Annotated in this window: 55 protein-coding genes and 4 pseudogenes (2 of these 59 only partly in view); 39 read left to right on the plus strand and 20 right to left on the minus strand. The window is 40.2% G+C overall.

The window, feature by feature from the left end; translation table 11 throughout:
• A protein-coding gene (locus tag ACWIUJ_RS03620) for a 30S ribosomal protein S1 (RefSeq protein ID WP_454169015.1) crosses the window boundary here: on the minus strand, positions 1-378 show its beginning. Its footprint begins 1,287 nt before the window's first position; 378 of the gene's 1,665 nt are visible here — the first part of the coding sequence; it begins with the start codon at positions 376-378; the stop codon falls past the left edge of the window.
• Positions 379-495: 117 nt separating this feature from the next.
• Complete coding sequence (locus tag ACWIUJ_RS03625) at positions 496-954, minus strand: c-type cytochrome (protein ID WP_454169016.1); 459 nt, start codon at positions 952-954, stop codon at positions 496-498.
• Between the two features lie 99 nt (positions 955-1,053).
• On the opposite strand from ACWIUJ_RS03625, the gene folD reads away from it, so the two are divergent.
• The 9 genes and pseudogenes from folD (at position 1,054) to ACWIUJ_RS03670 (ending at position 9,219) form a co-directional block, all read left to right on the plus strand.
• The gene (folD, locus tag ACWIUJ_RS03630) at positions 1,054-1,956 is read left to right on the plus strand and encodes a bifunctional methylenetetrahydrofolate dehydrogenase/methenyltetrahydrofolate cyclohydrolase FolD (protein ID WP_454169018.1); all 903 of its coding nucleotides are present in this window, start codon (positions 1,054-1,056) and stop codon (positions 1,954-1,956) included.
• 3 nt (positions 1,957-1,959) lie between these two features.
• Positions 1,960-3,045, plus strand: a complete 1,086-nt coding sequence (lepB, locus tag ACWIUJ_RS03635) for a signal peptidase I (protein WP_454169020.1) — start codon at positions 1,960-1,962, stop codon at positions 3,043-3,045.
• A gap of 34 nt (positions 3,046-3,079) precedes the next feature.
• The gene (gene rpiB, locus ACWIUJ_RS03640) at positions 3,080-3,517 is read left to right on the plus strand and encodes a ribose 5-phosphate isomerase B (protein WP_454151630.1); all 438 of its coding nucleotides are present in this window, start codon (positions 3,080-3,082) and stop codon (positions 3,515-3,517) included.
• Positions 3,518-3,530: 13 nt separating this feature from the next.
• Positions 3,531-3,863, plus strand: a complete 333-nt coding sequence (locus tag ACWIUJ_RS03645; RefSeq protein ID WP_454152034.1) for a hypothetical protein — start codon at positions 3,531-3,533, stop codon at positions 3,861-3,863.
• 39 nt (positions 3,864-3,902) lie between these two features.
• The gene (gene apt / locus ACWIUJ_RS03650) at positions 3,903-4,433 is read left to right on the plus strand and encodes an adenine phosphoribosyltransferase (RefSeq protein ID WP_454169021.1); all 531 of its coding nucleotides are present in this window, start codon (positions 3,903-3,905) and stop codon (positions 4,431-4,433) included.
• 27 nt (positions 4,434-4,460) lie between these two features.
• A complete protein-coding gene (locus tag ACWIUJ_RS03655) occupies positions 4,461-5,210 on the plus strand; it encodes a DedA family protein (protein ID WP_454151626.1) in 750 nt (249 codons plus the stop codon).
• Positions 5,211-5,214: 4 nt separating this feature from the next.
• Positions 5,215-6,621: pseudogene (locus ACWIUJ_RS03660) on the plus strand (leucyl aminopeptidase); the annotation flags it as partial.
• Positions 6,622-6,717: 96 nt separating this feature from the next.
• On the plus strand, positions 6,718-7,818 hold the full coding sequence (ychF, locus tag ACWIUJ_RS03665) for a redox-regulated ATPase YchF (RefSeq protein WP_454169023.1): 1,101 nt from the start codon (positions 6,718-6,720) through the stop codon (positions 7,816-7,818).
• Between the two features lie 51 nt (positions 7,819-7,869).
• Entirely contained in the window at positions 7,870-9,219 is a 1,350-nt protein-coding gene (locus tag ACWIUJ_RS03670) for a tetratricopeptide repeat protein (RefSeq protein WP_454169025.1), read from the plus strand.
• A gap of 62 nt (positions 9,220-9,281) precedes the next feature.
• Here the strand turns inward: ACWIUJ_RS03670 and ACWIUJ_RS03675 are convergent, their stop codons facing one another.
• The 3 genes from ACWIUJ_RS03675 to ACWIUJ_RS03685 are packed head-to-tail and all read right to left on the minus strand — an operon-like array spanning position 9,282 to position 11,115.
• The gene (locus ACWIUJ_RS03675; RefSeq protein ID WP_454169027.1) at positions 9,282-10,205 is read right to left on the minus strand and encodes a hypothetical protein; all 924 of its coding nucleotides are present in this window, start codon (positions 10,203-10,205) and stop codon (positions 9,282-9,284) included.
• A 56-nt stretch (positions 10,206-10,261) separates the two neighbouring features.
• Entirely contained in the window at positions 10,262-10,579 is a 318-nt protein-coding gene (locus ACWIUJ_RS03680; protein WP_454151616.1) for an SMR family transporter, read from the minus strand.
• Complete coding sequence (locus ACWIUJ_RS03685; protein WP_454169029.1) at positions 10,576-11,115, minus strand: DMT family transporter; 540 nt, start codon at positions 11,113-11,115, stop codon at positions 10,576-10,578. Before ACWIUJ_RS03685 ends, ACWIUJ_RS03680 begins: the two co-directional genes overlap by 4 nt.
• Before the next feature lie 93 nt (positions 11,116-11,208).
• Between ACWIUJ_RS03685 and proB the strand changes: the two genes are divergently transcribed.
• The 10 genes from proB to rplT all read left to right on the plus strand — a co-directional run bounded on the left by proB (position 11,209) and on the right by rplT (position 17,852).
• Positions 11,209-11,979, plus strand: coding sequence for a glutamate 5-kinase (gene proB, locus ACWIUJ_RS03690; protein WP_454169031.1), 771 nt, complete (start codon positions 11,209-11,211; stop codon positions 11,977-11,979).
• Between the two features lie 10 nt (positions 11,980-11,989).
• Positions 11,990-12,913, plus strand: a complete 924-nt coding sequence (locus ACWIUJ_RS03695) for a methionyl-tRNA formyltransferase (protein ID WP_454169032.1) — start codon at positions 11,990-11,992, stop codon at positions 12,911-12,913.
• 87 nt (positions 12,914-13,000) lie between these two features.
• Positions 13,001-13,390, plus strand: coding sequence for a preprotein translocase subunit SecG (gene secG / locus ACWIUJ_RS03700; RefSeq protein ID WP_454169034.1), 390 nt, complete (start codon positions 13,001-13,003; stop codon positions 13,388-13,390).
• Positions 13,391-13,406: 16 nt separating this feature from the next.
• Entirely contained in the window at positions 13,407-13,967 is a 561-nt protein-coding gene (gene frr / locus ACWIUJ_RS03705; RefSeq protein ID WP_454151606.1) for a ribosome recycling factor, read from the plus strand.
• Position 13,968: 1 nt separating this feature from the next.
• Positions 13,969-15,798, plus strand: a complete 1,830-nt coding sequence (thrS, locus tag ACWIUJ_RS03710) for a threonine--tRNA ligase (protein ID WP_454169036.1) — start codon at positions 13,969-13,971, stop codon at positions 15,796-15,798.
• A complete protein-coding gene (gene infC / locus ACWIUJ_RS03715) occupies positions 15,791-16,309 on the plus strand; it encodes a translation initiation factor IF-3 (RefSeq protein WP_454169038.1) in 519 nt (172 codons plus the stop codon). Before thrS ends, infC begins: the two co-directional genes overlap by 8 nt.
• Positions 16,310-16,376: 67 nt before the next feature.
• Positions 16,377-16,538 (plus strand): hypothetical protein, encoded by a 162-nt coding sequence (locus ACWIUJ_RS03720; RefSeq protein WP_454169040.1) that lies wholly within the window; start codon positions 16,377-16,379, stop codon positions 16,536-16,538.
• Complete coding sequence (locus ACWIUJ_RS03725; RefSeq protein ID WP_454169042.1) at positions 16,538-16,924, plus strand: hypothetical protein; 387 nt, start codon at positions 16,538-16,540, stop codon at positions 16,922-16,924. The genes ACWIUJ_RS03720 and ACWIUJ_RS03725 overlap by 1 nt, the downstream gene beginning before the upstream one ends.
• Positions 16,925-16,947: 23 nt before the next feature.
• A complete protein-coding gene (gene rpmI / locus ACWIUJ_RS03730) occupies positions 16,948-17,142 on the plus strand; it encodes a 50S ribosomal protein L35 (protein WP_023926866.1) in 195 nt (64 codons plus the stop codon).
• A 356-nt stretch (positions 17,143-17,498) separates the two neighbouring features.
• Entirely contained in the window at positions 17,499-17,852 is a 354-nt protein-coding gene (gene rplT, locus ACWIUJ_RS03735) for a 50S ribosomal protein L20 (protein WP_454151599.1), read from the plus strand.
• A 306-nt stretch (positions 17,853-18,158) separates the two neighbouring features.
• On the opposite strand, the gene ACWIUJ_RS03740 is transcribed toward rplT, so the two are convergent.
• On the minus strand, positions 18,159-19,028 hold the full coding sequence (locus tag ACWIUJ_RS03740; RefSeq protein WP_454169044.1) for a class I SAM-dependent methyltransferase: 870 nt from the start codon (positions 19,026-19,028) through the stop codon (positions 18,159-18,161).
• Between the two features lie 183 nt (positions 19,029-19,211).
• Here ACWIUJ_RS03740 and ACWIUJ_RS03745 point away from each other — a divergent pair, with 183 nt between their 5' ends.
• Entirely contained in the window at positions 19,212-19,391 is a 180-nt protein-coding gene (locus tag ACWIUJ_RS03745) for a hypothetical protein (RefSeq protein WP_454169046.1), read from the plus strand.
• Here ACWIUJ_RS03745 and ACWIUJ_RS03750 read toward each other — a convergent pair.
• The 9 genes and pseudogenes from ACWIUJ_RS03750 to ACWIUJ_RS03790 all read right to left on the minus strand — a co-directional run bounded on the left by ACWIUJ_RS03750 (position 19,363) and on the right by ACWIUJ_RS03790 (position 29,133).
• Positions 19,363-20,409: a hypothetical protein gene (locus tag ACWIUJ_RS03750; protein WP_454169047.1), complete on the minus strand. Its 1,047-nt coding sequence runs from the start codon at positions 20,407-20,409 to the stop codon at positions 19,363-19,365. The two genes, ACWIUJ_RS03745 and ACWIUJ_RS03750, sit on opposite strands and share 29 nt — an antisense overlap.
• A 19-nt stretch (positions 20,410-20,428) precedes the next feature.
• A complete protein-coding gene (locus ACWIUJ_RS03755) occupies positions 20,429-20,812 on the minus strand; it encodes a hypothetical protein (RefSeq protein ID WP_454169049.1) in 384 nt (127 codons plus the stop codon).
• Positions 20,809-21,807, minus strand: a complete 999-nt coding sequence (locus ACWIUJ_RS03760) for a virulence RhuM family protein (protein ID WP_454169051.1) — start codon at positions 21,805-21,807, stop codon at positions 20,809-20,811. The genes ACWIUJ_RS03755 and ACWIUJ_RS03760 overlap by 4 nt, the downstream gene beginning before the upstream one ends.
• 34 nt (positions 21,808-21,841) lie before the next feature.
• Positions 21,842-23,422: a hypothetical protein gene (locus ACWIUJ_RS03765; protein WP_454169053.1), complete on the minus strand. Its 1,581-nt coding sequence runs from the start codon at positions 23,420-23,422 to the stop codon at positions 21,842-21,844.
• 11 nt (positions 23,423-23,433) lie between these two features.
• The gene (locus ACWIUJ_RS03770) at positions 23,434-24,759 is read right to left on the minus strand and encodes a restriction endonuclease subunit S (RefSeq protein WP_454169055.1); all 1,326 of its coding nucleotides are present in this window, start codon (positions 24,757-24,759) and stop codon (positions 23,434-23,436) included.
• A gap of 3 nt (positions 24,760-24,762) precedes the next feature.
• Entirely contained in the window at positions 24,763-25,467 is a 705-nt protein-coding gene (locus tag ACWIUJ_RS03775; protein ID WP_454169057.1) for a hypothetical protein, read from the minus strand.
• Positions 25,464-27,770: an N-6 DNA methylase gene (locus ACWIUJ_RS03780; RefSeq protein ID WP_454169059.1), complete on the minus strand. Its 2,307-nt coding sequence runs from the start codon at positions 27,768-27,770 to the stop codon at positions 25,464-25,466. Before ACWIUJ_RS03780 ends, ACWIUJ_RS03775 begins: the two co-directional genes overlap by 4 nt.
• Positions 27,771-27,862: 92 nt before the next feature.
• A pseudogene (locus ACWIUJ_RS03785) lies at positions 27,863-28,753 on the minus strand (hypothetical protein); the annotation flags it as partial.
• Between the two features lie 149 nt (positions 28,754-28,902).
• Entirely contained in the window at positions 28,903-29,133 is a 231-nt protein-coding gene (locus tag ACWIUJ_RS03790; RefSeq protein WP_454169061.1) for a hypothetical protein, read from the minus strand.
• 1 nt (position 29,134) lies between these two features.
• Between ACWIUJ_RS03790 and ACWIUJ_RS03795 the strand changes: the two genes are divergently transcribed.
• From ACWIUJ_RS03795 to ACWIUJ_RS03805, 3 genes are all read left to right on the plus strand, one after another.
• A complete protein-coding gene (locus ACWIUJ_RS03795; protein WP_454169062.1) occupies positions 29,135-29,365 on the plus strand; it encodes a hypothetical protein in 231 nt (76 codons plus the stop codon).
• Between the two features lie 194 nt (positions 29,366-29,559).
• Positions 29,560-30,756, plus strand: coding sequence for an acetate kinase (locus ACWIUJ_RS03800; protein ID WP_454169064.1), 1,197 nt, complete (start codon positions 29,560-29,562; stop codon positions 30,754-30,756).
• Between the two features lie 222 nt (positions 30,757-30,978).
• Positions 30,979-31,557, plus strand: coding sequence for an isochorismatase family protein (locus ACWIUJ_RS03805; RefSeq protein WP_454169065.1), 579 nt, complete (start codon positions 30,979-30,981; stop codon positions 31,555-31,557).
• A 3-nt stretch (positions 31,558-31,560) separates the two neighbouring features.
• Here ACWIUJ_RS03805 and ACWIUJ_RS03810 read toward each other — a convergent pair whose 3' ends face one another.
• Positions 31,561-32,748, minus strand: coding sequence for an ABC transporter substrate-binding protein (locus tag ACWIUJ_RS03810; RefSeq protein WP_454169067.1), 1,188 nt, complete (start codon positions 32,746-32,748; stop codon positions 31,561-31,563).
• A 452-nt stretch (positions 32,749-33,200) separates the two neighbouring features.
• On the minus strand, positions 33,201-34,832 hold the full coding sequence (locus tag ACWIUJ_RS03815; protein ID WP_454169069.1) for a hypothetical protein: 1,632 nt from the start codon (positions 34,830-34,832) through the stop codon (positions 33,201-33,203).
• A gap of 171 nt (positions 34,833-35,003) precedes the next feature.
• Here ACWIUJ_RS03815 and ACWIUJ_RS03820 point away from each other — a divergent pair, with 171 nt between their 5' ends.
• From ACWIUJ_RS03820 to ACWIUJ_RS03850, 7 genes and pseudogenes are all read left to right on the plus strand, one after another.
• Entirely contained in the window at positions 35,004-35,375 is a 372-nt protein-coding gene (locus ACWIUJ_RS03820) for a hypothetical protein (protein WP_454169071.1), read from the plus strand.
• Entirely contained in the window at positions 35,294-37,267 is a 1,974-nt protein-coding gene (locus ACWIUJ_RS03825) for a TonB-dependent receptor plug domain-containing protein (RefSeq protein ID WP_454169072.1), read from the plus strand. Before ACWIUJ_RS03820 ends, ACWIUJ_RS03825 begins: the two co-directional genes overlap by 82 nt.
• 35 nt (positions 37,268-37,302) lie before the next feature.
• Positions 37,303-38,313 (plus strand): annotated as a pseudogene (locus ACWIUJ_RS03830) (FecCD family ABC transporter permease).
• Positions 38,310-39,245, plus strand: a complete 936-nt coding sequence (locus ACWIUJ_RS03835) for an ABC transporter ATP-binding protein (protein WP_454169074.1) — start codon at positions 38,310-38,312, stop codon at positions 39,243-39,245. Before ACWIUJ_RS03830 ends, ACWIUJ_RS03835 begins: the two are co-directional and overlap by 4 nt.
• Before the next feature lie 419 nt (positions 39,246-39,664).
• Complete coding sequence (locus tag ACWIUJ_RS03840; protein WP_454169076.1) at positions 39,665-39,796, plus strand: hypothetical protein; 132 nt, start codon at positions 39,665-39,667, stop codon at positions 39,794-39,796.
• Between the two features lie 8 nt (positions 39,797-39,804).
• Positions 39,805-41,907, plus strand: coding sequence for a TonB-dependent receptor (locus ACWIUJ_RS03845; RefSeq protein ID WP_454169714.1), 2,103 nt, complete (start codon positions 39,805-39,807; stop codon positions 41,905-41,907).
• Positions 41,908-42,029: 122 nt separating this feature from the next.
• On the plus strand, positions 42,030-42,938 hold the full coding sequence (locus tag ACWIUJ_RS03850; protein ID WP_454169078.1) for a DMT family transporter: 909 nt from the start codon (positions 42,030-42,032) through the stop codon (positions 42,936-42,938).
• A 23-nt stretch (positions 42,939-42,961) separates the two neighbouring features.
• Here the strand turns inward: ACWIUJ_RS03850 and ACWIUJ_RS03855 are convergent, their stop codons facing one another.
• Positions 42,962-44,707: a TonB-dependent receptor gene (locus ACWIUJ_RS03855; protein WP_454169080.1), complete on the minus strand. Its 1,746-nt coding sequence runs from the start codon at positions 44,705-44,707 to the stop codon at positions 42,962-42,964.
• Positions 44,701-45,174 (minus strand): TonB-dependent receptor plug domain-containing protein, encoded by a 474-nt coding sequence (locus tag ACWIUJ_RS03860; RefSeq protein WP_454169082.1) that lies wholly within the window; start codon positions 45,172-45,174, stop codon positions 44,701-44,703. Before ACWIUJ_RS03860 ends, ACWIUJ_RS03855 begins: the two co-directional genes overlap by 7 nt.
• Positions 45,175-45,471: 297 nt before the next feature.
• On the opposite strand from ACWIUJ_RS03860, the gene ACWIUJ_RS03865 reads away from it, so the two are divergent.
• The 6 genes and pseudogenes from ACWIUJ_RS03865 to ACWIUJ_RS03890 all read left to right on the plus strand — a co-directional run bounded on the left by ACWIUJ_RS03865 (position 45,472) and on the right by ACWIUJ_RS03890 (position 50,604).
• Positions 45,472-46,311: an ankyrin repeat domain-containing protein gene (locus ACWIUJ_RS03865; protein ID WP_454151574.1), complete on the plus strand. Its 840-nt coding sequence runs from the start codon at positions 45,472-45,474 to the stop codon at positions 46,309-46,311.
• A gap of 33 nt (positions 46,312-46,344) precedes the next feature.
• A complete protein-coding gene (locus ACWIUJ_RS03870; protein WP_454151572.1) occupies positions 46,345-47,433 on the plus strand; it encodes a D-alanine--D-alanine ligase in 1,089 nt (362 codons plus the stop codon).
• A gap of 99 nt (positions 47,434-47,532) precedes the next feature.
• A pseudogene (locus tag ACWIUJ_RS03875) lies at positions 47,533-48,261 on the plus strand (alpha/beta fold hydrolase); the annotation flags it as partial.
• Positions 48,262-48,384: 123 nt separating this feature from the next.
• Entirely contained in the window at positions 48,385-48,636 is a 252-nt protein-coding gene (locus ACWIUJ_RS03880) for an acylphosphatase (RefSeq protein WP_454169716.1), read from the plus strand.
• Between the two features lie 3 nt (positions 48,637-48,639).
• Positions 48,640-50,112, plus strand: coding sequence for a Mur ligase family protein (locus ACWIUJ_RS03885; protein WP_454169084.1), 1,473 nt, complete (start codon positions 48,640-48,642; stop codon positions 50,110-50,112).
• Between the two features lie 9 nt (positions 50,113-50,121).
• Positions 50,122-50,604 carry an HIT family protein gene (locus ACWIUJ_RS03890; protein WP_454151568.1) on the plus strand — a complete coding sequence of 161 codons (483 nt, stop codon included), beginning with the start codon at positions 50,122-50,124 and terminating at the stop codon, positions 50,602-50,604.
• Positions 50,605-50,746: 142 nt separating this feature from the next.
• Here ACWIUJ_RS03890 and rpsO read toward each other — a convergent pair whose 3' ends face one another.
• A complete protein-coding gene (gene rpsO, locus ACWIUJ_RS03895; RefSeq protein ID WP_454151566.1) occupies positions 50,747-51,019 on the minus strand; it encodes a 30S ribosomal protein S15 in 273 nt (90 codons plus the stop codon).
• Positions 51,020-51,278: 259 nt separating this feature from the next.
• Here rpsO and ACWIUJ_RS03900 point away from each other — a divergent pair, with 259 nt between their 5' ends.
• The 3 genes from ACWIUJ_RS03900 to guaA all read left to right on the plus strand — a co-directional run.
• Positions 51,279-54,098 (plus strand): TonB-dependent receptor plug domain-containing protein, encoded by a 2,820-nt coding sequence (locus tag ACWIUJ_RS03900; protein ID WP_454169086.1) that lies wholly within the window; start codon positions 51,279-51,281, stop codon positions 54,096-54,098.
• Positions 54,099-54,125: 27 nt separating this feature from the next.
• The gene (locus tag ACWIUJ_RS03905) at positions 54,126-55,136 is read left to right on the plus strand and encodes an outer membrane beta-barrel protein (RefSeq protein ID WP_454169088.1); all 1,011 of its coding nucleotides are present in this window, start codon (positions 54,126-54,128) and stop codon (positions 55,134-55,136) included.
• 167 nt (positions 55,137-55,303) lie between these two features.
• Positions 55,304-57,671, plus strand: the 5' portion of a protein-coding gene (gene guaA, locus ACWIUJ_RS03910; RefSeq protein ID WP_454169718.1) for a glutamine-hydrolyzing GMP synthase. Its footprint extends 134 nt past the window's final position; the window shows 2,368 of its 2,502 coding nt (coding positions 1-2,368); it begins with the start codon at positions 55,304-55,306; its stop codon lies off the right edge, out of view.

Consider the following 57,671-nt stretch of genomic DNA (forward strand, 5'->3'; position numbering starts at 1 on the left):
TTTGTTTTTTTGGATAACTTTTGCTTCAATAACCTTATTAAGAATCTCGTTGCCAAGCTCTTTGATTTTCTGTGCGGTGCGCTTTGTCCGCATTACTTTTTGATGAGATACCCTGCCTCTTTCTACATAGACTTCTATCTCATCGCCTTCTTTAAACAAGAGGCTACCATTTTTATCTTTGATTTCACTAACAGGAAGCTTACTCTCAACCTTACTATAAGGAAGAGCAATCATCGCAAACTCATCGTTTATTTGGATTATTTTTCCTACTTGTATCTCGCCACTTGTAGCGTTTTCGTGTTCTTTAAGAAGTGCTCCAAAATCTAAGCCATCTTCCAAGCCATTATTGCTTTCGTCATTATCTAGATTTACTCTCATACATTATGCCTTATATCAAAAATACCGAGAAATAATTGTAGCGTAATTTTCTTAATTTTGCACTAAGTAAGTAATGATTCTAAACAAATACTAAGTTGCAATCTAAATAAGAAAATATCATTCACTTTGTTTGTTGCTTTGCTCTTTTACATAGTGATAAATTGCCTCAATTTCTTTTTGTGTAAGATAATATCTTGGCATAACGCTTGATTGTTTGGGATTTTGCAATACTTCAATAAAATCTTCATATAAAAGTGTTTTAATACTTGGCGCACTAAGAATCTTATCAACACCCTTGTGTGTGTAGTTGGCTATTACACTACCCTGCCCTTGCGCTCCGTGGCACTTATTGCATCCGATACCACGCGGATTCTCATAGAGGTTTTTTCCATACTCAAAATAGCTGATAAGCCCCTCAAAGTCCTCATTTTGGTTGCTTCTTGTGCTTGAGAGCACATCAAGGTCTTCATCTTTTGCTGAAATTAAATCCAATCCATCATCGTTTTCTTGGGCATTTGCAGTATTAAAAAACGCCACTGCCACACTAACTAAAAAAAAAGTTAGAAATTTTTTCATACTAAAAGCCACCAAATTTTGTATTTTACAAATCTTATTATACTATAATCACAAAACAAAACCCTAAAAATACAAAACACTTTACATTTAAGGAAATATATGTCGCAATCTTCATCTCTAATCTCATCATACGCCCTACTAGAGGGCAAGCCTCTCGCACAAAAAATCGAACAAGACATTATCAACACCCTAAGTGCTAGCAATATAAAACCCGGGCTTGCGGTCATCTTAGTGGGCGATGATGCACCAAGCAAGGCGTATGTCAATATGAAACAAAAGGCGTGCGAGCGCGTTGGATTTTATTCGCTAAAATTTGAACTCACCAAAAATGCCACACAAAAAGAACTTTTGGCACTTATTCACAAACTTAACGCTGATGAAAAAATCAATGGAATCTTAGTCCAACTTCCACTTCCCAAACACATAGATAGTGCGACAATTTTAGAATCTATCGCTCCTCATAAAGATGTTGATGGATTTAATCCCTACAATATTGGGCGTTTAAGTGCAGGGTTAGAATCTTTTGCGCCAGCTACACCATTAGGCGTGATGAATTTGCTCGCACATTATGGCATTGAAGTGAGTGGTAAAAATGTCGCTATCATAGGGGCAAGCAATATCGTTGGCAAGCCACTAGCGACACTTATGCTTAATGCTGGAGCAACGATAAGCATTTGTCATATCCTTACTAAAGATATAAGTCTTTATACCAAAAACGCTGATATTGTTTGTGTCGGCGTAGGAAAGGTCAATCTCATCAAAGCAGAAATGATAAAACAAGGCGCAGTTGTGATAGATATTGGCATTAACCGCTTAGATTCTGGCAAACTTGTAGGAGATGTAGATTTTGATAATGTGGCAAAAAAATGTAGTTTTATCTCTCCTGTGCCGGGTGGAGTTGGACCAATGACGATTGCTTCATTGTTGCAAAACACACTTAAAGCCACTCAAATGGCGCAAGATTCTATAAACTCACACAAAACTTCATCATTAAAGGATTAGCAAATGAAACTTTTAAAATCTCTATGGGAATTTTGCTCGACTTGGACGGGAGCGATAATTTTAGCACTCTTGTTAATATTCTTTTTCGCTCAAGCCTTTACAATCCCTACTCGCTCAATGGTTGGGACATTTTTAGAGGGAGATTTCCTCTTTGTCAAAAAGTTCAGTTATGGGATACCGCTTCCTAGAGCCCCGTATTTTGATGTCGTGCTTATGCCAGACTTTCGTGGCAATGGACATATCATCGAGGGAGAGCGACCCAAAAAAGGCGAAGTGGTAGTGTTTATCCCTCCTATTGAGCAAACACATTATGTTAAGCGTGTGTATGGCGTGGGTGGCGATGAAGTGATTTTTACCAAAGAAGGCTATTTTTTACGCCCAAATGGTGGCGATGAGGAAATTTCAAAAATGTATCCTCACGCACAAAAAAGAGAATTTTTTGGCAAAACTTTCATCAAAGACCCATTTATTGGACAATTCAACGGAATAATGTATGAAGAAGTTTTTTGGCATAAAGACGATGTAAATCCATTCACTCGCCCTGCGGCGAGAACAAAATATTTTTACGATGAAAAAGCTATGAAGTTTTACAAAAAAGTCTGCGCACAAGGTGAGATAAAAATCTCAGATGCAGATATGCGCGCGGATTGTGATTTGTTTGAAAAGTCCTTTAGCGATGAGGAAGCACAAAACTTTGTCTTAGTCAAAAATATTACTTATGAGGAAATGCTTAGTCCAAAGGGCATAGACACAAAAATGAGCAAACACACACAGAATGGAGAAACATTTTTTTATATCAAAATTGAACCAGACAATTTCTTTATGACAGGCGATAATCGCAACAATAGTTTTGATTCTAGGTTTTTTGGTAGTGTGCCATACAAGGACATTGTGGGAAAACCTTGGTTTATTTACTTTAGTATCAATCGTGCAAATAGCGAAGAAATGGGTGCAGATATGGATAAGAAAAAGCGTTATATTGTCCGTTGGGAGCGAATGTTTAAAGGAACTAATGGATTAGATAATCTTGCTCAAACAATACAAGAGAATAAAAAAGTTGTAGTTCCAATGGGCGTTAAGGAACTTTAAAGGAAATGCTCTTACATTAAAGGGAGAATGTATTATGGAAGAAAAGAAAATTTGCATTGCTTGCGACCACGCAGGATATGAAATAAAGGAATATATCAAAGAGATTCTCGCACAACAAGGCTACGAAGTGCGCGACTTTGGCACGCATTCAAATGAGCGCGTAGATTACCCTGATTACGCACAGGAACTTTGTGAATCCATAAATCCACAAACAAAAGGGATTTTAATCTGTGGAAGTGGCATTGGAATGAGCATTGCTGCAAATCGATACACACACATTCGTGCTGCGCTTTGTAAAGATTCTCAAATGGCAGAACTCTCAAGAGCGCATAATGACGCTAATGTGTTATGTCTTGGCGCGAGAATCACACCAAAGGATACATTAGTTGGCATACTTAATGCTTTTTTACACACAGAGTTTGAGGGTGGCAGACATATTGATAGAATAAAAAAACTACACACAAAGGATTGATATGGGAGAGAGTATTCTTGCGCGATGGTTTTTCCTCGCAGGTTTTATCCTTTTTTTGCTTTATATGATTATTAGGACATTTTTTTACAAAAGTGTGGCACGCAAGGAAGAGCGCAACTCCGCCTCGATGAAGCTCACACTAAGCGAAGCAGAAGTGCTTGTGCGTAAGCACCAGCTTCAACTCCAACGCGCATTAGGAAATATCGATAATATGCAACAAGAAATGAATGCGCTCAAAAATGAAGTCAAACTCCTAAAAGCACGCAACTCACAATACAGAATCGAAACTGATAAATACAAATCACGCATTAAAGAGTTAGAGCAAAAAATTGAAGCATTACTCTAAAATTTCGCTAGAATATTGCTTTTATTTTAAGGAGAGAGAATGGATAGCAAAAAACTCAAAGATTCTATACGAACAATTAAAGATTATCCAAAGGCTGGGATTTTATTCTATGATATTACCACAATGATAGGCAATGGAGAGGTTTTTGGTGAGTTTATAGAATCTCTTAAGGCACGATATGAAAACGAGCACATTGATTTTATCGTGGGTATTGAAGCACGGGGATTTATCTTTGGTGCGGCGTTAGCAAATGCCCTTAAAATAGGATTTGTCCCCATACGAAAAAAGGGAAAACTCCCTAGCACGGCAGTCAGTGAAAAATACGCACTTGAATATGGATTTGATGAAATTGAGATTCACATTGATGCGTTTAAAAGCAAAAAAGATGCACGCGTGGTGCTTGTCGATGATTTAATAGCCACAGGTGGCACGGCACTAGCAAGCCTCAATCTCATTAAATCACTTAATGCCCAGTGCATTGAGGCGTGCTTCCTGCTTAACCTTGTAGAACTCGGTGGAGCAAAAAAACTCCAAGAACATACAAGAGTTTTTAGCGCGTTAGAAATTTAAGCATAAATTACGGATTAAAGTAAGCAAATGGATATTGCAAAAATCACTCAAAGCACAAAGGATTTTATCACTTCACAACCCAAAAAATTCGCTGTTTGGATATTGCTAGCCATTGCTGTAATTACCCTATTTATCTTGTATCAAAATTCAGGATTCTCATTAGAGGAGTTTATTAAGAATCTATGGGAAGAATATGTCGAACAATGGGGATATGTGATTTTGTTTTTTTGGGGGATTTTGGAGGGAGAACTTGGGCTAATCTTTGCTGGATTAGCAGTGCACGATGGCAAAATGATTCTATGGCTTGCCATTTTTATCGCTGGGCTCGGTGGCTTTGCGGGAGACCAAATTTATTTTTACATCGGGCGACTTAACCGCAAGAGCATTCAAAAGAATTTTGAAAGCCAACGGCGTAAATTTGCGCTTGCTCATCTTTTATTGCAAAAATATGGATGGAGCATTATTTTTATCCAACGATATATGTATGGTATGCGCACCATTATCCCAATGAGTATCGGCACTACACGATATAGCGCGCTAAAGTTTTGTATTATCAACTTTTTGTGTGCGCAAGTTTGGGCGGCAATTACGATTTTACTCACTTGGTATTTTGGTGAGGAAATTTTTCTTGTGCTTGATTGGTTTAAGAATCACCCATATTTACTTATTCCGCTTGCTATTTGCATTGGTGGAGGAGTTTTTTGGTATTTTCACACACAAACAAGGCGCATAGATAAAAAACTACAAAAGGAGAGCAACAATGAAATTACACAATAACGCTATGTTTGAACTACAAATAGTAGAAAATAAAAACACGCAAGCGCAAGTAGAGTTTATCAGCAAGAAAGTAGAATCTACGCTACTCAAAGAAGCAAAAGCATTAGGATTTGAAGGTAAAGGAAAGTTTTTCTTACAAGCCAAAAAAACACTTCTTATTGTGCTTGAAAGCGTGGATTGCGATAGTGTGCGTGAAGCTGGAGCTGGCATAAGCAAGTATTTTAAGACGCTTAAATACGAAAGTATAGGCATTCGTTCCTTTGATGATGAGAATCTCGCTTATGCACTAATGCTTGGAATCTTAGCGGGAGATTATGATTGTGCAATATATAAAAGTGAAAAGAAGCCAAAAACTTACAAAAAAATATTTATAAGCCCAAGTAAAAAACTCGCACAACCCACACTTAAGAATCTCGCCAAAAAAGCACATATCATAGCAGGAAATCTTAATATGGTGCGCGATTTGGTCAATACAATACCTCAAGTCGCCACACCAAAGTATCTCGCTGATTTTTGCACTAAAATGGCAAAAGACATTGACATTAAATGCACTATCTTAGATAAAAAAGCTCTCATTAAGGAAAAAATGGGGGCATATCTCGCTGTGAATGAAGCCTCGACTAATCCACCCTACCTTATCCACCTCCACTATAAGCCAAAAAATAAAAATGCCAAAAAAATTGTTTTTGTAGGCAAGGGGCTAACCTATGATAGCGGAGGGCTTAGCCTAAAGCCAGCGGATTATATGACAACGATGAAAGCCGATAAAAGTGGGGCGTGTGCCGTGCTAGGAATCATAAATGTCTTAGCCCAGCTAAATGCAGAGGTGCAAGTCGATGCGATTTTGGGGGCGGCTGAAAATATGATAGGAGGCAATGCCTATAAGCCCGATGATGTGTTATTCTCGCGTGAGGGCGTAACTATCGAAGTCAAAAACACGGACGCAGAGGGGCGATTAGTCCTTGCTGATTGTCTCTCTTACGCGCAGGATTTAAAGCCTGATGTGCTGATTGATTTTGCCACGCTCACAGGGGCGTGCGTAGTGGGGCTAGGCGAATATACAAGCGGGATAATGGGCTATAATGAGAATCTCAAAGAGGAGTTTGAAAAATCCGCGCTAAAAAGTGGCGAGCTAGTCGCACGCCTGCCATTTAACCGCCACATAGGCAAACTCATAGAATCCAAAATCGCCGATGTCAGCAATGCCGCCTCTTCGCGCTATGGCGGAGCGATAAGTGCTGGAATGTTTTTGGGCGAGTTTATCCGCGATGAGTATAAAGACAAATGGCTTCATATCGACATTGCTGGACCTGCGTTTGTAGAGAAAGAGTGGGATATAAACCCCTATGGTGCGAGCGGGGCTGGAGTTAGAGCGGGGGTGGAATTTATCTTGGATAATTACGCTAAAGATTCTAAGCAAAAACTGCCTGCGCGCAACTCTAAGCAAGTAAAGCCCTTATCAAACCAGCCAAAAACCCCTCCCAAAAAATCCAAATAAAGGCGTGAAATGGGACTTAGCATAGGCATAGTGGGCTTGCCAAATGTCGGCAAATCCACCACCTTTAACGCGCTGACAAAAGCACAAAATGCCCAAAGCGCAAACTACCCATTTTGCACCATCGAGCCAAATAAAGCCATTGTCGAAGTGCCTGATACGCGCTTAAATGAGCTAGCAAAAATTGTCAATCCACAGCGGATTTTGCATTCTCAAATCGAGTTTGTCGATATTGCAGGGCTTGTGCGCGGGGCGAGCAAGGGCGAGGGACTTGGCAATCAATTTTTAGCAAACATTAAAGAAGCGGATATGATTTTGCATATCGTGCGGTGTTTTGAAGATTCTGACATTACGCATATTGAGAATCGTATCGACCCGCTAGGCGACATAGAAATCATCGAATTAGAGCTAGTTTTAGCCGACATTGCCACCTTGCTAAAGCGAGTGGGGAAGTTAGAGCGCGAGGCAAAAGCAAGCAAAGACGCAGGAAAGATTTTAGAATGTGCAAGGGCGTTGCTAGCGCATTTAGAGGGGAATAATCCTGCGAGAAGTTTCGCAGAATCTGCAAGCAAAGAATATGAGATTTTAAATAAAGAGCTAAGATTTTTAAGTGCGAAAGAGGTGATTTATGGTGCGAATGTGAGTGAAGGCGAGCTAGCAAATGAGAATGAATATGTGCAAAAAGTGCGTGAATATGGCGCAAAAAACGGCTTTGAAACGATAAAGCTATGCGCCAAAATCGAAGAGGAAATGGTGGGGCTAAGCGAGGAAGAGCGGGCAGAATTTTTGCGTGAGCTAGGCGTGGGAGAATCTGGGCTAGAGCAAATCATTCGCTTAGGCTTTGAAAAACTCGGGCTTATTAGCTACTTTACTGCGGGCGTGCAAGAAGTGCGCTCTTGGACGATAGCGCGTGGGAGCAAAGCCCCGCAAGCCGCAGGCGTAATCCACAACGACTTTGAAAAAGGCTTTATCCGTGCGGAAACGATTAGCTATGATGACTTTATCAAAAACGGAGGCGAGGCAAAGGCAAAAGAAGCGGGCGCAATGCGAAGCGAGGGCAAAGACTATGTCGTCCAAGACGGTGATGTAATGCACTTTAGATTTAATGTGTAGGTGGTTAAGACGCAAGTTTATTGCTACAAGCGAAAAAATGGGGAATAAATTATGCAAAATAAAAATTCTTTGATTTTTGGATTCGCAATTTTGGGATTCATAGGTTTCGTGGGTTTTGCAATATTTGCGTATGCGGACAATATCAACGATGATGCCACGCAAAAGAGCGCATATACGGGCAAAACAATCGATGAATTATTAAAGCTAGAATCGCAATGTCGCAATGATGAAACATTGCCCAATGGCAAAGAGGCTTGTGATGAAAGAGATGAGGCATTTGAAAAGTTAGAGAGGGCTTGTGAGGCAGAGGAAGCACAGGCTTGTTTTGAGTTAGGCGCATTTTGGGCGCAATCGCACAAAGTATATGGCTTTGAAATTTCAAGAGGTTCAATGCAATTTGAATTAGTAGAAAAATATCATTCAAAAGCTTGTTATTTAGGACTGCAAAAGGCTTGTGAAGCGCAAGATGACTTTTATGAAAAGGCATTTATCAATGATTGCAAAAATAATATGGGTTGCGGAAAACTTGGCGTATTTTATTATTATAAAGGCGACTACGACAAAGCTAGAGGCTATTTGGAGGGCGATTGTGATTTGGAGAGCGATATTGATGAAAACGAATCGTGCTATGTTTTGGGGAGAATGTTTGCGCTAGGGTTAGGTGTGCCTAAAAATCTAGCAAAAGCCGAATTAGCGTGGGATAAAGTTTGCGATGATGATAGCTATACAAGGACTGAGGATTATTGCTGGGAAGTTGTAGATATATACAAAAAGGGCGATGAAAAAATGGGTATCGCGCCAAATAGCTCAAAATACATTCACTACGCCGATAAACTCTGCCACACGCATATAGGAGGCGGTCCAAATAAGTGCGATAATTTAGCAAAAATCTATGAAAATGGCGACAAATCACTAGGAATCGCCAAAGATAGCCAAAAATCGCTATATTACTATGGAATGCTGTGCGATACTTACGATTATGACGAGATATTTTGCGACAAAGTCAATCCCACGCGCGAAAAGCTATGCGCCCAAAATGACGGCAAATCCTGCTATCAGCTATATGGATTTTATAGTAGTCTTGATTGGGAAAACTACGGCGCAAAAAGAGACACCAAAAAGGCGCAAAGATTTTTGCAAAAGGCTTGTGATTTGGAGTTTGGCGATGCGTGTTTGAGTATCGCTAGAGATTATTTTGAGCGCGGGGATTATGACAATGCAGAAGTTTATAGTGGCAAAGGCTGCTCTTACAAATATCTAAAAAATTATGATAAATATGTCGCTTGTCAAAAAACGAATGATGATTGCGATGAAAAATACGCACAAGATTATGATGAATACAAAGATTGCGTGAATCGGTGGAAAGTAGAGATTTGGAGTGCTAAAAAAGGCTATAAATAAGCGTAGATTCGCGCGAGATTTTTAAAAATCTTGCTTTGATTGAGATTCTATAACTTTGAATCTTACTCCCCGCATTCAAATCCCACTTGTGAGCTATGAATCACGCCATAGATTGCTTTGCTTGTGTCTTTTGCATTTGGTGGGATATAGGCGATTTTATACCATTTGGGAGAATCGTTGCCTAAAAATATGATTATGCCTTTGTTTGCGCTAGATTCTGTCATTTTGCAAAATAATATTCCAAACTCTTCATCAGGCGTCTTTTTGTATGTTGCAACTTCGTTTTTTTGTATCGCATAGAGAATCTTCCCATTTGGCGATTCGCGTAAGTTTATATAAGAGTCTTTGGAGGCATACCTTAAAATATTTATCATAATTTTTGGCTCTGCGAGTGGATTTTCAAAAAGTTGATTTATATTGTTTTGCCAATAGTCAATATGTATGTCATAATGCAATTTTAAATCTTTAAAATCCACATAATCTATACCGCCCTCTATCCAATCTGTCATAAAATTCTTATGATTAGCAATATCCACTTCTGCCCTTACCATAAAATCTGACAAGGCATATTTTTCGTGCCAATTTTGCCCCAATGCGTGAGATATTTTTGTAGTGATATTTTTATCCAAGCAATGGTGCTGTTTTGAGTGCTCTTCATCATCGCTTCTGCATAGAGTAAAATTCATATATTCATCAAACACACTATTTCTATCAGGCACAAACAATAACTCTCTAAATCCCCAACCTTCCATATCTGCTATGACGCCCGTTCTCCACACTAGCACACCACTTATGCGCCCTTTGCCCTCATATATGGTATTACTATATAGCATATCAGTGTGTGTTTTTTTGACAAAAGAGCCATTTATAATGTCTCGCTTTTGTCGCAAAGAATCTATATCTAAGCCAAAGGCTACGGATATAATGCTAAAGTTTGCAAAAAGCAATATAAACAATGCGCTTTGTAATTTCTTGCAAAATCTCATTTATGCTCCTTTGATTTTATGGATAAAAGAAGCGTAATGACACAAACGATAGTATCTTACGCAAAATGAAGCAAATACACCGCGATAAGCACAAGGACTATGCCTACAAAACCTATGGGTTTTAGCTTTTGCCCAAAATAATAATACCCCCCAACTACCGTGCCTAAAATCCCTATCGCTCCCCACAAAGTATAAGCCACAGGAAGCTCCATTCCCAAATCAAGCGCAAATGCCAAAAACAAAAACACGCTATCCACAAGCAATAACGCCAAAATCCCCCATTTTAGATTCTTAAAGCCATTTGATTTCGCTAGTGCGAGGTTTGCAAACACATCTAACAAGCCAGAGAGTGCAACTAACAAAAATGCTATCATTTGCGCCCCTTCTTAGAATCTGCTTGAGAATCTAGACTAAAATCCGTGCGAGATTTTGCACCAAAATCCGCTCTAGATTCCATAGCAGGATTTAAACCCGCGCTAAAATCCGCCACAGATTTCGCCTCCACGCTAGATTTTAGGCTAGATTCTTGCATTGGATTAAAATCTTTATGTGATTCTTTCGGTGATTCCTCACTATGCTCTTCACCTAAGATTATGCAAATAATCCCCACAAAACCTATGACAATGCCAAAATACTGCTCGGTGGTCAAAACGGGGTCAAAAAACACAAAGCTAACAAGTAGCACGCCAATCCCACCGATGATTTCCCAAGTGGCATAAGCCACGCCCACAGCGATTTGTCGCAGTGTAAGCGACATAAGAAAATATGAGAGATTCATTAGCGCGATTAAAATGACTTTACCTAAGATAGGATTTGCCTCAAAGACTTTTAGCAGGCTAAGCCCGCAGATTTCTAAGCCAATAGCGGCAAAAAGCATTATCCACGCATTTGTGCGAGAGAGTTTTAGCATACGATTCTCTTTATTTTGTTTTAAATATTTTATAGAATCTTAATTGATTATGTATAATACAAAGTTTATATCGTTAAAAATTAAGGAAATAGAATGAATAAACCTCGTGTCGTGCTCAAAGTCGGTGGCTCAAATATCTCAGATGGAGAGACAATCAAAACCACCCAAATCGCCAAACTTGTGAATCTCATACAATCTCTACGCGCCAGATATGATGTTATTTTGGTAAGTTCTGGTGCTACACCCACAGGATACACTCGCATAAAAATAGACAAACGCTCAATGCCAAACAAACAGGCATTAGCAAGCATTGGGCAACCTCTACTTATGCAGATTTACCGCGATGAATTTGGTGTATTTGGTATCGAGGTCGCTCAAGTCTTGCTGACAAAGTATAACTTTGATTCCCAAACACAAATACAGCACGCTAAAGATTGTATAGACACGCTTTTGGTGCATAATGTGCTCCCAATTATCAATGAAAACGACTCTACTTCGGTAAGTGAATTTATCGGGGATAATGACAGGCTCGGTGCGTATGTAGCGCATTATTTTGACGCGACAATTTTGGTGATTTTAAGCGACATTGATGGATATTACGATGATAATCCCACAAAAAATCCAAATGCCAAAATTTTACCCCATATCACTCACATAGATTCTAAAGATTTGCAAGCTCCACAAAATCCAAATGCAGAGTTCGCCACAGGCGGAATTGTAACAAAACTTATCGCTGCACAATACCTCATAGAGCGGGAAAAATCAATGTTTCTAAGCAATGGTGATAAATTAGAAATTACACAAGAATTTTTGCTTAATGGAGTGCAACGAAGTGGCACGCTTTTTGGAAATTGGACAATATAAGGAATGAAATTTGAGAATCTTGCTTGCTGGAACGCCATATTTTGCTAAAGTAGTGTTTGAAGAGTTACTAAAAAACACACAACACACTATCGTGGGGTTGCTTACTCAACCCGATAAGCCATTTGGACGCAAACAAGAACTTAAACCCCCAGAGACAAAGAGTTTTTTACTCTCTAAGATTCCTAACTTGCCCATTTTACAACCCGAGCGCATTAGCGCACAGACTTTAGATAGCGTGCGGGGATTACACCCAGAAATCATCGTAGTCGTGGCGTATGGGCAAATTCTCTCAAAAGAATTTTTAGACATTGCCCCGTGTGTGAATCTCCACGCTTCTATACTGCCTCATTTGCGTGGAGCAAGTCCATTACAAGAAATGATTATGGCAAATCCAAAATTTTTTGGCATAAGTGTTATGCAAATGGAAGAAAGCCTTGATAGCGGAGCGATTTTGGGTATGAGCTTTGTTAAAAATACCAATCAAAACATCGAAGAACTTGCGAATACCCTCGCAATCAAGGGTGCTCAAATCTTGCAACAATTTTTACAAGACTTTGAAAAAGAAAAGCAGATTCTCCCATTACCACAATGCAATGCAGACTCAAGCTATTGTAAAAAGATTAAAAAAAGCGATGGAGAAATTTGCTTTGATAATGCAGAGGCAATTTATCGCAAATATTTAGCATTCAAAGGCTGGCCTAGTATCTTTGCAAAAAATGGATTAAAGATTTTAGAAATTGTAAGTTTTGACACACAGGGGCACTTCACGCCCGCACAGATTCTAAGAATCTTGCCAAAAAGTGTAGTTGTTGGCTGTGAGTGTGGAAGTTTAGAGATTAGTAAAGTCCAAGCTCCCTCAAAAACTCCAATGGATATTACGACATATTTTTTGGGAGTTCGATTAAAAGTGGGGGATAAACTTGTAGATTCTTAGTAATTTTTAAAGATTTTTTTGCTAAAATGTGCGATTTTAGCATATTTGTTTGATTTATATAAAATTTTATTTTAGGGAGTAAGAAATATGGCAAATACTCTGCTTGTCATTCAAATCGTTTTGACGATTTTTATCACCATTGTGGTGTTGTTACAAAAAAGCTCAAGTATCGGGCTAGGCGCGTATAGTGGAAGCAATGAAAGTATGTTTGGCGCAAAGGGACCGGCTGGATTTTTAGCTAAAGCTACACTTTTTCTTGGATTATTATTTATCGCTAATACCATTGCTCTTGCTTATATCCATAACAAACAAACAAGCGTTACAGATAAACTTGATTCTACTATCCCAAGCACATTGCAACCCTCTGCTGGACAAGAAGCTGAAGACGCATTAAAGGTTACTGATGAGTTCAATCCGTTCTCACAAGATTCACAAAATCAAGCTCCAAGTGCGCCAACCGCTCCTAGCGCACCATAAAATTATAAGGAAAATAATGCAAACTGATGAAATTTTAGCTCAAACCAAAGAAAATATGGAAAAATCTCTCAACGCTCTTAAAAAGGAGTTTTCTCAACTTCGCAGTGGGCGTGTGAGTGCTGCTCAGCTCGATAGTGTAAAGGCAGATTATTATGGTAACCCTACCCCGCTTAATCAAATGGCTTCAGTAGTTATCCAAGATGCAAGCACGATTCTCATAACGCCTTGGGATAAGGGCTTACTAAAAGAGATTGAGCGTGCAATTTTAGAAGCAAATATAGGTGCAAATCCCAATAATGACGGGGAATCTATCCGTTTAAACTTCCCGCCAATGACAAAAGAACAACGCGTAGAAATCGCTAAACAAGCAAAAGCAATGGCAGAAAAGGGACGCATATCTATCCGCAATGCCCGTCAAGAATCAAACAATGCAATCAAAAAACTTGAAAAAGACAAACAAATCACCGAAGATGAAAGCAAAAAAACACAAGATAGCGTGCAAAAAACTACTGATGAATTTATTAAAAAAATTGATGAAACATTAAAACACAAAGAAGATGAGATTTTAAAGGTATAGTTTGAGTAAGACAATTATTGGCAAAAATATTGATGGAGAAATTTTTGATATTTGCACAATTAAAGAGCGTGCTTTAAATGGTGGGGTGGATATTTATTTTGACAATAGCAAAGATTCCCTAGAGATTATCCGTCATTCTTGTGCGCATTTGCTAGCCCAAGCGATAAAGAGCCTTTATCCTGAGGCGAAGTTCTTTGTAGGTCCTGTGGTAGATGAGGGGTTTTATTATGATTTTAAGGTAGATTCTAAAATCAGCGAGGAGGATTTGCCCAAAATCCAAAAGAAAATGAAAGAAATCGCCCAAAAAGGCTATGAAATCACCAAATCCACGATGACTCGCAAAGACGCGCAAGAGAGATTTGCCGATGATGAGCTCAAACTCGCGGTGATGAGCAAGATTACAGGGAATAGCTTTGGGATTTACACGCAGGGCGATTTTTTTGATTTGTGTCGGGGACCGCATTTGCCAAATACCAAACTTTTAGCGCATTTTAAGCTCACCAAAATCGCAGGAGCGTATCTAGGGGGCGATGAGAGTGCGCAAATGCTGACAAGAATCTATGGCATTGCCTTTGCCGATAAAGAGTCGCTAGATTCCTACATAACGCAAATGGAGGAGGCAAAAAAGCGCGACCATAGAAAACTAGGGCAAGAAATGGGGCTTTTCACATTTGATGAAGAAATCGGCGCGGGACTGCCGATATGGCTACCCGCAGGAGCAAGGCTTAGACGCAAAATAGAAGAGCTACTCACCCGTGCGCTGATAATGCGCGAATATGAGCCTGTGCGCGCCCCTGAAATCCTAAAAAGCGATGTGTGGCGCAAAAGCGGGCATTATGCCAACTACAAAGAAAATATGTATTTCACCACCATCGATGAGCAAGAATACGGCATAAAGCCGATGAATTGTGTCGGGCATATCAAAGTCTATCAAAGTGCCAAGCGAAGTTACCGCGAATTGCCGTTAAGATTTTATGAATACGGAATCGTGCATCGCCACGAAAAAAGTGGCGTGCTTCACGGGCTTTTGAGGGTGAGAGAATTTACCCAAGATGATGCGCATATTTTTTGCCTGCCTAGCCAGATTGAAAGCGAAGTCAATCAGATTCTAGAATTTACGCACAAGATAATGAAAGCCTTTGATTTTAGCTATGAGATGGAGCTAAGCACGCGCCCAAGCAAGTCCATAGGCGAAGATGCTATTTGGGAATCCGCTACGCTTGCGCTACAAAACGCGCTAGAAAAAAACGGCATAAAATACGGCATAGATGAGGGTGGCGGGGCGTTTTATGGACCTAAGATTGACATAAAGATAACCGATGCGATAGGGCGAAAATGGCAATGTGGCACGGTGCAGGTGGATATGAATCTGCCTGAAAGATTTGAGCTAGAATATATCGATGAAAATAACGAAGCCAAACGGCCTGTGATGCTACACCGCGCGATTTTGGGGAGTTTTGAGCGGTTTGTAGCGATTTTGACAGAGCATTTTAGCGGGGAGTTTCCTTTCGCCATTGCGCCCACCCAAGTGGTGCTTATCCCTATCGGGCAGGAGCAAAACGCGTATGCGAAAGAAATCCAGCTAAAACTGCGCGAAATCGGCGCGTATAGCGAAGTGAGCGATAAGAATGAAACCCTCTCAAAGCGCGTGCGCAACGCAGAAAAAGCCCGCGTGCCTTTAATCGCAGTCATCGGTGCAAACGAAGTGGAATCCAAAATGCTAGCATTGCGCGATAGACGCGTGAAAAAAGAGGATTCACAATACAATCTAAGCGAAGGAGAATTTTTGGAAATGGTAAAATCTAAATTGCAAAGGGTGAGCTTTGAGTAAAGAAGAAGTGCTAATAAATGAGGAAATAAACCTTAGCGAAGTGCGCTGTATCAGCGATAGTGGCGAAGTGTATGGGGTGATGAGCTCTAGAGAGGCGTTAGAAATCGCGGTGAGGGAGGATTTGGATTTGGTGCTTATCTCGCCAAATGCCAAACCACCCGTCTGCAAAGTAATGGATTATGGGAAATTCCGCTATCATCAAGAAAAGCGACAAAAAGAAGCGCGCAAAAAGCAAAAACAAATCGACATCAAAGAAATCAAACTCTCCACCCAAATCGCCCAAAACGACATCAACTACAAAGTAAAACACGCAATCGAGTTTTTAAATTCTGGAAAGCATGTGCGGTTTAAAGTGTTTCTCAAACAGCGCGAGGTAAATATCCCTGAAGCTGGGGCTGATACGCTAAAAAAAGTCGCAGCAATGATAGAGGAAATCGCGATAGCAGAAAAAGAGCCAAAGCTAGAGGGGCGGTATCTCTCCGTGCTGTATGTGCCTAAAAAATCCAAATAAAGGGCGGAGTAAGTGGCGAAGTGAATTTGTGGTATAATGCCAAACTTACAAAAAATTAGGAGTAAAAATGAGTGGGAATCAAACAACAACACAAGTAAATTCTAAACATTTAAGTGGGTATAGCCTAGCATTAGAGTTGGCAAAAAAAATCCGCGCACAAGGAATAGCAGAGCAAGCAAAAGCTAAGACAAAACAAACCACAAAACAAGCTAAAGAAGTCAAAAAATAATGTTAGAGATTACACTAAAATTTGCAAATATATTGTTGCCTATTGTTACTATTTTGGCGTCATTTTGGATTGCTAAAAAGATTTTTATCCAAAGTGCCACTGTGGAGGTAGAATTTTCTATGACGCAAAAAATAGAAAACTATTTAGATTCTAATGCTGATAAAAATTTGGACGAAAATGGCATAATGCTCGCTAAATTTAAAATTTTAACTGCCCTTGATTTGTATTACAAATACTATATGCAGGGCTATTTAAATAAAAAAGTAGTCGATGAAAACAACGCAATGTATCAAGGGATTATTGACGAAAATATGGACATTATCACACAAAATAAAGAAATATTTAACAACATACATAAATACGCTGTGCAACATAGCAATATCTAATCTTATGAAAGGAGGTAAGCATAATGCCAAAGATGAAAACAAATCGCGGGGCGGCAAAAAGATTTAAATGCAAAAAAAATCTTATCAAACGCGGTAGTGCGTTTCGCAGTCATATATTGACAAAAAAATCGCCCAAGCGCAAAGCGCGACTAAAATCGCCCCATTTTGTGCATAGCGCAAATATTGATTCTGTGAAGAATCTACTTTGCCAAGCGTAGCGTTGTGGCATAGATTTCACAATGTGGATAAATCGCTTAATGTGGAGCGTTTATAAGGCTTGCACATTTTAAAATGCACAAAAAATGCGAGTAAAAAAGAGAAGTTTCAGTCAAAGTCCCCCTTAAAAATGCGTAAAATAGAATTTTACAAATACGCAAAAAAGGGAAAGATTAACTCTAAAAACAATAAAAATAAGCGCAGGGATTTTGAGGCGTGTTTGTGGGCTTTAGAGGCTATGAGCCAAGATAGAATATGTCATTCATCGCAGGCGAAATAGCCGAAATAATCTTACAAATACGCCCAAAAGCACAAGCGTGAAATAAGAGTTGCACCTAAAAAAGGTAAAGGAGAAACAATGAGAGTAAAAACAGGCATAGTGCGCCGCAGGCGACACAAAAAAGTCCTAAAACAGGCAAAAGGCTTTTATAGCGGGCGTAGGAAGCATTTCCGCAAGGCAAAAGAGCAACTAGAGCGAAGTTTGTGCTATGCGTTTCGCGACAGGAAGCAAAAAAAGCGCGATTTTAGAAGTCTTTGGATTATCCGTATCAATGCAGCGTGCAGAATGCAAGATATAAGCTATTCTAAGTTTATGCACGGGCTAAAGCTCGCAAATATCGAGATGGATAGGAAGATTCTCGCCGATATGGCGTTAAATGACATTGAGAGCTTTAATAAACTCGTGCAAAGCGCAAAAGGAGCGATGAAATAGTGCGACAACGCATAGAGCTATATCGTTTTATTGTGTATTGTGCATAACGGTGATGAAACTGACGAAATTATGGTTAGCCTCATCACCACAACAATAAATAGCACTAGAGTGAAGCCGATTAACTTACTTGACTTCTATAATTTATACAATACAAACAACATAACAAAACAAATCAAATTATACTTAGGAATCATTCATAGTAAGGATTACGAGTTAGAAGATGTAGCATTATTATGTAAAAATCTTAAATCGCATACTCTCCATTGTCATATCTTTGAAAATTATTACATTTATTTATAACACCCACTACTTTTTCACAAACTCAAAAAGTCCCACCACGCCGTTATTTTTGTATTCAGGGATAGAATCTAACTTGTCTTTATACACCTGCAACGCACCATTTTTGCGCTCCATACACATAATCGTCCCAAAACCATCGATATAGCTAAACTCCGCGATGTCCATCTTATCAAGCGTATTGATGATGAGCTCTGAGCGAAATACGCGGTGGGCGTTAAAACAAACCTTGCTAACTTGCCCCACAGGCACACTAAAATATAACCTCCCGCCCTTTTTCAAAACGCGTTGAAATGCCTTCAAAGCGCACTCCCACGCATCTGGCTGGATTTTATCACCAAATCGCCCAAGCCCAAAATGCTCCACGCTACAAAGCGCGGAGATAGATTCTACACTCTCATCTTTGATATGTTCTAAATTTGTCGCGTCTGCTTGGATATATTCCACGCCACAGGGACGATCCCCCCCCCCCCCGTTTAGAAATGTGGTGTCAAAATTATTGCTCATTTTGCGAATGTCAATAAGCACGATTTTTTGCTTTTGCGCTAACAAATGCGCAATAAATCCCCATACGCTAGAACCCACATCATAATGCACCGCAGGGTGATTTTCTAGCACTTTTCGCGCACCCCAAATATCTTGGATAAAGTAAGAGTTATTGATAACTCCGCCATTTTCCGTGTATTTGTCGCCTTTGCAAATGTAGAGATTTTCCTTTTCCATCACAAAGCGCGTATCGTTATTCAGGCGTTTATACTCAGCCATATCGGCTCGAATCTCGCTATCACTCATCATTCTTACATTGTGTGGCGTTTTTATAATCCCAATTTGTCGCAAGATTCGCTTTATCTCACGTTTGATTTTTTGTGTAGTTGTCATTTTGTCTCCTTTTCCTTGTCAAAACATACGATGATAGCAAAATCCGATTTGGATTATTTTTTATCATTTTCAAAACAAGAGTTTTATACTACCAAAAAATTGTTAAAAAACAATCTTTTTAAAACTAGAATGAACATAGTTATAATGTTATGGCTTTTTATCACATTGTAAGTCTATGGCGTGATGGATAATGATGACTTTTGCTCGGGGAGCTGGATAATCAAACACGGCACCCCCGCTAATCTTATCATCAAATCCGTGCTACTTGTGTATGAATGCGTTTTTTATACACTTGGCTTTACAAAAGCACATTTTGATGTCCGTAAAGACAATGTCAAAGTCCGCGCTTTTCACAAAAGATAAAATCAGGGTAAAATTTCCGCATTTCTTGCATAGCTTCATCAAAATAAGGCACATAGATTTCATCGACATTTTCTACCAATCGACAAAAGCACCATTCGCAATTTTTTAGCGCGTTAGATTCACTCGCCACATACTCGCCTAAATCACGCAAAAACTCCACTTCGCTGGGGTGTTTTATCGCATACACTACCCCACCTTTGCCCTTTTCATCGATGATTAGCGGATTGTAATAATGTTTTGACAAGCTAGAATCTAGCGTGTAGCCATAGACTTCATTGGTGGCTTTGCGTGTGCTAGATTTTATCGCTTTGGTGTAGTCCTCTATGCTTAGTTTGCCACTCTTTACTTCCTCCATTAGCTGCGATTCGCTTTTTTGCCCTGCATTTGTGCTACTTACTAGCTCTTTTATTTTCTTGTTGATTTCATCGATGATGACTTCATCTAGCGTGCTACTAAATTTTTCAAAATGACAGATTTCATTATCTAAATTTTTAAATTCGCTCAACTCTTTTGCTGTGCTATGGAAAAATCTATCGACAACTACAAAAGCATTTCTAGGATTTAGATTTTGCCTATTTCCGCGCACTTCAAAGCCTTTGTTCTCACGGATTTTACGCGCTGTGCTAAGCCCTAAATCCACAACCTTGCACCCACAACTAAGCAATAAAATATCCTCATCATAGCTCTCCACAAATTTACGCAAATTCTCAAAATCCACCTTAGAAATCGCATAGACTTCGTTACGCTTTTTGCCCTCTTTATATGTCGGCACAAGCAATGGCGAAAAATCTTTCCTAACCTTAAAGCCCTTTATTGCACCACTTGTTTTAAAAGATTCAATCCCTTGCAAAATCCCCTCTATCGCATTATAATCACTTGCCATTATAAATAAGCTCTCTAGCCCCGCACATAAAGGCGTTAGGCTAGATTTTATGGTAGAATCTATATGTGCTTTTTCAAGCCTTTTGCGCACATTTGCAAAAGGCTCGATTCGCACCCCTCGCCCGATAGTTTGCAAGACATATTTTTTGGCATTTTTAGAGCCAATGTTTATAAAGCAGATAAGATTTTACGCGATTTATGTCGCTTCGCTCGATTGGCGTTATGAGATTTTGCCTTTGATATGTGCGATAAGCGCGTAGCAGTGAATCTGCATTGTCATTAAACGCTTCGATTTGTGCGTAATCGCTGTGATTTTGGTTTATGTCGCCCATATAGAGTTTTAGCGCGATTATGGCGTGTTTGAGCGCGGATTGCTGATATTCTTGCAAAGTGATAGTGTGTGAAAATGTGCCAAAATCTATCTCACCCAAAAATTCGCTAAAATTTGCATATTTTTCTTTGATGAGTTCATTTAGCACGAGTTTTTTTGCTACTGATTCGCTTAAAGATTTGCGCGTAGATTTTTGATTTTTACTCATTTTTTACCTTTTTGTAATTCTTTATAGCTAGTTTCAAGTTCTTTTATATCGTTTTCATCTGCCTTTTGTGCTTCTATTTTTTTGCGTTTGGCGTTGAAAATTTCGTATTTTTCGCGCACGATTTTTGCCATTTCTGCATTTGATATTTTGCCAAAATCTTTTAAAATCTCTTTGTCTTGAAATTTTAGCAACGAATCCACATTTTCTCTCCAAAAGTCCATCGTAAGCGTTTGATTGTCTTTCACGCGCAATTCAGCAGATTCTAAAAATACATTTACAAGGCGATTTAGGCTATCTAGTTCATCTTTGTTTAGATAGTTTTTAGCGATGATTATGTCGCCTTTGCGCACGATATTGCCACTCCACGAAGTTAGTCCCATATTTGGCGCGTTTTCATCAGCACGAGCACAGATTAGCTCGGAGGCAGTTTGGTGGGTAACGGCATAAAGTAGTTTATTTTGCGTATCGGCAAAAAACATTTGCGTGGCTTTATCGCTAGCGTCATAATCCACGCTCAAAGCAAATAAATCGCGCACTTTTTGATAAAATCGCTTTTCACTTGCGCGAATATCGCGGATTTGCTCTAAAAGCTCATCAAAATAATCTGTCCTACCTTTTGGATTTTTTAGCCTTGCGCTATCGATTAAAAAGCCTTTTTGTAAGAATTTTTGCAAATGCTCATTTGCCCAGATTCTAAACTGCACACCGCGTTTAGAGCGCACACGAAAGCCGATAGCCAAAATCATCTCTAATGAGTAAAATTTCGTATTGTATGACTTGCCATCTTTGGCAGTTATCAAGTATTCCTTGACAACTGAATCTTCGCTCAATTCCCCGTCTTTTAGGATATTTTGGATATGCAAACTCACATTTTGCTTTGAGGTGGCAAAAAGTTCTGCGATTGCACTTTGTGCCAAATACAGATTTTTGCCAAACTCATATAGCTCAACTTTTGCCTTGCCATCGGTGGTGGTATAGAGGATTATGTTAGTCATTCTATTGCTCCCTATGTTCAAACAAATCTATCATTTAATCCAAATAATTTTCTTTCAAGTAAGTTTCAAATTCTTGCTCTAATTTCTTTTCGAGTTCATCTTGATTAGTCCATTTGTTGTGATTATTCACGCGTATATCAAAAGGCTTATTTTTTAAGTCTAATGTAATTTTTTGGATATGCTGAGTTTCTATTTTTTCTAATTCTTGTAAAACTTCATTATTCCATTTATCGCTGTAAAAAACGATAACATATTTTTTGCTTTTTTCATTGTTTCTGCCTTTTGCAAAGCCATATTCGAGCATTACATTGATATTATTTGTGCTTATGTCAGCGATGAAAATATCACATTTATCAATCTCATCAAATATCTTTTGTGGAATCACTACATCACCACTTTGCTCCATTATGGGTATAAGCTCCAAATCTATATGTTTATTTCGCCCTTTTATCCGCTGAATCACATTTTCAATCGCACTTGTATATATAGCCTTATAATTTTGCTCAAATTCCATTGCTACGAATATCTGTCTTTTTCTTCGCCTTTGATTATCATATTTCATAAATGCTTCATATAAATCCCCAAATTTCTTAAAATTTGCAATTTCATATTTAAAATGATTAACCCATTTTTTAAATTCTACAAGATTTTCTTTTGTTTTACTAGAATCCTTAGATTTTAGCCGTAGCCAGCAAATTACACCAATTATTTGTGCTTTTGTGTTTTCTTGGCTATGTTTTTCGCCTATGTATATTCCCACAGATTCTTTCACTATATTTACTAATTTGCTTGTTTTTTGTGTAGCTATCATTTCGCCAACAACGCTTATTAGCACCTCTTTTTCGCTATTGTTAAAATTTTCCCAACATTCCTTAGTTTGATTCATAATAGACAAAAAACTATCATTTTCTATAAACTCTTTCATTTGTCCATTTTGGTTTGCTTGTGTGATGATTTCTAGTGTTTTTAGAGAGTGTATAGGCAAGGCTTTTGAATTAAGCAGGTAAAAATATAAGTGCTCAAAAGAATATCCCTCCGTTTTTGGTGTCAAAATAATGCAAAAAGACGCCATTTTATTTTGCTTAAAAGTGCTAGTAAGCCCATCTTTTGCACATTTACCTAATACTTCTAAACGATGATTTCCATCTAATCTATACAATACCTCATTATCTGCAATTTCTAGGCAATACACGCCTATCGCCCCAAGCATAGAGATTATTTCAATATCTTTTTTATTAGCAAATAAATCAACTATGGATTTTAGGGGCAACTTTTCTGGCTCAATGCTAGGGTCATATTCATAAAGCAGAGTAACCTCTGGGAAATAAAATCTATCCGCTGAACTTTTTATGATATATTGCTCAATCTCTTTGCTATGTTTTTTGTCAATAGCCCTTTGATAATATGCGTTTGTTTTAGAAATGTTTGCTAGCGTATTAGCATCGGCAAAGCCTTTAAACACTCTTACGCCATTTTTAGCAGACAATGGCTTAAATGCCTTATATTTATCAATACTAAATTTATCATTTGAAATATACTCTCTTATGTCTGGGCTTATATCTTTTGTCTCTTTGCATTCTCCCAAATACTCGACAATTCCATAAAGTTTAGTCATTTGTATCCTCCTTAATCCACGAGCATTTTTTGTAGTTTAGATTCTATGCTATTTTGCAAAGCGATTCGCTCTTGCGATATTTTGCTTATGTGCGCGGTTTTGGATTCTACAAATGCGACTATTTCTTTTTGGATTTCAAGTGGCGGGAGGGGGATTTGCAGATTTTCTAAAAATTCTTTTGGCACTCGCTGTTGCCCCGCACTTCCTTTAAAATGCAATTTTGCTTGCTCTATGACTAAATCCGTTCGCAAAATCTGCAAAATAAAATGTATATCAGTTTTTTTAGAATCTTTTGCGCGAAGCACGAAAAATTCCGTAGAGCCAAATCCTACGCCATTTTCTAGCCCATTTACAACGACAGATTTTTTGTTTTGCATACAAGGCGTGATTTTTGCCCATAGCAAATCATTATTTTGAAATTTTGTAAAGCCTTTATGTAAAGACGCCTTTTTTGATAGCGGAGAAAAGCTTTTGCCGTCCGTTTCAAGTCTCTCCATAGGGATAAAACTCACATTTTTATCTTGCCTTATAAGCTCTTTCATATCTACGCTAGGATTTATCTCACATAGCTCTTGTAAGTGATATTTATCAAGTTTTGCATTGTTGTTTTCTCGCTTATAAGCACCTTGGTTATAGGCAATGTCCCAACGCTCTAAGTCCTTAAATCGCACGACAAAAACCTTTTGTTTTTTCGCAATTTGTGGCTTTTGTAAGCCAAGTGCTATATATATATATGCCTCAATCTCATCTTTTAGTCTTTTTTCCTCATCTTGTAATGCTTTGATTTTGGCTTGAATCGCGTGAATATCTGCGACTATTTTATTTTGAATTTCAAGCGGCGGCAGTGGGATTTGTAAATCCAAAATCTCATCTGTTGTATATGTTTCTCGATTCACAGAATCAAATTTTTGCAATCTTTGCAAAGTCATTTTAAGGATTATAAAAAGAAAATCTTTGTTGATTTTGCTTTCTATGACTTCAAAAGGGATAAAAGTCGTTGTAGAAGCAAATGTCTCTTTTGCAATGGCATATAATCCATTTTGCGTGTGCATTTTAGCTATAACCAAATCATTTGGCAATATCAAAACGCGCTTTTTAACTTTAAATTCTTTGCCTAGTCCCTGTTTGCGTGGTGTGATAAGATTTGTTTTTGATGAAATGGTGGGTTCTTGGTAAAATTCATTATCTTTTATGATAAAAGTTCTGCTTTTAGTCAAATCTATCAAAACTTCGCCAAGTTTGACAAGGTCAAATTTGCTTGAAATTTGTTTAGCGTTTTGTAGGGCGACACTCCAAGTTTGTAAATCCCTAAACCATACCACTTGAATCTTACTCATTTTTTATCCTTTAAGTTTATTTTTAGAATTTTGTGTTATAATTGCTCCGTTTTTGGCGGATCCTTTTCCGCCACTTTCCACTTCTTTTCTAAATTCCCCTATCACATCTTCTAAAAATACTTGAATCTTACTTGTTTCTAAGTTTATCACACATAGCGCGTTTTTCTCATCTCTTATTGAAGCAATCAATCTTGGCTTGTTATCCTCGTTAAGTTTATAAAGATTCTCAAAATGAAATGCCCTATTTCGCAGGTTTCGCAGTAAATGCACGAGCAATTTTGCTTTATGATACCGTCTTGATCTCACGCCGTTTTTGAAACGATTTGCGTTGCGCTCGTAATATCTTTTAAAATTTAAATCTTCTAAAAAATCATAGCTAAAAAGTTGGCTATGGATTTTGTAAAAATCAATCACTTTTAGCCAAAATCCTAGACTTTGGGTAGAGATGATTTTGTGTTTTTGTAGGCTTTTATCAATGCTTGATTCTAGCTCGGCTGGGAGATTTTCTAGCCATAGCGTTGTGTTTTGACTCATTATAAAATCTATTTTGTTTCGTAGTAAAATCTCGGCAATGCCTAGCTTTTCGCTAATCGCGCCGATTAGCGCGAAATTGTCAAAATGCTGTTGTAAATTCTCATAGCTTGAAACGCGCTCTTTTGAAAAAAGCCTTTTTACTTCTTGCAAACTAAGGGAGGCAAAATCTGTCATTTGGCTTCTCTATCTTGCAATGAATCTCGCGCATTCCACGCGATATTATGCGTCTTTAAAAATTCCCTAAAATGCGTGGCTATGCCTTTTTCTTTTAGCACTCTTTCATTATTTATCACTTCAAAGCTATCGAGCAAATCATTTGGGACATTATCTCCCGTCTCGCCCGTGCTAGTGATACCCACCGCCTCAGGCTCAGCCATAAATATGGGATAGTCAAAATCGATTTTTGTTTTGCTTAACGCCTCTTTTTCTATGCGCTCGGTTAGCTCTTTTAGCTCTTTTTTGGCGCGTTTTTTATCCTCTGCGCTGTATTTTGCGACTTTTTCGCCTTTTTGTTTGCGATAAGCAATGATTTCATCTAGCAAATCTAGTTTTTCTTTGTTATCTTGCTCTAAATCTTGCCTGTAAGATTTTAACAGGTTGTCCCACCGCGTTTGCTCTTCAACGCTAAATTTTTGCAAAAACAAAATCGAGCATTTCACACTTGCTTTGGAGCTTAAAAATGTTTCATTTGGCAGTGAGATAACCGCGCGTAAAAACGCCCTGCCCTCGACAAATTTACGCACATACTCGGCATTTGGCGTGTTAAACACACCCTCAGGCAAGACTATGCCCATTCGTCCGCTTGGTTTTAGTAAATCTAGGCTACGATTGATAAATAAATGCTCGGTTTTATCGCTTGTAGAGTTTTCTTTTAGCGCGAAAAGTTGGGCTATGGGTTTGCCTATGTTTTCTATGATTTTAGCTTGGGCGTTTTGGTAAATCTCTTTGCCATAAAGGGCGTAGTATTTTTTAGCTAATTCCTCATTTTTTGCTAACCATTCATCGTTGTCGCCTTTTTTGACTTTGTATTTCTCGCCGTCTTTTTGGACTTCAAATTGTGTGTCTTTTTCTTGGACTTTGTCTTCTTTTTCGACTTGTGCGCCAAAGGGTGGATTGGTTAGGATTATATCAAAGCGATTTTCAAAAATGCCATTGACATTTAGCAAGCCATCGTGGTGGTGTATCCCTCCGTGCCCATCGCCGTGCATTATCATATTCATCTTAGAAGTGCGCGCCATTCTGTCATTAGCATCTGTGCCATAAATGCAATGATTTGAGAGCTTATGAAGCCTAGAATCTAGGCTATCAATTTGTAATTCTTTTTGTAAATTTTGGAATTTGTCATTGAGCTTTTTTGCCTCTTCTTGTGTGATTTTCTCCTCGTTTTTATCGCCTATAAGTTTAAATTTAAAGGCTTCATATTGTCTAATAATATCTTTTTGAATCGATTCTCGCACCTTATTAAACACACGGATAAGAAAGCCCCCGCTTCCACTTGCTGGGTCACATACTACTTCATTTTCTAGTGGGTCTATCATCTCCACCATAAAATCTACCACGCTTCTAGGCGTGAAAAACTGCCCTATTTCCCCGCGAAAAGTGCGTCCCAAAAATCGCTCAAAAGCTATGCCTTTGACATCGGTTGAAGTAAGCGAGAGATTATAAATCTGCAATTCTTTGATAATGCGTAAAATGGTGTGTTCTTTAAGGTTGATTTTTTCATCTTTATCAAAAATCAAATCTTTGGCAAAGATTTTTTTGGTTTTCTCAAAAGTATCATAGAGATAATCGGGGTTATATTTTTTGGCATTTTCTAAAAATGCTATGGTAAATTTATTTTCTTGTTCCCCGCTTAGTAATTCACGCTCAACATAAACTTTCATAAATAAGATTTTAGAAATCTCATCAAAGGCAGCGGCAGGGTCGAGTTTTTCGATATTTCTTATAATGTTGTGGCATTTATGCAGTAGGTTTGCAAACTCATCCTCTTTAAACACCACGAGCGAATCAAGGATTTTTGCGATTTCTTTGTCTGTATCATTATTTTTTGGGATATTGGCGATTTCTTGTATGAAGCCCGGCATTTTATCTTTTATCACACGCCAAAATCTTGTCTCATAGCTATTGTGCGTAACAAAAAATGGCGCATTGGCAATTCTAGCGTAGCTCTCACCCTGCTTGTAATCCTCCTCACTTATGCGAATCGTATCAGCCTTGCATTCTACGATGATAAAAGGGTTTTTGGAGCTTTGCTTGTCTTTAATGCTTTTCCAAATGACAATGTCAGCCCTCGTGCTATTTTTGCCGTCTTTTGTTTTTAGCTCCTCGCTCATTTGGGCTAGCTCGTAGCCATAATGATTTACAAGTGTGCAGATGAAAGCTTGTCGCACTTTTTCTTCTGGAGTGGCGACTAGGTATTTCTCACGCAATGGGCTATAAATCTTGCCTTGTTTGTCGTATTGAATGCTTAGGGACATTATGATTTTCTCCCGTCTTCTAGGATTTTAGCATTTCTGCTCGAATCAAATTTCACCACTGCAAAAGGCAAACTTTGCAGATTTAGCTCACACATAAATAGGTCGGGGTCGTTTTGCTTTTTGTAGCTTGAAAAGAGTTTTTTTAGGGATTCTAAATGCGAATCGGTGGGCTTTTTGGGTAATAAATTTTTATCAATCAGTGCTTTTATGAAATCATCGTTAAATTCATTAGAATTTGTCTTAAAAACATTGAGAAAATCGGGGAATAAATCTTTTTGGTTGGTTACTTTTATGGTGATTTGGGGTGAATCCATAAATTCCCCCTCCCTTGCGGAGGGGGTTAGGGGGTGGGTAGGATTCTCATCTTGTGGATTGCCACGCTCACTTTGCTCACTCGCAATGACGGGCGAAATAGAATCTAGCTTAAAAACCACCTTGCTTTTGTTGTTATCGGCGTTTTGCCTATATTCACTCGCGTCAAAAAATATGCTAAATCTACCCTCATTGTCTTGCAAAGTTAGGCTTTGATAGAGCGTGTCGCTTTTGACATAGTAGAGATTTTGGGTTTTGTAAAAAAGGCTTGTGTCTTTGGAGTTGCTATAAATTTTGGCATAGATATTTTTGTAAATGGGCGTATCGGTAAAAAATGGCGTGCCTGTCTCGTTTAGGTAGCTATCAAAAAAGGTGTAGAGTTTGTTGTAAATATCATTTGATTCTATGCTATCATCGCCCACTAGCTCGTTTATGCGCGAATCTAAATGCGCTTTGATATGCGCAAAATACTGCGCTTTGATATGAAGCAAGTTTGTCCAGCCACTTTGCGCGGTGCTATTTGTGTGCGCACCGTTTGCTGTGCTGTTTGCATTTGCCTTGCCACCACTTGCATTTGTGCTATTTTGGGTTACGCTATTTTGCGCACTCTTTATCTTTGCCCCTAGATAGCAATCCTCTAACTTACTAAAAAACGCCTTTTTGTAGTCCATTTGCCCGCCTTAATACTTCTAAATCAGTATAAAATATCGCAAAATCATAGCTAAAATTTGCTTGTATTTTTATAATGACTAGGCACAAACACACTTAGATTTTGCAAAAATTTTTGAATATTTATTTTATGATTTTTGGGATAAGTCATCTAATATGCGTTGTTAGGTCGATTTTGCGGGCTTTGTGAATCTTTTGAAGTAGTCGCACTTTGAGGTTGATTTTGCGAGGGTTGCTGTGTTTGTGGATTTTGTGCGTCTTGTGAAGTCGGCTTATTTTGAGGTTTTGCATTAGTAGCAGTTTTGTTTTTGGCACACCCCGTGCAATACATTGCAAAGCATATCACGCATAGTAGAGAGAGTATTTGTTTAGAGAATTTCATTTTGCCCCCTTTTTATGGTTTGATTGGTGATTTGAGCACAGATATAATCCTAACCAACACAAGCACGACAACAGACAATAAAATCATCGACTTGTCAAAAACGAGCAAAAGCTACTTGCCAATGCCATTTGTGATAGGATATAGCCTCGCACAGAGCACCTGTCAAAATTATATCCTTAAAATTTATGCCTTTCAAATTCGTGTTTTTATCTATAATTCTCAACAATCCTAAATATAAATGTTTGGATTATACATAACAAAAACCAAAAATCTCTCATATAAATTTATATTAAAGTTGTTTTAGAATTTGTGTAATTTATACACAATATGTTGATAAATTAACATTATTTTTTGCTTTTGTTATGTTTTGTCCTTTAAGATTGAGTTAAGACTATGTGTCAGGCATACCAACAAAAAGGAGAAAAAATGAATGTATTAGTGGTAAATTGCGGGAGCTCATCGCTAAAATTTCAGCTCATAAATGTCGATAGCGAAAAAGTCCTAGCCTCTGGAATCTGCGATAGAATCGGGCTTGAAGGAAGCGTGCTAAACTACAAAAAAGGCGAAGAAAAAGCAAGTAAGACGCTAAACCTAGTCAATCACTCAAACGCCATATCTGCGGTGCTAGAAATTCTAACCGACAAAAAAATCGGCGCAATCAAATCCCTAGATGAAATCGCTGCTATCGGGCATCGCGTGGTGCACGGAGGCGAGTATTTCAAAGAATCTGTGCTGATTGATGAGATTGTGATAAAGCATATCGAGGATTGCTCCGCTCTTGCGCCATTGCACAATCCTGCGCATTTAATGGGTATCAAAGCTTGCTCCGAGCAAATGCCAAAAACGCCTATGGTAGCGGTGTTTGACACGGCGTTTCATCAGTCTATGGAAGCACGCGCGTATATGTATGGCGTCCCGTATGAATGGTATGAGAAGCACAAAGTGCGCAGATATGGCTTTCACGGGACAAGCCATAAGTATGTTTCACAGCGCACGGCGGAGTTTTTGGGACTTGATTATAAAAATTCTAAAATCATTGTCTGCCACCTTGGCAATGGCGCGTCCATCTCTGCGGTAAAAAACGGCAAATGCGTGGATACAAGTATGGGGCTAACGCCACTAGAGGGGCTTATAATGGGGACTAGAAGCGGGGATTTAGACCCTGCGATTTTGGACTATATCGCCGATAGAGAGGGGCTAAACACCAAAGCAATCGTAAATATCCTAAACAAAAAATCTGGCGTGCTTGGGATTTCAGGCGTGTCAAGTGATTTTAGGGATTTGCTTGATGCCGAGCTAAAAGGCGATGAGAGGGCGAAACTCGCTCGCGCTGCCTTTGCATATCGCGTGCTAAAATACATTGGAAGCTATTGTGCGGTGATGATAGGCGTAGATGCGATTGCCTTTTGCGCGGGCGTGGGGGAGAATGCGAAATTTATACGCGGTATGATTGTGGAGCATTTGGAGTTTTTGGGCGTGAAACTCGATGAGGAAGCAAACAACGCGTGTGGCAAAGAAGCGATAATCTCCACTAAAGATTCTAAAGTCAAAGTGTGCGTAATCCCCACAAATGAAGAGCTTGTCATCGCTAGGGACACCAAGGCGATTGTGGCAAAACTTTAAATTTTAAAATTTAAAACACAGGCTATTTATTGTTGTATTGAAGCGCGATTTTAGGTGCTTTTTGTTTTTATTGAATTTTGTCATACTTAAGCGCAAGCGAAATATCTCTATTTTTGTGCGAGGCGTAGAGGCAATGTAGAGATACTTCGGCTTTTTAAGCCTTCGTATGACAGACAAATCATTGAATATTTTGCAAATTTTTTAGATTAAGCAGGTGTAGAAATGAAACCATTTGAATACGGGCTCTACAAGCCAAATGAAAGCCTTTTAGTAGTTATCGATGTGCAAGAGAGGCTACTCCCGCTGATGTTTGATTGCCAAAATCTTATCAAAAATACCAACACGCTTTTGCGCGGGGCGCAGATTTTAGGCATTCCCACGCTTATCACCGAGCAGTATCCAAAAGGGCTTGGAAATACCGATAAACGCGTGGAATTTGACAGAGGAGATTCTACAATCTGCGTGCGAGAAAAGACAAGTTTTAGTATTTTTGGCAATGGCGAGATTATGGATTTTATCGCCAAGCTTAATACACAAGGCAGGGCAAAAAACCTCATAGTCTGCGGGATTGAAAGTCATATCTGTGTGCTTCAAAGTGTGCTTCACGCGCTAGATTTAGGGCTTAGCGTGTGGGTAGCGCAAGATGCTCTAAACTCGCGCAAAGAAGCAAACCACCTAAATGCTATCGAGCTAATGCGAAGCGGTGGTGCGAAAATCTCGTGCGTAGAATCGCTCCTCTTTGGCGCAATGCTAGAATCTAAAAATGAGCATTTCAAGCAAATCAGCGCGTTAATCAAGTAGATTCTAATCCAAATGCCCTGCCTTGCTTGATGGATTAAAGATTTTATCAATCTGTGCGTCATTTAAATCTAGCCCAAAAATTTCTTTGTAGTATTGCTTTGCATACGCCTTGTAGTCCTCTTTTATCACTTCTTTTGCGCTGTCTAAATGTGCTTTACTAGATTCTATAAATTCTGCGTTATGTGCTCGTAGCCACGCAAGAAGCAATGGCAAATCCACGCCCGGGGCAAATGGACGATAGCTCCCTAATGGCAGTTTATACACGCGCTTCTGTTGCACTGCTTTTATGCCCTGCCACCGCTTCGATTCTAAAATCTGCTTTGGCAAAAGTGGCGTAAAGTTGTTGATATAAATAATATCAGGGTTTAGTTTGTAGATTTCCTCAATCGAAGTAGTCGCACTCCGCAGGGAATCTAGCGCGTGAATCCCACCGCTAAAATCTAGCAAATACTTGCCAAAAATGCCCGCGATTACGAGCTTTTCATCGCTTGCGTAAGTATGGATAAAAATCGCTTTTGGAAGCGCGGTTGATTCTTTTTGGGTGTGCGCTCTATGTGTGTTAGAGTTTTTTGCATTTTTTACGCTAAGATTTTGTGGATTTTGCGCGTGTGTATTTTGCAAAGGTAGATTTTGTGTGTATGATTGTTGTGCTAGTTCCTCTTGTTTTTTGATTTCTTGCAAAATCTGCTTTGCTTTAGATTCTTTATCTAGCAATGGTGCAACAAGCCTAAACCACCCCTCCAAAGTCTTATGCGAGTTGTATCCCCATTTTGCCACGCTTATGGCAAGGGTTGGCACGCCACTTTTGCGCATAAGCGCGCAAATAGCCTTATTTGCGCTATGACAGATAAAGACATCGGGCTTGTAGTTTAGCAACTCCTCGATATTTTCGCTATTGCCTGTGGGGATTTGCGCGATTTGTGGATAAAAATCTATCATAAAGGAATACAAAAGCGCGTTTTTAGAGGCTTGTGGCATATACGCGATTCTTTTCGCGCTATTATCAAGCATTATCATCACAGATGGCAAGGGCCAAATCCCTGCTATGGCGATTTTTTGCGGCTCTTTTGTGATAGTTACTTTTACCCCATCATCATCGACAAGTGTCAGCGGGAAGCTCGCACTAAAGGCGTGCGTGATAAATACAAGATTTGCAAACATTGCAAAAAGTATGTTTTTGTGTGTGTTCATTGTTTTGTCCTTTATTGTAATATTGTTTTTTGTCATTGCGGGCAAGATTTTAGCCCTGTTTGTCATTGCGAGATTTTGCGACTTTTAATAAGGTCGCAAAATCGTGGCAATCCATTTTTGTTTTTTAGTCCAATCCAATTTTAAATCCACCTAACAATGTCATATTGAGCGATAGCGAAATATCTCTTTTTTGCGAAGTTGAGAGATACTTCGGGCTTAAAAGCCCTCAGCATGACAAGCATTTTTAGTATGACAAATAAATAGATTGCTACACTCGCCACTGCTCATTCGCAATGACAAGAAAATAAGCACATTTACAAAACCTAAATTCTAGTATTTTGCGGTAATGCTTGTGGAGTTTTTGAGAGTTTGACACAAGGTTAGCGCACTACTCGTGCGTGCCTTGTGGCAAACTCTCAAATCTCTGCAATGACTACCCAAAGACGAATTTTTCACATTCTAGAATGTAAAATATCTTCTTCTATCCACTCCATAAACGCATCAAAAAACGGCTCTGTCTTTGGCATAAAGCCCTGCCCCAAATGAAAATCTGGGTCAAGAGAGGTTACATACAGCCCGCCCTTATAGCTCGTATCTTTGTAGATTATCGCCTCATTTAGCTCGTTTGCCAAAATCATTTGCGAATCTTTAGGCGGATAAAACGCGCCGTGATAGTGCCATTTAGCCGTGAAAAGCTCCATTTTGCTAAAGAGGCGTTTGCCATACTCGCCCACCTCAAAGGACATATCCGCACCTTGAGAGAGCCACCACCAAAAATTCACGCCATATTCTTTCCACGCGATATTTGGCAAATACCCCTGCGTAACCTCGCCAAAGCTCACAATGCTCCCGCCATTTTTTAGAAACTCTACAAATTTCTCTTTGCAGGGTAGTAAAAAGCGCGGATTTGCCCTAGAAGCGATGACGATATAATCAAGCCCGCTAAAATCCGTATTTTGCGCGTCTTTATGGTAGATTCGCTTGTCAAAAAAATGCGCGTATTTTGCGCCTTTGTTGTAGAAAAAGTTGCGCTCATAGCTTGCGCCACCTGTGATTATGGCATTTTTTAGTTTGGGATTTTTACGCAGGGGATTTTTGGGATTTTGGGCTTTTATGGTGTCTGTGTCAAAGTGAAACCGCCCACTTTGGCTTGCATTTGTGGCAGGCTTTGTCATATTGGGCGCGAGCGAAATATCTCTGTTTTGGTTATTTTGAGATACTTCGGCTAAAGCCTCAGTATGACAATTTGTAGCGTGCGGATTGCCACGCTCACGCGCTGTGCTCGCTATCAATGACGGATTAGATTCCCTGTTTTTTAGCTCGCGCCCTAGCCAGCTTAGCAGATTTAGCCCTAACCTTCTAGCACTATTGTTTTCAAACACGCCAAAGGTAAGCAAATCCGCGCCTGCAGTGGCGAGAATCACGCCATTTGTAGAGATTCTATCGATATAGCCCACGCATTTCCCCTCACTATCACGCAAAAAGATTTCAAAATCTTGTTGTTCCTCATTCCCTGCAGAGGGGGCTTTGGCGTGGGCACTCTCACAAATGCCCTGCGGAATCTCAAAATACCCGCGATTAAAAAACCCTTTCACACCTCTACGGAAGTTTATATCATATTCGCGCACGCCCTCTGTGAGACCGTGTCCTGTCAGCCGTATTTCTCTATCGCGGATTTCTACGGGGCTTTTTATATAGCCCGCATTATTTGGCAAAATCCCCGTGTAGTTATGACAAAAGCTAACTACAATCCCGCCATTATCCAAAAACTCATAGAGTTTGTCTCTATGCTCCCATAGTGCTATTTCATCAATGCCCATAGGCAAAACCACAGCACAATACTTCTGCAACTCAAACCCAGCCAAATCACTATACACATCTCTATATTCTAACGCGCATTTGTAAAGAAAGTGATTGTAGATTCCATCTTTTTCATAACCATAAGTGTCAAAATATGCCACTTTCCCATATTTGAGAATCTCTTTATGGTTATACACTTCTTTCAACCTTATAGCGAGATTATCGCTTACCTCATTTGTAGTTATTTCCAAGACATCGCTTGGAGCACACGCTTGCATACTCATTGTTTTCTCCTTATTCTTAGTTTATTACTCATTTTGATATTTAAACCTATTTTTGAGTAATTTCGTTACAATGATACCCAAATAGTTAGCATATATATATATATATATATGAATTTTGTGTTACATTTTCAAAGTTTAGTAACAAATCTTATAATCTAAAAAGGAGAAACTATGAATAAGGGCAATCTTATTTTACTCTCAAGCATACTTGCTACTTGTCTTTTGGCTGATGATACTGACTTAGATTCAGCTCATCAAAAAAACTTAAACACTAATTCTCATAATGGAGAATCTGCGCAAAATGTCCAACTCCAAAAGAGCTCTGTAACTGCTGAAGTCTCTCAAAGCGAACTGCCTATCGAGCTACAAAGCAAGGCAATAAGCGTAGTAGAAAAATCTCAAATCCTAGAGAGAATGGGTGTCGGCGGACCGCAAGCCTTACTAGAACAAGTCCCGGGATTTTGTATTCTAGGAGCGGGGGAATCAACGGACAAATCACTATCCGCGGGCAAAACTCAAACAACACGCGTTCGGTTATTATGATTGATGGTGTGCGCTTTTCTGGTCGCTCGACACTAGATTTCAATGTGCTAGACCCCTATCAATTTGAATCTATCGAAGTTATTCGTGGTGCAGCGAGTGCATTATGGGGAAGTGATGCGATGAATGGCGTGATAAATTTCCGCACGCGCAGAAGCAATTACAACATTGGTGGCGAAGAATTTAGCGCAACAGCGAGAATCCGCGCCCTAGAATACCAAAGTGTCAATAATGGTTTTGCTGGTAGAGCGGAGATTTTGGGTGGTGGTAATGGTTGGGATGTGCTAATAGGAGCGAGCACAAGGCAAGGTGATGACTACACCACACCCTTGCAATCTCTCACAGCAGGAAGTCAGGGTAATTATTTAAAAGCCCCAAACTCCAATTACACAACCTTTAACCTTGATTTTAACATTGGCTACACAAACAAAAATCACACGAGATACTACACACAGGGACGCTACTCACATATAGAATCTCATCGCGCAGGTGGCGGAGCTGGGGTAGCTGCAGCACCGGGCTCATATTATGGAATCTCTGTGGCTGAAGTGCCAATCACAGAGTATTACATTCGCGCTGGGGTAGAAAAAAGCAATTTAGGCTTTGCAGATTCTATGAATTTTTATGTGCATTACCGCCATTGGGATACAGATATTTGGAATTATCGCTCTGGTGGGACAAACGGCTACACGCCCGGAAACAATATCCATCAAAGAGTTTATAATGACAACATTGTAGGCACAAGGTTGGTGTTTGATGGGAACTTTGGAAAACACTATGTAAATTATGGACTAGAAATAGAAAGCACGATAAAAGGCACGCAGGTAGCGCAAGAAATCATCGATAACACAGGTGGGATTACCACATCAAGGACAGCTGTGCGAAAATACACCAATACAGATTTTGCAATATTTGCAAAAGATGATTACAAAGTATTTGATAGTTGGATTATTTCTGCTGCAGCACGAGGAGACTATGTGCTTACCACTTTTGGCAAGACGCTTACTAGCATAGAGCAGAACTATCCAGCCGCATTGCTTAACACCATTAGTGATAAACCCGTGCATACAGGCGCGGTTACAGGCTCACTTGGCTCTGTGTGGTTTATCACAGATTATTTAAGCAATGTCATCAATATAAGTCATAATTTCCAAGACCCAGGTGGCACAGGCAGAATGTCTTTAGGTGCTTCTGCTCCGCGATATGTAGTCGCAAACCCTGATATAAAACCAGAATACAGCCAAACTGCAGAGCTCGGATTTCGCTTTAATACAGGGGAGCATTTTATAGGACTTACAGGATTTTTCACTAATTACCACGATATGATATTAACGCGTGTCTATACCAATCAAACATTACTCGATGCAATCACAGGAGGAAATCCGGGCAATGCGTATCTCACACGCAGCGAAAATGTAGGGAGAGCTTATATCACAGGTGCGGAGCTAGAAGGGCGACATCACTTTTTAGATTCTAAGGTGGAATTGAACTACAATCTTGCCTATAACTATGGACACGACATTACCAACAACAAACCAATAGCCTATATTGCACCAATTTATGGTAATGCAATGTTGAAATTTAACTTTGATAAAGTTTATATTAGCGTTATGGAGCGGTTTTATGGTGCAAAAACTCGCATAGACCCACAAGATTCTAATCCAGAGGGTAAAACTGCTGCGTATGCAATGACAGATATGTATGCTGGGGTAAAACTTGGGGAGTTTAAAAGCACATTGAAAGATATGGAGCTTATTTTTGGAATCTCTAATGTCTTTAATACCATAGGGCGCAACCCCGTAACAGGAATGAATGCAAATTACGCGCTTTCTGTTACTAATCCGCTTGTAGAGCCCGGTCGTAACTTCACACTTAAATATGTGTGGAAATACTAATGTGTGTTGTCGCAATTTAGAATCTAGGAGTGCAAATGCCCTACTCTACTCTAAAAATATCTCTCATTTACATTTTAAGCATTGCTGTTGTGCTTCTTATTGCACTATTTGCGCTTAGCATTGGGCGGTATGAAGTTCATATTAGCGATATACTCTCACTAATCGCTGGAAATCGCCTTGATAACGAAGTGGATACATTTGTCCTGCTAGATTTTCGCGCTCCGCGCGTCTTGCTTGCCATCGTTATGGGAGCGGGGCTAAGTATGGCAGGCTGTGCGTTTCAAAGCCTTTTTAGCAATCCTTTAGCAACCCCTGATATTTTGGGCGTTACAAGCGCGTCTAGCTTTGGAGCGGTGCTCGCTCTTATGTTTGGGTGCAGTATGCTTGGCGTGTTTGCGTTTGGATTTATGTTTGGAATCATCTCTTTGGTGCTTGTCGTGGCGGTTAGCTACTCGCGCTTTGTCCCGCTTAGCACCATTAGTATGGTTTTGAGCGGGATTATCATCTCCGCGCTGTTTTCTAGCCTTGTAAGCCTTGTGAAATACCTTGCCGACCCGCAAGATACGCTCCCTAGCATTACTTATTGACTTCTTGGCTCTCTATCAAGAGTGTGGAGTGGCGAGCTTGCATTAGGCGTAGTTGCGGTGTGTCTTGGTTGCGTAGCGTTGTTTTTAGCACGCTGGAAGCTAAATATCCTCTCTCTAAGCGAGGAGGAGGCAAAATCTCTAGGGGTAAATCTAAACGCCTTGAGGGCGGTGGTAATCCTCTCTTGCACGCTTATTGTAAGCGTGAGCGTGAGTTTGTGCGGGATTATCGGCTGGGTGGGATTGCTTGTGCCTCACATTGCGCGATTGCTCGTGGGAAGCGAGAGCTCACGGCTTTTGCCACTTAGTGGCATACTTGGCGCGGGCTTTGTCATCATCATCGATACGCTCTCACGCTCGCTTAGCGCAAATGAGATTCCCATCTCTATCCTTACAGCACTCATTGGTGCGCCATTTTTTATCTACATTTTGCATAAAAACAAAGGAGGCATAAAGCTATGAATAAGATTATGGAGTCAAAATCCTTGCCAAAATCTAGGCAGGACACTTCGCGAGAATCTAAGCACGATCTTGCGCAAGATTTTGGAAATGATTTGTCGCAAGAAGTTTTACAAAATGCTGGGCGAGATTCTAAAACGTCCCTGCTAGAAGTCAAAGATTTGTGTTTTTGGCGTTTTGTGGGGTTGCAAAAAATGCACATTTTAAAAAACATTAGTTTTTCGCTTCAAAAAGGCGAGATTTTAAGCATTTTAGGGCGCAATGGCGCGGGAAAAACGACATTGCTAAAATGCCTTTTGGGATTTTTGAAAAGCAGTGGGGAAATTTTATTGCAAGGGCGACATATCACCGAGCTTAGAGGTGCTATGTGGGATAAAGTGTCCTATGTCGCGCAGATTAAAGGTGCAACTCTGCCTATAAGCGCGCTTGAAATGGTGGTGCTAGGGCTAAATAATGCTATTAAATTTCAGCCAAAAGAGGAGCATTTTATGCGTGCTAGAGAGGTATTACACGAGCTAGGAATCGCGCATTTAGCCGATAAAAACTGCGCTTCGCTAAGCGGTGGCGAACTCCAAATGGTGCTTTTTGCCCGCGCATTAGTCAAACGGCCAGAGGTTTTAATCCTTGATGAGCCAGAATCAAACTTAGATTTTGCCAATCAAAAGATGATTTTAGACACGCTCAAATCTTTAAGCAAGCAGGGCGTATCTATCGTGCTAAATACGCATTTCCCAGCCCACGCGCTATTTTTATCGCACAAGGTTTTGTTGCTCTCAAAACTTCGCAACGAGGGCGAAATAGATTCTAACGCGCTCTTTGGCACAAGCGTGGAATTATTAAACCAAACGCATTTAAGTAAGCTTTATAGCGTGCCTTTGGAGTTGCATTCTAAGGTTAGCCCTTTTAGCCACGATGAGTTTATCGTGCGGATTTAAGAGATTTTTGGGAAGTTTGGGAATCTCTGCGCGAAAATTTTACATAAATTTTACTTGGTAAATGGATTTTATAAAAAAAAACACTATAATACGCGCGTATCCTATGGATAACCCACTAAGACATAGGATACCCCTGAGTCGCCACAACTTGTTATACCGACCAATGAAAGATTTTTCTTTTTCGTAACCTCCTTTCGTAAAAAAAAGAAACTAATGCAACCAAGCAATAAATATCCAAAGTATTTGGCATAACAAGGGCAACTCGGGGAAATTGCCATTTGCTTAGACTGGATTTAAAAGTCTCTAACAAAAAATTTCTGCAATTTTTATATTTTTGCTTACAAATGACAAAAATTATTGTATAACTCCAATCGTTATTTAATTTTTAATAACGAATATTAAAACTTTAAGGAGCTATAATGCAAACTACCAAAAATACAACCATAAAAATAAGCCTAATATCAAGCATATTACTAGGAAATATGCTTCTAGCAAATGATAATGGGGGGGGGCAGAAAACAATAATAGCAACTCTCAAAGCACTAATGTAGAAGAATCTATCCAACTTGAAAAATCAAGTGTAACTGCACAAGTCTCACAAAGTGAGCTCCCAATCGAATTACAACCAAAGCAAATCAGCATTATTGATTCTAACGCTATGCTAGAGAAAACCTCACTTGGTGGAGTGCAAGATGTGTTAGAATCTGTCCCCGGGATAAACTTCGCAAGACAAGGCGCAATCAACGGGCAAATTAACATTCGCGGACAAAACTCACGCGATTGGCGTAGCACAGTGATGATTGATGGTGTGCCATTTGCTGGGCGCAACACAGCGGAATTTAATATGTTTGACCCATATAGCTTTGATTCTATTGAAGTGTTGCGTGGCTCAGGTAGCTTTTTGTGGGGTAGCTCAAGTATCAATGGCATAGTGAATTTCCGCACGCGCAGAAGTAACTACAACCTTCAAGGCGAGTCTTTTAAGGCGACAGCAAGGGTGCGCTCACTTGAATATCAAAGCGTAAATGACGGCGTAGCAGGACGCGCAGAAGTGCTAGGCGGTGGCGGTGGCTGGGATTTACTCATCGGAGCAAATGGCAGAATGGGTGGAGATTACACAAGCCCTGTGCAAAGCGATGGTAAATATTTAAAGGTAGCAAACTCTGGCTATCAAGGCTATGGAGTAGATTTCAACGCAGGCTATACAACCAAATCAAGTGTGCGCTACTATTTGCAAGGACGCTATACTAATGTATCAGCAGAGCGAGCAGGAGGGACAGCAGCAGCACCGGGCTCAAGCTATCAAATCTCTGCTACAAATACAAATAAAATCCGCTTAGAAGATTCTCCAAGCATTGAGTATTATTTGCGTGCTGGTGCTGAGGCTAAGGATTTGGGTTTTGCAGATTCTATGGAAGCCTATCTCTATTATCGCCACCTAGATTCTCAAATCCTCTATGCCAACCAAAACCGCAAACGCGAAACTTTTGATAATAACTTTATAGGTGGGCGTCTGCTCTTTGATAGTCATATTGGCAAGCACACTTTAAGCTATGGAGCAGATTTTATGAGTGAGATTTCTTTAACGCCGGGCAATGAAATCAATACTGCTACAAATGTCATTACAACAAGAAACCGCGCCTATACAAATACGAATTTTGCGGTGTTTGTCAAAGATGATTATAAAGTCTTTGAGCCGTGGATTCTCTCAGGGGCTATTCGCGGAGATTACCTCTACACTTGGATTTCTAAGAGACACAGCGACCAAGAGGGAAATTGGGCTAATCGCTTCAATCAAGCCGAGATTTCTGCCCTCATCGATGAAAACAACAAAATCCATACAGGCGCACTCACAGGCTCTCTAGGCTCTGTCGTGTTTTTAGGCTCATATTTTAGCAATGTTTTTAATATAAGCCACAACTTCCGCGCACCACAAATTAGCGAGCGCATAGGCAATACTTATAGTGGAGGAGGCTCTAGCACAGCAGCACAAAGTATCTTAGCAAACCCAAATATCAAACCTGAATACAGCCAAACTGCAGAATTTGGCTTTCGATTCCACAGCGAAAATCACTTTGTCTCGCTCATTGGGTTTTTTACCAATTATCACAATATGCGCGCACGAAACCCATATACCACACAGGCTGGCGATGCGACATTTCGCTATGAAAATGTCGGCAAGGCATATATCACGGGTGCAGAACTCGAAGGCAATCATAGCTTTGGAGAGAGTGGCTTAGTCGAGCTAAACTATGCCTTTGCCTACCTACACGGACACAATGTAACGGATAATAAACCCATTAAGCATATTGCACCATTTAGCGGGAATCTATCCTTGCGACTAAATTTTAACAAAGCCTATTTAAGCGTGCGAGAGCGATATTATGCGCCTAAAAAACGCATAGATAGCGCAAATGAAATCGCTACAAAAGGGTATGCAATGACTGACATTCATTTAGGGATAAAGCTGGGTGCTTTTAATCATTATCTAAAAGATATGGAAATCATTGTGGGCGTCTCAAATCTCTTTAATGAAATTGGTATCAATCCAGCATCTGAATGGACTAGAACTACACTCCCACTCGCAGACCCCATAAATCTCACAAATCCACTTATTGAGCCCGGACGCAACTTCGTAGCTAAATATGTGTGGAAATACTAATACAACTTTGGATAGAATACAATCTTTGTGATTCTATCCACTCTTTACTTAAAACCCTTGCTTTTATTGCCAAAATCTCTATAATTGCTGTCTTAAAATTTTCTAACTAAGGAGCAAGTTTAATGCCGACCTTTAGATATGACCTTATAGGGCATTTTTTAGCCATTTTTACCATTATCGTGTGGGGGAGCACTTTTAGCTCGACAAAGGCGTTATTAGGCGATTTTGCACCTGCAGAGATTCTCTTTATCCGCTTCTTTTTGGCATATATATTCCTCGCGCTTTTATGTCGCACAGCTATCGCCTTTCGTGGCGTGAAAAATGAGCTATTATTCGCAGGAGCTGGACTTAGTGGCTCTTGTTTGTATTTTTTGCTAGAAAATATCGCGCTTAACTACACAAGCGCGTCAAACGCCTCGCTTTTAGTCGCGTTTAACCCCATTACCACCGCACTTCTTGCGCGAGTGATTTTTGGCAAAAGGCTTGGGCGATTCTATTTTCTTGGCTTTGGGCTATGCTTTGTTGGGATTATTCTTGTGGTGCTAAATGGTAGTTTTAGCGTGGAAATATCCCCGCTTGGCGATATGCTCTGCATTTTAGCGGGGCTTGTTTGGTCGGTTTATACGATTATTTTGGAGCGACTTTTTAGCGTGTATCGCGGGGAAAATGCTATCGCAATGACGCGCAAAATCTTTTTTTATGGGCTTATTTTTACGCTTCCTTTCGCGCTGTGGCAGAGCGTGGAGCTAAGCGGAGGGGATTTTAGCAAGATTATAGAATCTTCGCGCTTTCGTAATCCCACCAACGCGCTAAACTTGCTCTTTTTAGGGCTTGTGGCAAGCGCGCTATGCTATCTAAGCTGGAACGCCTGCCTAAAGCGACTTGGCACATTGCAAGCGAGCGCGTATATCTATGCGATTCCTGTGGTGGGCGTGTTTATCGCCACACTCACTTTGGGCGAGTCTCTCACGCCCTATCTTATCATCGGCGGGATTCTCACTTTGCTCGGGCTTTTTGTCAGTCAAAAATAAGCAAACTTAGAGAATCTAAAAGGCTAAAAGCTCAGTCTGCCCTCGAGGAATGCACTGCGCCCAGCACCGATTAAGAATCCATAGCCAGCGACACTATCACTCGCATCTCCGTTGTAATAGCTATAATAAAATGTATCAAAGACATTACGCACGCCCGCGCTTAAAGAGAAATCTCCAAGTTTGACATTGAGCCCAATGTCTGTGAGGCTATATGCGGGGATTGTTTTTTGTCCATTGCTTGTCCTTGTTTGAGCTTGCCCCTGCCCTGTGGTAGTAAAAGTCTCAATATCTTTGCTTTGTCCATAAAAGCTATTTTGAATCCAAATTCCAAAGTTTCTACTTACATTGTAATTAAGCCCAATGGTCGCCTTATAATTACTCACATAGGGAATAAGCAAGTTTTTTACACTCGCGCCATTGTTGCGTAAGATTCTCGCATCGATATAAGTAACACTCTCGCTTAGACTTAGATTCCCATCAAGCAAATATTGCTCGGAGAAAAGCTCCACGCCTACGCGACTTGTCCTATCATAATTACCATAGACTACGCCACTTGCGGAGTGTGCGTTCCCAATGGTGTAAAATTCATTTTGCGTAAGTGTATAAAACACACTCGCACTGAATGCTACGCTACTGCCCCAAAAGTCCTTTAACCCTAATTCAAAAGTATGATAATCCTCTTGTTTTAAGTTCGTTGTGATATAATTGCTACCACTGCGTGTAAGCATAGAGTTGGGGCTAGGCGAGAAGAACCCTTTTTCGTATTTTACAAATATATTGCCATTATCGCTGTATCGAATGTTTGGTGTGATTTCTAGTGCATAATTATGCAGAGAATCTTTAAGATAGCCATTTGCGTTAATGCGTATCGGCACTGGTGCGCCACCTGTCATAGTAATCGTTTGTTGATTTATTACATCTATATCATAGTAAGCATATTCATATCGCGCACCACCTGTAAGTGAGAATCGCTTGCCAAAATCGTATTTTTCTAACGCAAAAAGCGCGGTATTCCATTTATTACCATTAAAGGCAATGTGCATTGGGTGATTATACGCGGTAACTGCGCCTGTCCCACCACTTGCGTTAATGAGTTGCTCCATTGTGCGATTGCTGATTTGATAGACAGATTCTAATCCCAACATAAAGCGTCCATTGGTGTGATTTAAATCATATTTGGCATTCACACCAGCCTTTTGGTCGTCAAAAAGTGAGCCACTTTGGTCAGCAGAAGTCGTAGCAAAGGCAAAAGTCCCATAACGATAATTGGTTAAATTAGTTATAGAATCTTCATATTTGATTTTATTTAAGTGATAAAATGCGCGCACATCAAACTTGCTATTTTCACTTAGAGCCATATTCCACGCTAGGCTTACATCAAGACGGCGTTGGGAGTTTCTCATTGAGCCCGTGCCCGCTGTGCCTCTATCAGACTTGCTTGGATTGGCTATGTCATTAAAGGAATTATTTGGCGTGGTGCGGATAATCCCTGCAAAGTAATCTATATCAAAACTCACACTTGAATCAGGGCTAAAGTCCTTTGTGAGCGAAAATGAGCCTTGCGCACCATTAGTCCTATCACCTAGTCTAGGTCCGCCTCTATCGATATAAGCTGCGCTTGTAGTGATATAAGTGCCATCGCCAATCTTCCCGCCAACGCGCACATCGGCGTTATAATTATTCCCCACGCTAGCAATGGTATTAGAATAGCTAAGTCCCGCACTAAAATATGGAGTCTCATATCTTTTTTTGTGTAAGGATATTAACAACCCCCCCCCCTCGTGCCGTTACCATACATTACCGCGCCACCACCGGGCAAAACCTCAATAGATTCTATGCTGTTTGGTGAGAGAGTATTAAGTGGCGTAACTCCGTGGCTAGAATCAAGCATATTAGAATAATTCCCATTGATGAGCACTTGCACGCTTGTATTTGCGCGATTACCCTGCCCTCGTAAATCTAAGTTGCTCCCCAAGCCAACATTTGCTAACCCCACAAAAGGCGTGTAGCGAAATATTTCTTCGCTACTGCGATAGCCTTTTTCTGCGATTTGCTCTTTATCAATCTTATACACACTGCGATTGAGCTCATCGAGCTCTGAGCGCATAACTTGCGCTGTAACCGTGGATTTACCAAGTTTGGCTTCTTGCATAGCCTCTTGTTGCGTGCTTGTATCATCAGCCCATAAACTCGCGCTTAAAGCCAATGCTAGTGAGACAGATATATGTTTTTTCATACTTTAATCCTTTAATAATGAGATGACAAAATGCTTTAAAGCACTTTGTTTTGAGTTGGCAATTATAGCAAAAAAATAATGATTTTTATTTATTAACAATAAAAGTTTCTATAAAAACCCTAATAGTATGAGAATCTACTAAAATATTTTTATTATAAATTATAAAATGAGAATTAAAAGATTTTTATCTCACAATTACTCACATAGTGATAAAGCAACTTTGCTTGTCGTCTTTAGGGATTAAAAATTGCTTAAAGTCAGCTAAAATGCAAATCCATAACTTAAGGAATCCTAACAATGAGACATTTGATGATTGTAATGCTTGCATTTACCCTAGCACAAGGCGCAAATGACAGATATAATACAATGCTTTTTAGCGATAGTTACACAGAAGTGCGCAAGGGCATATCACTTGGAGCAGATATTGAAGCGAGATTACGCGATAGCACTCCGCTCTATGACGCAGCACGAAAAGGGAATCTAAAAATCGTAAATCTCTTAATCCAGCGTGGAGCAGATGTCAATGCGGTATGCCACGGCGAGACGGCGTTGCTTAAAGTCGTGGCATTAGGCGATGTCAAGGTGGCAAAAGAACTCATCAAAAAAGGCGCGGAAGTCAATGTCGCCGATGAGCACTTGGGCAATACACCACTACACTACGCCACAAAAAATAATCATAAAGAAATGATAGCATTGCTACTTTCACGCGGGGCAGATATGTATGCGCCAAATTTCAGAGGCGAGACGCCAGCGGGCAAGATTTTAAAAGACAAATCCGTCCCAGCCCTTAGCATAGAAAACGAACATCTTGTGCTCAAGGCAAATTCGTTTAATCTCTCTAAAGGCACGGTGGCTCTTAGCATAGAGAACAAAACACAGGAGTTTTTAGACATTTCTCACCTTGCGCTGTATATGGATGGGAATCTCATAACCGATGGAAACGCAAATAAAAAGCTCCCCCCGCATTCTTCGGCAGGTGTAGGCTCGCTAGCTATCCCAGCAGATGTGTATGAAAAAGCCAAAATACGCAAATCAGGCAATACAACGGTGAAATATGGATTTGCCGTAGAATATGACATAGGCGGTGTGCGAAAAAATCTCTACAAAAGCACTGAAACACAATTCAAACTTTGGTAAAATATCTATTTCAAATGAGGCAAGGAGTAAGCATTGAAAGTTAGTGTGATTTTTGGTGGGATAAGTTTTGAGCACGAGATTAGCATTGTGAGTGCGATTGCGCTTAAAAAGGTTTTAGGCAACGACATAGCACATTTTATTTTTTTAGATTCTACGCATCGTTTTTGGCTTATCCCAAGCAAAAATATGAAATCCTCATTTTTTGCCAAAGGAGAGTATAAAACTCAATGCAAGGAAATTTTCCCTACATTTGCAGGATTTTATTACACCAATACAATTTTTAAAACACGCAAAAATATCCCTATCCAAACCGCTTATAGCCTCATACACGGCGCAGATGGCGAAGATGGAATCCTAAGCGCGTTGTTTGAGTTTTATAAGATTCCCTATATTGCGCCACGAGTGGAAGCGTGCGCACTCAGTTTTAACAAAACTTTGACAAAGCTCTTTTGTGCTGAACGCAAAATCAAAGCCCTGCCCTATCAAGTCCTATACACCCACGACTTTGAATTTGACAAAAAACTTAGCGATTTTACTCCAAATTTTCCCTATCCTGTAATTGTGAAACCAGCGAGACTTGGAAGCTCTATCGGTGTGAGTGTGGTCGCGGAGCAAAAAGAACTTGCTTATGCCATTGAGAGTGCGTTTGAATATGATGAGTGCGTTGTCATTGAGCCTTTTATCCACAATATTAAAGAATACAATCTCGCGGGGTGCAAGGTAAAAAATGACAATGGCGAAGATGAGTGGATTTTTTCCATTATTGAAGAGCCACAAAAAGGCGAGTTTTTAGACTTTGAGAAAAAATATTTAGATTTCTCACGCACACAGCAGATTCTCCAAGCGGACATAAGCGAGAATCTTCGCACAAAGATTGAAAAAAACTTTACGCAAATTTATGAAAATGCCTTTGAGGGAGCGATTATCCGTTGCGATTTTTTTGTGATTGATGATGAAGTCTATCTCAACGAGATTAACCCTATTCCGGGTTCTGGGGCAAATTATTTGTTTAAAGACTTTAAAAATGTCCTCAACTCTCTTAGCGCAAATCTTCCGCATAAAAAACGCATAAAAATTTCCTATGCTTACATAGAAAAAATCCAGCGTGCCAAAGGCAAATAAACTCCTCTAACTGAAATTTTACTAAACGCTAAAATCCGCGCATTATAATGCGATATACAAAAATAATTTTGGCGTTTAAAAACTAAAAAGAGAGTGTGTATGGCGATAAAAAACATTACATATATGCAGCAAACATTTCCATTAAGCTATGAATTACACAATCTCCAAGTAAAAAATCCGCACGGTATGCTGGTATTTTTACACGGCTGGGGAAGCAATAAAGAGCTAATGAAGCAAGCCTTTGACAAAAGTTTCGCAGAATTTGTGCATTGCTATGTGGATTTACCCGGCTTTGGTGGAAGTCCTTGCGATAAAGCACTTTATACAAGCGATTACGCCAATATTATGGAATCATTCTTACGCCAATTACAACAAAGCGTGAGTGATATTGATTTAAGCGCGTATATCCTCGTAGGACATAGCTTTGGTGGAAAGGTCGCGCTTTTACTTACTAATGCACTTAAACTTCGCACTCTTATCTTGCTCTCTAGTGCTGGAATCTTAACGCCCAAATCCCTCAAAACGCGCGTAAAAATCACTCTTGCCAAAGTCGCTAAAACTCTAGGACTAAATGCCAAAGCCCTCCGTTCAAAGGACGCTGATAACCTTAATGAGGCGATGTATCAAACATTTAAAAATGTCGTAAATGAAGATTTTAGTGAGCATTTCAAAGCCTGCAATGCGCAAAGTTATGTCTTTTGGGGGACACAAGATGACGCTACACCGCTAAGCAGTGGAGAAAAAATCGCCAACTTATTGCCAAATGCCTACTTTTTCGCACTTGAGGGCGGGCATTATTTTTTCTTAAATCAAGCGAGCGTTATACAATCTTACTTTACACATAAAAATACTCCTAAAGAGGCTTTAGATTCTAAAATTTCGCTACAATCTTATGAAGTGCAATCAAATCAATCGCACGATTTCGATTCTCTTACTTGTTGGCATATCCTTGTGTATGGCAAGGTGCAAGGAGTTGGTTATCGTAAATTTGCCAAAGCTAAAGCCGATGAGCTAGGCATAAAGGGAAGCACACAAAATCTCCAAGATGGAAGTGTGGAAATCTATGCCCAAGCCAAAGAGCAAACGCTACAAAGTTATTGTGAGATGCTTCAAAAAGGACCATTGCGAGCAAATGTCTCACATATACAATCAAATCGTGAAGAGAGAAAAACTTTCAGTGAATTTAGTATATTGCGAGGATAATAAATGAGTGATGAATACATTTTAGGCGTTGCCACGCGTTTTATTCTAAACCTTGAAATAGCATTTTATTTTATCACGCTGTTGCAATGGTATAATTACAGCCTCTTTCGTGTCTTTTTCCGTCATCATAAGCCACTTTGGCATATTTGGTTTTTTCTCTTGCCTGTTGGCGTGTTTATAACGCTTGATGTTTTTGGATTTGAGAAATATTGTATTGTTGTTGTGGGTGTGCTTTTTGTGGCGTTGTGTTCGTGGCGATTCTCACAAGATAAACCTTTAAAATTCACCAAAAGGGTGATAAGATTCTTTATTTTGTGCTTTTTATTTTTAGCTTTAGATGAGGCGTTGAGTTTTAGCTTTGAGACAAACACACCTATTTCTCATATCCTCCCACTTATCTTTGGACATATTGTGTCAAAGACTTATGAATTTGCTCTTTTGAAGCAGTATAAAAAAATGGCAAAAGAAAAGTTGGAGCGATTTAGTCGGTTAAAGGTTATAGCGATTACAGCAAGCTATGGAAAGACAAGCATTAAAAACTATCTTAGGCAGATTCTTGGCACGCAATACGCCGTATATGCTACTCCACGCAGTGTCAATACGCTTGCTGGCATTATTGCAGATATTAACGAGAATCTTACCTACACCACAGATATTTACATAGCCGAAGCTGGCGCGCGTCAAAAGGGTGATATTGATGAAATCGCGCAATTTTTAAATCCGCAATACACCATTATTGGCGAGATTGGCGAGCAACATTTAGAATACTTTAAAAATCTCGCAAACATTGTAGAGACGAAATTTGAGCTCTTGCATTCTAATAGATTAAAAAAAGCATACATTTATGAAAAAAACCTCTTGCCTCACGATTTTGAAACTATCAAACCACGCAATACAGAGTTCTACCCCGCAGCGTGTCGCAATGTCAATGCCACGCTCGATGGCACGACATTTGAGCTCAAAATCAAAGACAAATGGGTGGAGTTTGAGACGCAGATTCTAGGCACATTTAACGCACACAATATCGCTGTGGCAGTGAGTATCGCCACCGAACTTGGAATGAAAGCCGAAGAGATTGTGCGTGCGGTCAAAAGACTTGAGCCAACAGAGCACCGCTTGCAAAAAATAGAAGTAAATCAAAAACTTATCATTGATGATAGCTTCAATGGGAATCTCAACGGAATGCTCGAGGCTGTGCGCCTCTCCTCGCTTTATAATGGAAGACGCGTAATCATCACGCCCGGTATCGTAGAGAGCACTAAAGAGGCAAATATCCAACTCGCCAAAAAAATTGATGAAGTCTTTGACATTGCCATTATCACGGGCTCTCTCAATACAAAAGTGCTCTCTAGCCATATTAAAAGCGCGCAAAAAATCATTTTGCCAAGTAAAGAATTACTTGAAACAATGCTAAAAGCCTGCACGCTTCCAAATGATTTGGTGCTCTTTAGCAATGATGCGCCAAGCTTTATTTAAGAATCTTTAATGCAAGCACTCTACTGCCCTTGGCGCGAGGCATACTTCGGGGATAAGGGTGATGAATGTGTGTTTTGTGCGATTTCAAAAACTCCAAATGATGATGAGAAACACCGCGTATTTTACCGCGATGAAATGTGCTTCGCAGTGATGAATCTCTTTCCCTATACGCCCGGACATTTTATGATTATCCCGCACGCACATTGTAGCTCCCCTGAGAATCTAGACGCACAAATATGGCAGCATATCCACTCTCTTTCTCAAAAGGCCTTTGAGATTCTCTATGAATATGGCGCAAGCGGGATAAATATGGGTATGAATATCCATCGTGCGGGTGGAGCGGGAATCCCAGAGCACTTGCATTTGCACTTCGTGCCTCGATTTATAGGCGATACGAATTTTATCACCACCATTGGCGAGACACGCACTTATGGCGTGGATTTTGATAGTGTGTATAAGAAAATTAAAGCGATTGCCCAAAAGATTCTCTAATTTTTCTAAAGCTTTATAGGAAACCTATAGAGCTCTTATTGATTTTATAGAAAGTTTAAAAACTCTTGGAATAAAGATTATAAAAGCGTCTTAGAGATAATATGGATATAAAAGGATTGTCAAGGCGATAGGACTTAAAGCCCTATCTGTCCTTAAGTTTTAGACTCTTAATGAGTTTGACATACGACTCGTATTTTGTGCGTTTCAAATATGATAACAAAGACTTTCGCAAACCTACAAGTTTAAGCAAGCCTAAACGCGATGAGTGGTCTTTGGGATTTGCTTTTAAGTGTTGGGTTAAGTCTGCTATGCGCTGGGTTAAAAGCGCGACTTGCACCTCCGATGAGCCTGTATCGTTTTTATCTCGCCCAAACTTTGCGATAATCTCTTTTTTCTTCGCCATATCTAAAGCCATAATGACCTCCTAAATGGTATAAAATAAGCCGTGATTGTAGCATAAAATTTCTCAATTTGCTCTCTCTACAATATATTTTTTGTTTGGTTTTGTTGTAATTATTTCAAAGTCCCACATTGCGCATTGTCATTAGTAGCATTCTTAAAATATCTAGTATAATAATAAAATTATCTCTTATTATTTAAGTTGGTTTTAAGGTTGTTAATATTATAATCTGCCGTTCTTTCTTTTAATCAAATCATTTGTTGAGGATTGCACAATGAATGCCAAAAGCCTTATTTTGTGTTTAATAATAGTTAATCTTGCTTTAGCTAATGATAATCTATTAGGGGGGGGGGGCAATTATACATTACGCAATGCAATAATTTTAGCCCAAAATGAGCAAGACACACAAACACAAGAATCAAAACCCACAGACAAACAAGAAGTAACCAAAAAAGTCCAGCTTGGCAAAGTAACAGCTTATGGCGAAAAAGAATTTGAAACCTATCAAAGTGGCACGCAAGTAGGACGCAATTTCTTGGATTCTAACCCAAGCGGAAATGGCGATATTACGAGCATTTTGCGCGTGTTACCCAATGTGCAGTTTGACAACTCTCAGCTAAAAAGCACCACGCCGGGAGAAATCGACCCTGCCAACATATCCATAAGTGGTAGCCTCTTTCATCAAAACAACTTCCAAATTGATGGCTTTAATATGAATAACGACTTAGACCCGCACGGAAGCACGACAAACAACCAATCAAATATCCGCTCCACAGGCTCTCAAGGGTTAAATATCGACACAAGCCTACTCGAATCTATCACAGTTTTAGATTCTAATGTCAGCGCGGCGTATGGCAAATTCACAGGCGGTGTAGTGGAGGCAAATGTCCGCAAAGCACGCAAAGATGATGGCGGGATTAAAGGCTGGCACGGCAATATCAGCTATCAATTCACGCAGGGCAATGCCGACCCAAAAAAATTCTCGCTTACCAAATACCATTATGATAACCGCGCAGAGAGCAGTCTCTTTTTGAGCGCAGATGAACGCTACCAACCAGAATTTTTCAAATACTCGGTAAAATCTAGCCTAGAGGGCTACATTACCAAAGATTTAGGATTAGTGGCGAGCTTCACCACCACACAGAGCATTATCCCGCTAAACCCATATCGTAATCTCGCCTCTTATAAATATGGCAACGATTTAGACAAAAAGCGCGAGCAAAAGCGAGAATCTTATAACTACTACTTAAAAGCACATTATAATCCCACTGAAAATCTCACCCTAGAAGCAAATCTAGGCTACGCCCCACAACACAATACCTACTACAATGACGCAGCGATGAATAGCTACTACGAAATGCAAACTGGGGGAATCCAAGCAGGTGCAAAGGCATTATGGCAGACGCCTGTGGGATTATGGACACAATCGCTTGGTTTATCGTTTGTAGAAAATTCTCGGCGAAGCGATGCAAATTATTTCTACCAATGGTATCGCAGTGTGGAGAAAAATGGTGGAGGGACAAACTTGCTTGTCTTTGAGGGAGGCTATGGGGATTTAGACCAAAGTCAAATTACCACAACTTATAAAAGCGATTTTAGCTTTGAGTCATTAGAAATCAACCGCCTCACTAGCACCGTGCGCGTAGGCTTTGAGCTCTCTCATCTCTACATTGGGAGAAATCGCCCAACTGATGCGTATTGGATGCAGGGAAATCCCACACAAATGAATGAAAATCAATCCTGTGGGACAGATTCTTTAGGTTATGATGGGCTATGCTCGAGCTCGCCATTGCTTAGAGGTGGCACTAATGGCACACCTATCACAAGCGGTAGCGGTGCTGGCGGGCAATTTGCTCATACAATACGAATCGCTAAGGCAAGTGATTTTGTCTTTAATGGTGTGAATTATGGAATCTATGCAGAAAATGACATAAATATGGATTTTGGCTTTTTAGGAAATGTGAATATCCGCCCCGGAGTGCGCCTTGATGGCGATAGTTATATGGGCAAACACACGCTTGCACCTAGACTCGCGCTTAATTATGTAACCCCCGCGCCAAGAGAGTGGCAAAGTCAGCTCACCCTTGGAGCGAATCGCTACTATGGGCGCAATTTGTTAAGCTATTGGCTCTATGCACAGCAGAGCAAAAGTTGGGAAGTGTGGCGCAGGTCAATGTGTAATAGCCAAGCTCAAGCAGATTGTATCGCGGTAAATACCCCAACCGCGTGGGTAAAGCAAAATGACTACAATCTATCTAGCTTTTTTCACTTTGATAAACTCCGCGTGCCTTATGATGATGAGCTAATGGCTGGTATCACGCAAAAACTTGGGATTTTTGAGTTTAGCGCGAAATACATTATGCGCTTTGGTAGAGATGAAGTGATGAGGCAAGACACAGGGAATGTGCAAACTCGTAGCGATTCATATTGGAATAATAATGGCAAATCACAAAGCCAGATTGTCGCGCTCGTGCTACAAAATATCGCGCCTATCCAAACCTTTGGAATCTCACATCACTACTTATTTGCTTATGATTTAACCCAAGTCAAACGCAGTTATAATATCTGGCAAAACACCCATAATGGCACAGATAGGGACGATGATGAATACGCAAATAACGAGCTCATTTACTATGACGGACAGCTGATTCGCTACCGCGATAGACCTGTGGAGAATTTCGCCCGCCCTTTCACGCTAAGGCTTACCACCACGCATAACTTTAAAATCTTACGCACAAAGTGGATACTTAATAATTTCTTTCGCTATCGCGAGGGATTTGAGCGAATGATAAATTCTGCACAAAGTATAACCATTGATGGAAAAGCCTATTTGCGCTTTGATAAAATGCACTTCCCTGCGGCATTTACTTGGGATATGCGAGTGGGCACAGAACTCAATGTGCGAGGCTCACACACGCTCTATGTCAATGTAGATATTTATAATGTCCTAAACGCACGCAATATGACAACGCTCCAAGCCACAGGGGCAGCTACGACAAATGGCTCGATAATCCCCGGTATTGCTTCAGCTGGAGCGTATGCGGTGTATGAGCTAGGCAGGCAGTTTTGGGTGCAAGTGGGCTATAAATTCTAAATCGAGATTCTACACAAAGGAAAAGCAATGAAAAAGATAATCGCGGTAGTGGTGCTTGTGTCATATTGTCATACCCAACCTTTACAAAAAGGCGAAACATCTCAAACGCAAGACAAAGAGATACTTCGCTACGCTCAGTATGACAATCAAAATCCACAAAACAATAAAGATTTAAAAGACGATAGCAATCCCTATGAGAGCCAAAATCTACAAGGCGAACAAAGCGGAGATTCTCTCACAAACAAACAAGGTGAAGTTTTACATACAAATAACCCAATTCAAGCGCGAGACGCAATTACGCCTTTGGAATCCAAAGATTTTAGCCAAGCAAGCGGGCTTATCATAGGGATAGAATCTTCGTTGAGTACATTTGGCTTTGCTCATCACCACGAAATAGAAACCACCACTATAAACAACACTTCCACCGCTCAAGGCGGGACAACCACCACCACGACAATCACTCCCATAGATTCCTTTGATATGCGCGGGATTGGTGGGGGCTATGGGCTTATTGTGGGTTATGAGGGATTTTGGAGGCAATTTGCTAGCAAAGGTGAGCTAGGAATGCGCATATATGGCGATTTACACGCTACGCATACGCATTTTTCAAACGCACAAAAATCGCTCAATCCCATAATGCTACGCTATGGGGTAAATGTCGATGCCCTGCTAGATTATATCATAGCGCAAAATTCGCTTCATCTTGGGGGATTTATCGGTGTGCGTATCGGTGGCAAAAGCTATGTCGGCAAAGATATAGATACGCTTGATACGCAAATGCGCCAACTTGGCGATGGATTCCCAAAGGCGAGTTTTGATTTAGCACTTAATCTTGGAGCGCGAGCCAAACTCGCCCAACATCACGGAATCGAGCTTATCTTTAGCGTGCCATTTTTTGTGAGCAACTTTAATGCAAACTCGCTCAAAGTCGCCAAGACAAACGCCCAAACGACTAACACCACCACAAGACTTAGCGGGGATTTTACGCAGTATTGGAGCGTGGGCGTGCGCTATATTTACACTTTTAGCGGGTTGTAAGTTTCAATATTTGGCATTGACATTCGTCATTTTGTTATAAGGGCTTAAGGCAAATTTGCTATAATGCGATTTTAGCCTTAAATTTAGGAGACATAATGAGTGCAAAATCCGCTAAAACCCCCTCTATGCAAAAAACACAAAAGCCACACAATCCACAACACTCGCAAATGCTACACCCCCAAATCATCGTGCTTGACTTTGGAAGCCAATACACGCAGTTAATCGCTAGGCGTTTGCGCGAAATGGGAATCTATACGGAAATAATGCCCTATTTTGAGAGCGCGGAGTCTATAAAGACGAAAAATCCGCGCGGACTAATCCTAAGTGGCGGTCCTGCAAGCGTGTATGAAAAGGACGCATATAAACCTGATAGCGAGATTTTCACGCTAGGGATTCCCATTTTGGGAATCTGCTATGGAATGCAGTTTATCGCGCATTTTTTCGGCGGACAAGTCGCAAAATCTAGTGCGCAAGAATTTGGCAAGGCAAATCTTACAATCATTGATTCACGCGGAATCTTTAGTGGCGTGAAGCAAGATTGTATCGTGTGGATGAGCCATAGTGATAAAGTCATTGCCCTGCCGAGTGGATTTAGCGCGATTGGCAAAAGTGAGAATAGCGAGATTTGCGCCATTGCAGATTTGAAGCGCGAAATTTATGCGATACAATTCCACCCCGAAGTGGTGCATAGCGAGTGCGGAGCGCAGATTCTCTCAAACTTTGCGCGTGAGATTTGCGGGGCAAGTAATGAATGGAATATGCACAATTTTGCCGAGATTGAAATCGCCAAAGTGCGCAAAATCGTGGGGTTTGGAAATGCGATAGATTGCCACGCAAAATCTAATGATTTTGCTCGCAATGACAATAAAAACTCCAACAACGCCGCTTGTCATACTGAGCGTAGCGAAGTATCTCAAAAGTCCAGCGATAGAGATATTTCGGCTTTTTCAAAGCCTCAATATGACAACGCCACAGCAACGCAAAATAGCGATATAACTTTTATAGCGATTAATGCCTCAAACAAAGATGTGGTTTGCGCTTTGCAAGTAAGCGAAAGGGATAAAAACTTTATCGAATCTAATGCAGATTCTATCAAAGATGCCACGCAGGATAAGGCTTGGCAAACAAATGCGATATATTATAGGGATACGCTCATTGGCTTTGTGATGTTTGGGGATATAGAATCTGAGCAACGATTGTGGATAGATAGGTTTATGATTGATATGCGCTTTAGCAATCAAGGGCTTGGCACACAAGCCTTAGCCACGCTACTAGAAAAACTATGGGAGGGTGGCAAACGAGAGGAAATCTACATTAGCGTGTATGAGGAAAATCTCAAAGCGATACGATTTTATGAAAGATTTGGCTTTGTGCGAAATGGCGAAAAAGACATAAATAACGAATCTGTGATGTGTCTAAATAAAAAGGTGTGGGAAGAGAGAAAAAGTGATTTTCTAAAGAAACTGCGCTTTGCTTGTTTTGCTCACAATGATAACGCTACTAATCAACAAAGGCAAAACCCTAAAAACAACACCGCTTGTCATACTGAGCGTAGCGAAGTATCTCAAAAGTCCAGCGATAGAGATATTTCGGCTTTTTCAAAGCCTCAATATGACAAAAAAACACAATCAAAGTTTAATAAGCAAGGGCGAAGCATTTGTGATGAGAAATCAGGGTTGCGAAGTTGCGAGCAACGAGATAAGGCTAAAACGCCTATCGAGGAAGCGAGCGACAAGCTCCGTGATTTATCGCACAAAGGCAAGTCCGCTAAAGTGCTGTGCGCGGTGAGTGGTGGCGTAGATTCTAGCGTGGTGGCGGCATTACTCCACAAAGCAATCGGGGAGAATCTAATCCCCGTCTTTGTCGATACGGGCTTACTCCGCGCGGGCGAGAGAGAGGCAGTGGAGCAAATGTTTAAGCAGAATCTACAAATCCCGCTTATCACCGCAGACGCAAGCGAGCTGTTTTTAAGTCGCTTACAAGGCATTACCGAGCCAGAGCAAAAGCGCAAAATCATCGGGGAAAGCTTTATCGAAGTCTTTGAGCGCGAGGCAAGAGCGCACAACGCAAATGGCGAGATTAAATTTTTGGCACAAGGCACGCTCTACCCCGATGTCATCGAATCTGTAAGTGTGAAAGGTCCCAGCAAGACAATCAAATCTCATCACAATGTCGGCGGACTGCCTGAGTGGATGAGATTTGAGCTCATCGAGCCATTGCGCGAACTCTTTAAAGATGAAGTGCGGAGTTTGGGGCGCGAACTCGGAATCCCAGAATCTATGCTAATGCGCCACCCATTTCCCGGACCCGGACTTGCGATTCGCATTATGGGCGAGGTTACGCGGGAGAGTTTGGCGATATTGCGCGAGGCGGATTCTATCTTTATCGAGGAATTGCATAAAAATGGGCTCTATGGTAGCGTGTGGCAGGCGTTTTGCGTGCTACTTAATGTGCGGAGTGTGGGCGTGATGGGTGATAATCGCACTTATGATAACACCATCGCACTTCGCGCCGTAGAGGCGATTGACGGAATGA

Source organism: Helicobacter sp. 23-1046 (assembly GCF_053654635.1).

Bases quoted from the DNA above. Each gene is read 5' to 3' on its own strand.
- ACWIUJ_RS03685 (WP_454169029.1), bottom strand. From the start codon at position 11,115: ATGCTAAAACTCTCTCGCACAAATGCGTGGATAATGCTTTTTGCCGCT.
- ACWIUJ_RS03720 (WP_454169040.1), top strand. From the start codon at position 16,377: ATGAGTGGGAATCAAACAACAACACAAGTAAATTCTAAACATTTAAGT.
- ACWIUJ_RS03865 (WP_454151574.1), top strand. From the start codon at position 45,472: ATGAGACATTTGATGATTGTAATGCTTGCATTTACCCTAGCACAAGGC.
- ACWIUJ_RS03625 (WP_454169016.1), bottom strand. From the start codon at position 954: ATGAAAAAATTTCTAACTTTTTTTTTAGTTAGTGTGGCAGTGGCGTTT.
- ACWIUJ_RS03775 (WP_454169057.1), bottom strand. From the start codon at position 25,467: ATGACAGATTTTGCCTCCCTTAGTTTGCAAGAAGTAAAAAGGCTTTTT.
- ACWIUJ_RS03860 (WP_454169082.1), bottom strand. From the start codon at position 45,174: ATGAAAAAACATATATCTGTCTCACTAGCATTGGCTTTAAGCGCGAGT.
- proB (WP_454169031.1), top strand. From the start codon at position 11,209: ATGAATAAACCTCGTGTCGTGCTCAAAGTCGGTGGCTCAAATATCTCA.
- ACWIUJ_RS03790 (WP_454169061.1), bottom strand. From the start codon at position 29,133: ATGAAATTCTCTAAACAAATACTCTCTCTACTATGCGTGATATGCTTT.
- ACWIUJ_RS03755 (WP_454169049.1), bottom strand. From the start codon at position 20,812: ATGAGTAAAAATCAAAAATCTACGCGCAAATCTTTAAGCGAATCAGTA.
- ACWIUJ_RS03900 (WP_454169086.1), top strand. From the start codon at position 51,279: ATGAATGCCAAAAGCCTTATTTTGTGTTTAATAATAGTTAATCTTGCT.
- ACWIUJ_RS03800 (WP_454169064.1), top strand. From the start codon at position 29,560: ATGAATGTATTAGTGGTAAATTGCGGGAGCTCATCGCTAAAATTTCAG.
- ACWIUJ_RS03760 (WP_454169051.1), bottom strand. From the start codon at position 21,807: ATGACTAACATAATCCTCTATACCACCACCGATGGCAAGGCAAAAGTT.
- ACWIUJ_RS03885 (WP_454169084.1), top strand. From the start codon at position 48,640: ATGAGTGATGAATACATTTTAGGCGTTGCCACGCGTTTTATTCTAAAC.
- ychF (WP_454169023.1), top strand. From the start codon at position 6,718: ATGGGACTTAGCATAGGCATAGTGGGCTTGCCAAATGTCGGCAAATCC.
- rpsO (WP_454151566.1), bottom strand. From the start codon at position 51,019: ATGGCTTTAGATATGGCGAAGAAAAAAGAGATTATCGCAAAGTTTGGG.
- ACWIUJ_RS03815 (WP_454169069.1), bottom strand. From the start codon at position 34,832: ATGAGTATGCAAGCGTGTGCTCCAAGCGATGTCTTGGAAATAACTACA.
- apt (WP_454169021.1), top strand. From the start codon at position 3,903: ATGGATAGCAAAAAACTCAAAGATTCTATACGAACAATTAAAGATTAT.
- ACWIUJ_RS03740 (WP_454169044.1), bottom strand. From the start codon at position 19,028: ATGACAACTACACAAAAAATCAAACGTGAGATAAAGCGAATCTTGCGA.
- ACWIUJ_RS03840 (WP_454169076.1), top strand. From the start codon at position 39,665: ATGCAAACTACCAAAAATACAACCATAAAAATAAGCCTAATATCAAGC.
- ACWIUJ_RS03655 (WP_454151626.1), top strand. From the start codon at position 4,461: ATGGATATTGCAAAAATCACTCAAAGCACAAAGGATTTTATCACTTCA.
- ACWIUJ_RS03820 (WP_454169071.1), top strand. From the start codon at position 35,004: ATGAATAAGGGCAATCTTATTTTACTCTCAAGCATACTTGCTACTTGT.
- ACWIUJ_RS03670 (WP_454169025.1), top strand. From the start codon at position 7,870: ATGCAAAATAAAAATTCTTTGATTTTTGGATTCGCAATTTTGGGATTC.
- rpiB (WP_454151630.1), top strand. From the start codon at position 3,080: ATGGAAGAAAAGAAAATTTGCATTGCTTGCGACCACGCAGGATATGAA.
- ACWIUJ_RS03780 (WP_454169059.1), bottom strand. From the start codon at position 27,770: ATGTCCCTAAGCATTCAATACGACAAACAAGGCAAGATTTATAGCCCA.
- ACWIUJ_RS03890 (WP_454151568.1), top strand. From the start codon at position 50,122: ATGCAAGCACTCTACTGCCCTTGGCGCGAGGCATACTTCGGGGATAAG.
- rplT (WP_454151599.1), top strand. From the start codon at position 17,499: ATGAGAGTAAAAACAGGCATAGTGCGCCGCAGGCGACACAAAAAAGTC.
- ACWIUJ_RS03765 (WP_454169053.1), bottom strand. From the start codon at position 23,422: ATGACTAAACTTTATGGAATTGTCGAGTATTTGGGAGAATGCAAAGAG.
- ACWIUJ_RS03725 (WP_454169042.1), top strand. From the start codon at position 16,538: ATGTTAGAGATTACACTAAAATTTGCAAATATATTGTTGCCTATTGTT.
- ACWIUJ_RS03905 (WP_454169088.1), top strand. From the start codon at position 54,126: ATGAAAAAGATAATCGCGGTAGTGGTGCTTGTGTCATATTGTCATACC.
- frr (WP_454151606.1), top strand. From the start codon at position 13,407: ATGCAAACTGATGAAATTTTAGCTCAAACCAAAGAAAATATGGAAAAA.
- rpmI (WP_023926866.1), top strand. From the start codon at position 16,948: ATGCCAAAGATGAAAACAAATCGCGGGGCGGCAAAAAGATTTAAATGC.
- ACWIUJ_RS03745 (WP_454169046.1), top strand. From the start codon at position 19,212: ATGGATAATGATGACTTTTGCTCGGGGAGCTGGATAATCAAACACGGC.
- ACWIUJ_RS03850 (WP_454169078.1), top strand. From the start codon at position 42,030: ATGCCGACCTTTAGATATGACCTTATAGGGCATTTTTTAGCCATTTTT.
- ACWIUJ_RS03835 (WP_454169074.1), top strand. From the start codon at position 38,310: ATGAATAAGATTATGGAGTCAAAATCCTTGCCAAAATCTAGGCAGGAC.
- ACWIUJ_RS03810 (WP_454169067.1), bottom strand. From the start codon at position 32,748: ATGAACACACACAAAAACATACTTTTTGCAATGTTTGCAAATCTTGTA.
- ACWIUJ_RS03770 (WP_454169055.1), bottom strand. From the start codon at position 24,759: ATGAGTAAGATTCAAGTGGTATGGTTTAGGGATTTACAAACTTGGAGT.
- secG (WP_454169034.1), top strand. From the start codon at position 13,001: ATGGCAAATACTCTGCTTGTCATTCAAATCGTTTTGACGATTTTTATC.
- ACWIUJ_RS03805 (WP_454169065.1), top strand. From the start codon at position 30,979: ATGAAACCATTTGAATACGGGCTCTACAAGCCAAATGAAAGCCTTTTA.
- folD (WP_454169018.1), top strand. From the start codon at position 1,054: ATGTCGCAATCTTCATCTCTAATCTCATCATACGCCCTACTAGAGGGC.
- ACWIUJ_RS03675 (WP_454169027.1), bottom strand. From the start codon at position 10,205: ATGAGATTTTGCAAGAAATTACAAAGCGCATTGTTTATATTGCTTTTT.
- lepB (WP_454169020.1), top strand. From the start codon at position 1,960: ATGAAACTTTTAAAATCTCTATGGGAATTTTGCTCGACTTGGACGGGA.
- ACWIUJ_RS03680 (WP_454151616.1), bottom strand. From the start codon at position 10,579: ATGATAGCATTTTTGTTAGTTGCACTCTCTGGCTTGTTAGATGTGTTT.